This is a genomic window from Vibrio sp. R15-SG3-ISO1A, assembly GCF_059833955.1.
Genome location: NZ_JCBDGH010000098.1, coordinates 1 through 57,671, shown reverse-complemented (window position 1 = coordinate 57,671; position 57,671 = coordinate 1). Strand labels below are relative to the sequence as shown.

Sequence of the window (57,671 nt, the reverse complement as noted above, 5' to 3'; positions counted from 1 at the left end):
GGCTGAGCTTGCCAACATCGAGGACTACAACATTTACTGGGTTGAAGAGCCACTCTCGCCAGCGCAGCAGTTCTTGCAAGAGCTTATCAACCAAGTGGAAGTGCGCATTGGCTTAGACGTAAGCGCGCTGCTACCCGCCTCACTCTCTCCCGTAATTCATCAATTGAGTAGTGATGCCGACCTATTGCAAAGCTTCAATGATCCTAAAGGTCACTATGCGTTTTGCTTGAACTGCCAAGTGCAATAGGACAAGCACTCCTCTGACCTAGGGCATGACAGCGCCACTCACGCTGCCATGCCCTTTTTTCTGCGAGTAATTGATATATAATCGCGCACACTTCCCTACATACGGTTTCTGAGTCATGGCTAGAAAACATATCTACATCGCCTACACAGGCGGAACAATTGGCATGAAAAAGTCACACGATCACGGTTACGTGCCGGTGGCTGGATTTATGGAAAAACAGCTCGCAAGTATGCCGGAGTTCCACCGCCCAGAAATGCCTGAATACACCATTCACGAATACGACCCGCTGATTGATTCGTCCGACATGACCCCGGCCGACTGGCAACAAATTGCTGACGACATCCGTGATAACTACGACAAGTACGACGGTTTTGTCATTCTTCACGGCACCGACACCATGGCGTACACCGCCTCCGCGCTCTCCTTCATGCTGGAGAACTTAGGTAAACCCGTGATTGTGACAGGCTCACAAATTCCACTGGCAGAACTGCGCTCTGACGGCCAAGCGAATTTGCTCAATGCCCTGCACATCGCTGCCAATTACCCCATCAACGAAGTGACGCTGTTTTTTAACAACAAACTGATGCGCGGTAACCGAAGCACAAAATCTCATGCCGACGGTTTTAATGCTTTTACATCACCTAACTTACCTCCTCTGCTGGAAGCGGGCATTAATATTCAAGTGAGTAAAGATGTCACGGTAGGCCAAATGCCGTGTGGCGAGTTTAAAGTGCATGATATTACCCCTCAGCCGATTGGCGTCATTACCATGTACCCTGGCATCTCGCATGAAGTCATTCGCAACACCCTGCTACAACCTGTGAATGCGATGATTCTGCTGACTTTTGGTGTTGGCAACGCGCCGCAAAACCCACAGCTTCTGGCTCATCTTCAAGAGGCGTCTGAACGTGGTGTGATCGTCGTGAATTTAACCCAGTGTTTGGCGGGTAAAGTCAACATGGGCGGTTACGCAACAGGCTGCGCCTTGGCTGAAGCGGGCGTGATCAGCGGCTTTGATATGACGCGCGAAGCGGCGCTAGCCAAACTGCATTATTTGCTCAGCCAAAACCTCTCTTACGACGAGGTAAAAGTGCAAATGCAACAGGTGCTGCGCGGCGAAATGACGCTCTAGTCCGATGTGACTCAAAACGAATCATAAAAAGGGGCTGATGTACAACATCAGCCCCTTTTTATTTCAACGATGATGACACCGATAGGTCATTAACCGATGTGCGTCGCGCCGCCCATGTAAGGTTGCAGCACAGCAGGAATCTCAATACGGCCATCGGCTTGTTGGTTGTTCTCAAGAATCGCCACCATAGTACGCCCCACTGCGAGGCCAGAGCCATTAAGTGTGTGGACCAACTCAGGCTTCTTCTCGCCTTTACGACGGAAACGCGCCTGCATACGACGAGCTTGGAAGTCCCACATGTTTGAACAAGATGAAATCTCACGGTAGGTCTGCTGCGCCGGTACCCAGACTTCCAAATCGTAAGTCTTACGCGCACCAAAGCCCATGTCACCGGTACATAGCACTACTTTACGGTAAGGAAGTTCAAGCAGTTGCAGGACTTTCTCAGCATGACCCGTTAGCTCTTCCAGTGCATCCATTGAATCTTCTGGTTTGGTGATTTGAACCAGCTCAACTTTGTCAAATTGGTGCATACGAATCAAACCACGCGTATCACGACCGTACGATCCCGCTTCAGAGCGGAAACAAGGGGTGTGAGCCGTCATCTTTAGAGGCAAATCCGCTTCATCAGAGATGGTGTCACGCACCATGTTGGTCACTGGCACTTCTGCGGTAGGAATCAATGAAAGACGACGCAGCTCTTCGTCGCTGGCTTTCTCTTCAAGCGGCTCGGTATGGAACAAGTCTTTACCAAACTTAGGTAGTTGTCCTGTGCCAAACAAGCTGTCAGAGTTAACAAGGTACGGCACGTACATTTCCGTGTAGCCGTGCTGCTCGGTGTGCAAGTCCAGCATGAACTGTGCGATCGCACGGTGAAGGCGAGCAAACTGACCTTTCATGACAATAAAGCGCGCGCCGGTGATCTTGGTGGCGCTAGCAAAATCAAGACCGCCTGCAATCTCACCTAAATCGACGTGATCTTTCACTTCGAAGTCGTAAGTTTTAGGTTCACCCCAACGTGAGATTTCCACGTTGTCGTTTTCGTCTTTACCGTCTGGCACATCCTCTGCAGGCAAGTTAGGCACAGATAACGTAATGTCATCGAGCTTAGCCATTATCACGTCCAGTTCCGCTTTTTTCGCGTCAAGATCGCTACCAAGAGAACCGATTTGCTTTTTGATCTCTTCTGCGCCGGCTTTGTCACCTTTCGCCATCAATTGACCGATCTGCTTGGAGATGGAGTTACGAGTGGATTGTAAATTTTCAACTTCGACTTGAATCGACTTGCGTTGCTCTTCAAGTGTGCGGATTGTCTCAACGTCAAGGTTAAAGCCTCGGCGCGCTAGTTTTGCAGCTGTGTCATCCAGCTCTGTACGAAGTAATTTAGAATCCAGCATTGTTAACCCTATGCTTATCAATAATGTGCTTAAAGAATGTGCGTTTCTGATTTTGGCCTGCCACTGTGGTGCTTGGCCAAAACCACAACCGAATAAATGTATCTAAAATAGGCGCTTATTCATAGCGCTTTTGTGGGCTTTTTGCGTCTAAACTAGCCAAGTAATCTAACTTTTCGCCAATTTTCGTTTCTAAGCCACGATTGGTCGGCTGATAGTATCGCGTTTCACTCATTTCTGGTGGCAAGTAGCGCTCGCCTGCGGCGTAGGCACCTGGCTCATCATGCGCGTAGCGATACTCCGCGCCGTAACCCAAGTCTTTCATCAAGCTAGTGGGCGCATTGCGTAAATGGACAGGCACTTCGTACTCAGGCAGATTGTGTGCATCTGCCAAAGCTTGTTTCCAGGCACTATAAACCGCGTTGCTCTTTGGCGCACATGCGAGGTAGACCACCGCTTGCGCGATCGCTCGCTCACCTTCGGCCGGCCCGACTCTGGTAAAGCAATCCCAAGCCGATAGCGCCACTTGCATGGCTCTTGGATCCGCATTACCAATATCTTCCGACGCAATCGCCAACAGGCGTCTTGCGATATAAAGAGGATCGCACCCTGCGGCAATCATTCTCGCCGACCAATAGAGCGCAGCGTCGGGGTTAGACCCACGGATGGATTTATGCACCGCAGAAATCAGGTCGTACCATATATCGCCTTTGTTATCAAAACGGGAGACTTTTTCACCTGCGACTTCGGCAAGCAGCGGTAAGGTAATGGCTTTGCGCCCCTGCGCATCATCTTGAGCCATGTCGTACAACAGCTCGAGATAATTGAGTGACATTCGTGCATCACCATTTACTAGCTCAGAAAGCCGCTCTAACACACCCTCGCCAAAGTCCGCGTCAACATGGCCGAGTCCGCGCTCGGTATCGTTAATCGCTTGATCAAGCGCTTGGCGGATTTCCGCTTGAGAAAGCGAAGTCAGTTTGTACACGCGAGCTCGTGATAACAGCGCATTATTAAGCTCAAACGAAGGGTTTTCTGTCGTAGCACCAATAAATGTGACAGTGCCATCTTCAATATGTGGCAGAAAAGCGTCTTGTTGTGATTTGTTAAAACGGTGCACCTCATCCACAAATAGGATGGTGCGTCTACCTGTCAGTTTGTTTTCACGTGCTTTTTCAATCGCAGCGCGAATCTCTTTCACCCCAGAGGTAACGGCCGAGACTCGCTCCACTTCAGCATTGGCGTAATTCGCGGCCACTTCCGCTAAGGTGGTTTTACCGGTGCCCGGTGGCCCCCATAAAATCATAGAGTGAATGTGACCAGCCTCCAATGCACGGCGCAGCGGTTTACCTTCACCGAGAATATGTTGCTGGCCGATGTATTGCTCCACCGTTTGCGGGCGCATTCGAGCGGCAAGAGGACGAAAATCTTCGTCCCCTAAAAAGTCTAACGAGTAATTACTCACCATTAGTTCCTTTGATCGTCCACTTCCACACCCTCAGGGATTTGGAACGTGAACTTATCGGCCGACGGCTTGCCAAGGCGGATATCATCAAAGACAAAGTTGCTGGTTTGCCCATCTTGCTCCACCACGCTAAACCCTTTGACCGCACCTTTCGAGTTAATTTCTAAGCGAAACTGACCTTGGTTTGAATCCACAGCAGTCGGAATAAGGGTAAACTGGTCGCCCTCTTGACTGACACGATAGTTATCCCAATCACTGGCACGATTACGGGTAAGCAACACGAAAGGTGTCTGCTCCGTCGCTTGCTCTTGCGAATAAATGCTCACCTGCTCGATAAACGGGCTGTAGTACCACAAGCTCTCCCCGTCGGAGATCAATAAGTTTTCATCGGGTAACGTCGTTTCCCAACGAAAGAGGCTGGGTCTCGAAATATCGACTGTACCCTCTCCTTGCATTACGACGTCGCCCTCTGGGCTGACCACTTTTTGACTGAAATTGGCACTGAAGCCTTCGGTTTTTTGTAGGCGCGCGTTGAGCTCATCTTTCGGCGCAGCAAGGACAGAACAACTCATCAAAAATAGAGCGGCTAATTTTTTCATTTAGGTTCCTTTTTTACACGTAGACCCAGTCATTCGACCTACATCTCGGTATTTTGTTCTATTGACCACAGCACTGTTTGAATTTTCGGCCGCTTTCACACGGACAAGGATCGTTTCTACCGATCGATTTGTAAGGATTGACGCTTTGCGCTTTCGCTCCGACTAATTGCTCGTCGGCCGCTTGTGCCACTTCGATCAGCATCAGATCTAATTGGTCAACCAAATCCTCTAACGCTGGCGGCGTATCGATGCCCGCTTCACGCATTTGCTGTTGGGTTTGTTCTTGATCAATGGCCAGCATCATGGTGGTCAACAGTGCCTGTAACATGCGCTCCGTACCATCACTCAAGGTCAGGCCTTGCCACTGGGTTTCAATCGTCGGCCACAAGGTCATGAAGCCTTCTGCCACATCGGCCAACTGCTCATCTCGCGGCTCAGCCAGCAACGCAAGCAGTGAGTAATCATTACGTTTGATCGCACTGTACTGCGCGGTGATATGTGACTCGATAAGATTCGCATCAACCTGATCAGACAAGAGCTCACCCACCCACTGCTGCGGGGCAAGTGGCTTGGTCGCTAGGTTAGCGGCCAAGGTAAGTCCTTCAAAAAACAAAGGCGATTCTTCACAGGTGGCGGGGTCAAGGATTAACAATTGATAGGTCATCTAGCTTCTTTTGGATTGGGAGAAACCGTCGCATTATACCCCTAGCTAGTGACAATCGAAAGCGAACCCACTAGAATCACGCCTCCCGCAAAGAGGTGAGTGTTATGCGCGTTGTTCTTGGCCCGATGGAGGGCGTCCTTGACCATTTAATGAGAGAAATTCTCACAGATATTAATGATTACGATCTGTGCGTCACCGAGTTTGTCCGTGTCGTGGACCAATTACTGCCAGAACACGTTTTTCATCGTCTTTGTCCAGAATTACAGCAAGGCTCTCAAACCAAATCAGGCGTGCCTGTTCATGTCCAACTGCTTGGTCAAGATCCGCATTGGATGGCGGAAAATGCCCTGCGCGCAGTAGAGTTGGGTGCAAGAGGGATTGACCTTAACTTTGGTTGCCCGGCCAAACTTGTGAATAAAAGTAAAGGTGGCGCCGCCTTATTGCAGCATCCTGAATTGATTCACAATGTCGTCAAAGCCTGCCGCGACGCAGTGGATGCGCGCGTTCCTGTCAGCGCTAAAATCCGTTTAGGTTGGGAGAACCCGGAAGATTGCTTCGAGATTGTTGATGCCATTCAATCGGCCAACGCCGATGAGCTCACTGTGCATGCGCGCACCAAAACGGGCGGCTACAAAGCGAGTGAAATTAAGTGGGAGTACATTGACCAGATTCGACAACGTTTTTCTATCCCACTGATCGCCAACGGCGAGATCTGGAACTATCAAGATGGGCAAGCGTGTATCGAGACGACTGGAGTCGACTCACTCATGGTTTGCCGAGGCGCCTTCAACGTGCCCAATCTTGGCAACGTGGTCAAACACAATCACGCCCCAATGCCTTGGGAAGACGTCGTCAAGCTGCTACTGGTCTATTCGCAGTATGAGATGAAAGGCGATAAAGGGCTCTACTACCCGAACCGCGTGAAGCAGTGGTTCTCCTATTTGCGTCAGCAATACCCGCAAGCTGATGCTCTGTTTCGCGAAATTCGAACCTTCAACAAAGCTCAGCCTATCGTTGATCATATTGAGCGTTATCAAGCAACGCTGTTAGAAAATGCATCCTAGAGAAACACTCTCTAGGATGCATGCCGTTAATTGAGCAGTAGACTGTCGTCGGCCAACTCTTCGCCCCGTACTTTGGTGAACATCTCGAGCAAATCAGGCACTGTCATGCCCGCTCGTTGCTGACCTTGAACATCGAGTACAATTTCACCTTGGTGGAGCATCACAGTGCGATCGCCACACGCAAGTGCATCTTTCATCGAATGCGTTACCATCATGACGGTCAAGTTGAACTCGCTGACAATGGTTTTGGTCAAATCAATAATGAACGCGGCCATACGTGGGTCCAGCGCGGCGGTGTGCTCATCAAGCAAGAGTAACTTGCTGTCCGATAAAGTGGCCATCACCAAGCTGACTGCTTGCCGCTGCCCGCCAGACAAAAGACCAATGTTATCACCCAAACGGTCTTCCAACCCTAAGCCCAAAATGCTGATGCGCTCTTGAAACAGACGACGCCGTTTGCTCGACAAGGAGAGACTCCAACCGCGCTTTTTGCCTCGCATATAGGCCAGCGCCATGTTCTCTTCAATGGTGAGCTCACCACAAGTGCCTGCCAACGGGTCTTGGAACACGCGCGCACATTGACTGGCGCGCTGGGAAACCGTTTGTCTTGTCACATCCAGTTCATCAATCACTACTTGTCCACCCACCATAGGTGTTTCACCGGTGACGGCACCAAGCAGCGTCGATTTACCCGCACCGTTTGAGCCGATCACGGTTAAAAACTGATGCTGAGGTACCTCAAGATCGACACCTCTTAGCGCGCGATTTTCCAAAATGGTCCCTGGGTTAAAGGTGACTTGAATATCTTTTAGCCGAATCATGCGACGCCTCCATTGCTATCGTTTTGCTTTGACGCCCGTGGTGCCTCGGCAGGACTAGGCTTTTTTGCCTTTATGTTGCCTTTCAACTTCGGTGCAATCAGTGCTAGCGCAACCAATACTGCTGTCACTAAGTTAAGATCAGAAGCTTGTAAACCGAACATGCCAGAGCTGAGCGCAAAGGCGACAGCCAAACGGTAGAGCACAGAGCCGACGATCACCGCTACCACCGCGACCCAAATTCGTCGACCCGGGATCAAAGTTTGACCAAGAATCACCGCCGCGAGACCGACAACGATCGTGCCGACCCCGGAGGTGACGTCGGCAAAGCTGTTGGTCTGCGCAAACAAGGCCCCCGCGAAACCCACGAATCCATTGGATAGAGCAAGGCCAAAATAGGTGTAAAAGGAGGTGCTTGCACCTTGTGCTGAGACCATGCGCGCATTCACACCCGTCGCTCTCAGCCCTAAACCGAAATCACTGTTGAGGAGTCGAATGACGAACCATGCGGATAACAGCACCAACACGCCCACTAACAGCGGTCGAACCAACATGGGATCGCCCATCGTTTCGAACGGTGTCAGAATGGTATCTTCACCCAACAACGCCATGTTAGGGCGACCCATGATGCGAATATTGATCGAAAATGCGGCGATCATGGTGAGTATCGACGCCAACAGATGCAAGATGCCACAGCGCACGGCAAGAAAGGCCGTGACCCACCCTGTCATCGCTCCGGCAACAATAGCCATAAAGGTTGCAACCCAAGGGTTAATGCCCGCAACTATCGCAGTCGCCGCCACGGCGGCTCCCATAGGAAAGCTACCATCAACACTTAGGTCAGGAAAATCAAGTACACGAAAGGTAAGGTACACGCCAAGTGCCACAAGGCCGTAGATCAATCCAATCTCAAGTGCACCAAAAAAAGCGAAAGCAGACATAAAAACTCCCTTTTCTGCTAATACTCTCCGTTTTTCAGGTGAGAGGTGAGGGAGAACGGGCCTCCCTCGTCAGTGAATTACTTCACGCTTGTCGCTCGTTCAATCACGGCGCTAGGAATCGTGACGCCGAGTTTATCAGCCGCCGTTTTGTTAACCACGAGGTCAGAGCCTTTCGCCACTTTGACATCCAATGTCCCTGGCTCAGCGCCTTCTAGAATCGCGGCAACATAATCGGCAGTTTGCACGCCGACTTGGTAGTAATCAAACCCCAAGCTTGCAATCGCACCTTTTTCTACATAGGAAGTTGCTCCGCCTAACACGGGTGTTTTCGCTTGGTTTGCCGCCACGATCATACCTTCGATCGCGCTGGCAACGGTGTTATCGGTCGGTGCGTAAATTACGTCAGATTTGGCCGCAATGGCTTGTGTCGCTGACTGAACGTCTGCACTTTTCAGCGCCGTCGCTTCGACCACCGTTAGGCCTTTTTCCGCAGCGGCCTCTTTTAACAGCTCGACTAACGTCACCGCATTGGCTTCACCTGGGTTAAACACCACACCAATAGACTTGGCTTCAGGTAAGATCTCTTGGATAAGCTCAACATGCTGCTTGACAGGCGAGAGGTCAGAAAGACCGGTGACATTCTTGCCCGGTTGTTCCAGTTGCTTAACCAGTTTCGCGCCCACTGGATCCGTGACCGCCGTAAATACCACTGGAATGTTACGCGTTGCCGACACCAAGGCTTGCGCCGTCGGCGTTGCAATGCCTACCAATACATCTGGGTTTTCACCAACAAACTGACGAGCGATCTGAACGGCAATCGCTGGGTTACCTTGTGCGGTTTTATAATCAAATTCTAGGTTTTCGCCCTGTTTGTACCCTTTCGCTGCCAAACCATCTAATAGACCTTGACGAGTCGCATCAAGCGCTGGGTGTTCAACGATCTGTGAAACAGCAACCGTAGCAGTTTTCGCTGCAATAGAGGTCGCATTAAGAAGCGCCGCACTGGCCAGTACTGCGGTGGCAAAGATTTTACCTGCTTTCATCTTAACTCCTTGATATAAGCAATAACGATGTTGTGTTTGTAATTAATGAGGGTGTGCTTGTAATAGTTATACCCATGCTTCATGTATGAGCATGGTATTCATTATTACCAACAAGGTGATGAAAAAGGAAGCAACTTTTAACAGTGCAGTAACAAAAAAGAGAGGCGGGTAGACTTCAGTCACGACTGACGTTCAGCATGGATTAAAATGTTGCGCGGCGTGGTTTCTCTCGAACAAAATTCGCCTACGTAGACGCGGTATCCGTTCTGCTCTAGGTAGAGCGCTTTGTCCATCACTAGCCACAGTTCAAGCACACGGCGAAAAACTTGCTGACAAAGACTCAATCGCTCCATCTGCCAATAACGCCTCATCCCCTGCTGTTCATAGTCAGCAAAGTCAACGCTCGGTAATTCTATCCCCTTTTGTTGACATGCCCAGTGACAAAACGACTCAAAGCCTTCGGATAACTGTGATTTTTTCACACTGGGGATCGGCTCATAGTGACGATAACCCAATGTTTGACGAAACAGACAATCGAGCCCTAGTCGATACCTCATTTCCAGTTGGCGATGGCGTTTGACTCGCTCGCCGCCAGTCACGGTTTCTTGTAGCGGGATCCGCAGTTCTTGCTGGGTTAATCCAAGGCTTGATGCCTTTCCTTGAGCCGAGAGAGTTTGATAGGTCTCATCTTCGATTAAATGATAACAGCAGGGTGATAAGGTCACAGCGGGCAGCTTTGCGGCAATGGACTTGTGCATGAGTGAAACGTGTAAATCACCACAAGCGTGAAGCGCCACCGCGTGTTGATTAGGCTTTAGTACCGATTGGCTTTCGTTGCTCAATGCATCGCCTTGAACAAACGTCATCGTCAAGCCCATCTGATCCGCTTCCGCTTGCCCAGATAAACAGAGAGCCGCTTGGTACTCGAAACTGGTGACGTTTTGCTGAGAGTGACTCGCCAAGATACGGCCGAGATAACCTTTACCCGAACACCACTCCAACCACTCATCGCCTTTGTGATGCGCCAGCGCTGCGCTGCCCACTAAGGTGATCTGTCGAAGTTTTCTGCCGGGGATCCCTTTGTCTAATCCGCGAGGCAGTGACACGCTCTCAACGTCTGTCGATAGATGGCTCGCGGTCGGTAGTGAATAAGGCGATAAATCGGTAAGCGCTTTGATACTGCCTAGCTCAGGAAAATGTGGCGTCATCGCGGCGAGCAGCGCATCGGTATCCGATTTGTACTGCTCAGTCTCCTCATCCGACAAGGCATTTAACCAATGGCAAAGATCGGGGTTGATCGCTTGCCAAGGCAGAGAAGAGGCGCTGCTCGCGAGAAAAGGCTCAAAACGCCAATAGACTTGATGTTGGCGTAAATAGTCATCCAGCGCTTGGAAGTGCCTCACGATCATCGCACTGGCAGTTCGATGTCTTTAAACATCTCTTCAATTTCGGCGTTGGATTTTAACGTCAGAGCTTGCTCAACCACAGGGCGAGTCAAGTGTGGCGCAAAGCGCTCCATAAAATCAAACATGTAAGAGCGCAAGAAGGTACCACGACGGAACCCGATACTGGTGGTGCTGGCGCCAAAGATGTGGCTTGCATCGATGGAAACCAAATCGGTATCCTGAGTTTTATCAATCGCCATGCTGGCAATCACGCCGACTCCCATGCCCATTTTTACATAGGTTTTAATCACATCTGCATCGGTCGCAGTGAACACGACTCTTGGCGTTAAACCAACCTTATTAAAGGCCGTGTCGAGCTCAGAGCGGCCTGTGAAGCCGAAGACGTAAGTCACCAGAGGGTATGAGGCAAGATCTTGAATGGTCACCTGAGCTTTCTGCGCCAATGGGTGATTTTTAGGTACCACAATAGAGCGATTCCAGTGGTAACACGGCAACATGATGGCATCTTGGTAAAGGTGCAGTGCTTCCGTCGCAATGGCAAAGTTGGCAGTGCCTTTCGCAATCGCTTCTGACATTTGCGAAGGGGTGCCTTGGTGCATGTGAAGGGAGACTTTAGGGTATCGCGCCGTAAACCCTTTGATCACATCCGGCAAGGCATAACGCGCTTGGGTATGGGTCGTTGAGATATTGAGCGTGCCCATCTCCGGGTGAGTGTGCTCACCGGCGACCGCTTTGATGCTCTCAACACGCGCGAGGATCTCTTGAGAAATACGAATGATGTCTTGGCCCGCGCCCGTTACCTGGGTAAGGTGTTTGCCGCTGCGCTCGAATATTTGAATGCCGAGCTCATCTTCAAGTAATCGTACTTGTTTGCTGATGCCAGGCTGCGATGTATAAAGACTTTCCGCCGTCGCGGAGACATTCAAATTGTGATTGACCACCTCAACAATGTACTTCAATTGTTGTAATTTCATTCTCGACCTCGTAATCCCTTACCTACGCACGGCAAGTGCCAACATATTTTATAATATTTAGTTATAACGCCTCTAGGCTTAAAATAATAGTCCTATGCTTTAAATGCGACGCAAAAGCATAACCAAATTGGACTCAAGCGGATGTTTTGCAAGCAGAGGCGCAGATTTGCTCAGCAGTTGATGTTTTTCATTACTTTAAATAATCTGTTGAGTAATAATATAAAAAAGTGTCTAGCGGCGATGGATCATGTATCCTTAACTGCTAACCATGACGGAACATAAGATACGGAATTTATGAATATTGGTTTAATCATAGCGCTCGTTGCCATCTTGTTGGTTCTCGTTCTTGGCTACAACATTATGCTTCAGTATAAAGTGAAAGTTGAAACGGCCAAGAAACAAGAAAGCTCACGTTACCTGCAAATCATTGATGCAACAGAAGAACTTATCGGTCACGCGCACCACCTTCCTTATAGTAAAGAGCTACTCGTTTGCTTAAACAATCGTATCTTAGATTCATTGCAAAGCATGTATGAACTGGATCCGAAGAACAAACAATTGGAACAGCGTGTTGAATCCGTCAAACAACAAATTGCTCAATTGAAAAATAGTGAGTCAGGTGAGAGTACCGCTTTCAAGGTGCCGACCAGTGACAAACAAGCCATTGTGATGCTTAAGCTGGTGAAACGTCTTCGTGATACCGTTCGCAGCGAACATAACAAAGGACGCCTAGACACTCAGACTTTTGTCACTGAGAACGCGCGTCTGGAAACCATTCAGATTCGCATTAATATCGAAAATGTTATCAAACGTTCCAACGATGCGATCGTACGTGGCCAACCAGGTACCGCGATTCAACTGCTACGCAAAGGCTTAGATGCATTAAGCACAAAAAATGACGCTTACTCCAACCAAGCGAGAGAAAAGCTGCAAGAGATGTATGATCAGCTTGAGCAGAAACGTCAATCGCGCAACGCGGAAGAGTTACACCAAATCGAAGAGAAAGAACGTCAAGACGATATGGACGTGCTCTTTGGTGCCAAGAAAAAATGGTAATATAATCAGTTATCACCCTTTTCAAAGGTCGCGATTGCGACCTTTTCTATTTAAACAGAAACCCCATGTCAGATTTAGCTCAATACCAGGATTTACTCTCTCCCATCCATCAATTTCTTCATTGTCACACCCCAGAGGAGTGGGTCAACGAAGCGAGTAAACCAGAGAACCTGAAAACCGTGTTGATCGACCACTTGCTTTGCGAGCTAAAGGCAGGCCAATCTGCGATGTACTTAATTCGCAAGTATGCGGTTGATCCATCGAGTGCGACAGCGTTACTTGAATGGTTCAAGCCCTATGAAGATTTCGCCTATCGTCAAACGGGTAACCTAGAGACACTGAAAGGCAAAAGCAACATTACTAAATCAATCATGGCGAAATCGGATTCAGCCTACAGCCAAGCGCTGATCGATAAGATGGTGTTACTGATCAAAGAAGAGTTGCACCACTTCTATCAGGTGCTGGAAATCATGGAACAACGAGGAATCACGTACGAGCCGATTCCTGCCAGCCGATACGCAAAAGGCCTTATATCAGAGATGGCAACGCATGAGCCGCAAACACTGATCGATAAATTGATCATTGGCGCCTATATCGAGGCGAGATCGTGCGAACGTTTTGCCAAACTGGCGCCATTAATGGATGAAGATATTGGTAAGTTTTATATTTCCCTGCTCCGCTCAGAAGCGCGTCATTATCAAGACTATCTCGTGCTCGCTGAGGAGATCGCAGGCAAAGACATCTCAGATCGCATTCACTATTTTGGTCAGAAAGAAGCCTCGCTTATTTCATCACCCGATGCTGATTTTAAGTTCCACAGTGGCGTACCACTTTGCGCCGAATAACCCCAAGAACGCACAAGGCCAGCAATTTGCTGGCCTTGTTGGTCATACACTATGATTTAAGCCAATGTGGCGTTGATCTCTGCCAACACCGCCGCAGGGTCGCTCGCCTGCGTGATAGGGCGACCAATCACCAGATAATCTGACCCTGCTTGAATGGCATCAACAGGCGTCATAATACGCTTCTGATCCCCCACTGCTGCGCCCGCTGGTCGAATACCTGGTGTGACCAATTTAAAGTCACGACCCAACTCACTCTTAAGCATGCTCGCTTCTTGCGCCGAACAAACAACACCGTCCAGCCCAGAATTTTTAGTGAGCGTTGCAAGGCGTACCACTTGCTCTTTAGGCGCGACATCCAATCCAATGCCCGCGAGATCCTGCTGCTCCATACTCGTTAGTACAGTAACTCCGATGAGCAGCGGGCGATCTTTGCCATAAGGCTCCAGTATCTCGCGTGATGCCGTCATCATGCGTTCACCGCCACTGGCGTGAACATTGACCATCCATACCCCCATCTCAGCAGCAGCGCGAACGGCCTTGGAGCAGGTGTTCGGAATGTCGTGAAACTTGAGGTCGAGAAAAACAGAAAAGCCGCGCTTGTGCAGCTCGTTGACGAAATTGGGACCAAAGAGAGTAAACATCTCTTTACCAACTTTGAGTCGGCAAGACGCTGGGTCGATTTTATCAACAAAAGTCAGTGCGTCAGCTTGGTTGTCATAATCCAGCGCAACTATCACTTTTTGGTCGATCATTTCATCTCCTAATGTATCTATAAGTCGAAAAAAAGCAGCGGGATCGCCGCTGCATTTATAAATTTATGGCTATTCGCCATCCAATCCTCGAATGGGCTTAATCGTGCCCCACCCTTTGCATGATGGACAATGCCAATAGAGGGAATGGGTTGAAAATCCGCATTTACGGCAACGATAGTGAGGCTTCACTTTTAACTGTTCACCCACCAACTTTTGCAGCGTTGCCAAGCTCGCTTTCGCGCGGCCCTCTTCTGCCTCCGCTAGATGATAATCCATCAAGCGATAAAAACCTTTCATTGTTGGGTTTTTAACCAGCTGCCTTGTGAGCAATTCTTGTGCAGCTCCTGCGCCTTCATGCTTGGCCACCAACTGAGCCAGCATCAATTCCGCTGACACACCCGCTTTGTTGGTGATACAACGGCGCAAAAAATCCAATAGCGCTTCTTGATCACCAATGTGGTGATAGCACTCCGCCAACGTCGGCAACACTTCACTGACAAAGTCACTGTCTTGTTCAAGCACTTGTTCAAGGTAGTGAATGGTTTCAGCGTAATTTTCAGCATCAAGAAATAGACGTCCGAGCGCCAAAGAGGCTCGTACGCATTTGGGGTCTTCAGATAAAGCGCGCTTATAATGTTGCGTGGCTTTGTCGATGTTCCCCTCAAGCTTTTCTTGCGCTGCAAGCTCACACCAAAAATGCGCGATGCTACTGCGCATGCGCTTACGCCCCATCTTAACGAGAAGCGTGGCGTATTCTATTGCTTTGCCCCACTCTCGTGTTTGCTGATAAATCGCGACCAGTTGGCCTAATGCCGCTTCTCTGTGATCGGGCTCGTCCACGAGTTGTTCAAAAATCTTTTCCGCTCTATCGAGAAAACCCGACGCCATGTAATCTTTGGCCAACTGCTGCAACGCAATATTTTTCTGGTCGATGGTTAGGCCTGAACGTGAGATAAGATTTTGGTGAATACGAATCGCTCTGTCCACCTCACCACGAGAGCGGAAGAGATTACCTAATGCTAAATGGGTATCTATGGTTTCATTATCGACTTGGAGCAGTTCGATAAAGTGGTCGACCGCCTTATCGGACTGATCGGACAGCAACAAGTTTAGACCCGTCACGTACTGACGGGAAATCTGATTGGACTGTTTCTGCTTGTCTTGCTGGGCACTACGGTTACCCATATACCAACCGTAAGCGGCGGCAATTGGCAATAACAAGAAGAGTATTTCTAACATCGAGTGAAGAGCCTACCTAACGACTAAGTGTATTATGCGTTTGACTGCTCTGGTGTCGATTCAGCCGGAGAGAGTTTCTTGACCTGGCGTTTGAGTTTACGAACTTCAAGCTGAGAGCGTAAATGTAAACTGCCAAAGATGACCCAAGCAATCACAAAGCCAACGACAAATACCACGCCAAGTAGGGTTGAAAGATGGAATTCACCTTGAGCTAATAAGTAATTGAAGTTCACAACCTCTTGGTTTTGCGAACCTAATGCCAGCGCGACAAGAAACAGAGCCAGTACGATAACAATTTTTATAATTTTCATCTTCTATCACCTGAATGGACAAACGCTGCTACGATTATGCAGTAAAACCACTGAACAAACCATGGTTATCTCGGGTTTTCATTTTATAAAAAAACGGCATACCTAATGTATGCCGTTTTTTTATACTGCCTTCATCCGCTATGAATAAGGCAGTGAAAATCTATCCAATATTTACGCGTTCACGTAATTCTTTGCCCGGTTTAAAGTGGGGAACATACTTACCTTCGAGTTCCACTTTATCGCCTGTCTTTGGATTGCGACCCACACGAGGCTCACGGTAGTGCAAAGAAAAACTGCCAAAACCACGAATTTCAATGCGGTCACCACTTTCCAGTGTTGACGCCATGTGCTCGAGAATATCTTTTACCGCATCTTCAATTTCTTTTGCTGAAAGATGGGTCTGTTCAGCACAGAGTCTTTCTATCAATTCAGACTTAGTCATAGTATCCCTCGTAGAGTAATTTATCATTTATTATAGTTACTAATAGTAGTTCCAACAAACACTTGCTATCAATTTTAGACAAGATTTCATCAGTTTGTGTAGTCTTCGCGACAATTTCGTACGATTTCTACGAATTGGACACTAGGTCACTGATAGGCAATAAAAAAGGAGCCTTTCGGCTCCTTTTTCTAACTATCGACGAAATTACTCGCCTTTAGCTGCTTTGAAAGCGTCAGCCATAGCGTTACCGAATGAAGCATCGTCTGCTTTGTTCAGTGTAGCCATTGCTTCTTGCTCTTCAGCTTCGTCTTTCGCTTTGATAGACAAGTTGATTACGCGGTTCTTACGGTCAACGCCAGTAAATTTCGCTTCAACAGTGTCACCAGCGCTTAGGATTAGAGAAGCGTCTTCTACGCGGTCACGAGAAACTTCAGATGCGCGGATGTAACCTTCTACGCCTTCTTCAAGCTCGATAGTTGCACCTTTAGCGTCTACTGCAGTTACAGTACCGTTAACTAGAACGCCTTTCTTCTTCTCTGCAACGTAAGCATTGAATGGGTCATTTTCCATTTGCTTAACGCCTAGAGAGATACGCTCACGCTCTGCGTCTACTGCTAGAACAACTGCAGAGATCTCGTCGCCTTTCTTGTACTCACGAACCGCTTCTTCACCAGCAACGTTCCAAGAGATATCAGACAGGTGAACTAGACCGTCGATGCCGCCTTCAAGACCGATGAAGATACCGAAGTCAGTGATAGACTTGATCTTACCAGTTACTTTGTCGCCTTTAGCTTGCGCTTCAGCGAAAGACTGCCAAGGGTTAGCTTTACACTGTTTCAGACCTAGAGAGATACGACGACGTTCTTCGTCGATTTCAAGAACCATAACCTCAACTTCGTCGCCAACATTAACAACTTTAGATGGGTGGATGTTCTTGTTAGTCCAATCCATTTCAGAAACGTGTACTAGACCTTCAACGCCTTCTTCGATTTCAACGAAACAGCCGTAGTCAGTTAGGTTAGTTACGCGACCAGATAGTTTGTGACCTTCTGGGTAACGCTTAGCGATTGCTACCCATGGATCTTCGCCTAGCTGCTTAAGACCTAGTGATACGCGAGTACGCTCACGATCGAACTTAAGAACTTTAACTTGGATCTCGTCACCAACGTTTACGATCTCAGAAGGGTGCTTAACGCGCTTCCAAGCCATGTCAGTGATGTGTAGTAGGCCGTCAACGCCGCCTAGGTCTACGAATGCACCGTAGTCAGTAAGGTTCTTAACGATACCTTTAACTTCTGCGCCTTCTTGTAGAGTTTCTAGAAGCTCATCACGCTCAACGCTGTTCTCAGACTCGATTACCGCACGGCGAGAAACAACAACGTTGTTACGCTTCTGGTCAAGCTTGATAACTTTGAACTCTAGCTCTTTGTTTTCTAGGTGAGCAGTGTCACGGATAGGACGTACGTCTACTAGAGAACCTGGAAGGAAAGCACGGATACCGTTGAGTTCAACAGTGAAACCGCCTTTAACTTTACCGTTGATGATACCAACAACAGTTTCAGCTTCTTCGTAAGCTTTCTCAAGTACGATCCAAGCTTCGTGACGCTTCGCTTTCTCGCGAGAAAGTTGAGTTTCACCGAAACCATCTTCAACAGCGTCTAGCGCTACGTCTACTTCAGCACCCACTTCAACTTCAAGTTCGCCAGCAGCGTTCTTGAACTGTTCAGCAGGGATAGCAGACTCAGACTTAAGACCAGCGTCAACAAGAACGAAACCGTTCTCGATAGCTACTACAGTACCTTTAACGATGCTGCCTTGTTGGAATTCTGTTTCGTTTAGAAACTCTTCAAAGAGTTGAGCAAAAGATTCAGTCATTTAGTTAATCTTCAATAAATTAAACGTCCACGGGTGTCCTACCACATGGGGTTATTAAATTCGCCAGTCATCATCCATGCGACCAACGCTCTTACCTAGCCGCCTAAGCGACTAGCTTCGATTCGATATATTGTAGTGCCTTTTCTACCACTTCGTCGATACTCATCGAGGTAGAATCGAGCAAAAGCGCATCCTCTGCCGGGCGCAATGGCGCCACAGGGCGATTACGATCTCTGTCGTCTCGCTCTTGTATCTCGCTCAAAAGGTCGTCAAATTTAACATCTAACCCCTTGCCTTGCAACTGTTTGAGGCGACGATTCGCTCGCTCTTCAGCGCTGGCATCGAGAAAAATCTTCACCTCAGCTTGAGGAAAAACGACAGTGCCCATGTCGCGGCCATCGGCCACTAGACCCTTACCCTCAGCAAAGGCGCGTTGGCGTCTCAGTAGCGCTTCTCGTACACGTGGTAAAGCGGCCACTTTTGATGCGGCCATACCTGTCTCTTCTTTGCGAAGTTCGCGAGAAACATCTTCCCCTTCAAGAATAACGCGCACCAAATCGCCTTCTGCAACGAACTGGACATCAAGATGAGTCGCAATCGGCACCAGTGCATCTTCAGATTCTAAATCGACACCATGATGAATAGCAGCCAAGGCTAATACGCGATAGATCGCGCCAGAATCGAGAAGATGAAAGCCTAATTTTTTTGCTAACAGCATGCAAAGCGTGCCTTTACCCGCACCACTTGGTCCATCAACGGTCACGACCGGTGTATGAGACGACATGTTTTACTCCAAGTCTATTGACGGTCACCGCGGTGATCTCCACAAAACACACGTTCAAATGGCAATGGCTCATGATTAAAACGTGACAACGTTGAAGTGAAGAGCAAAGTGCGTTGACCTTGAAATTCGGCGACAAATTATATACTCATACGCGTATTTTCGCTAGGCGGGATCGGGTGATAGTGCATTTAATTGGATATTGTTACAGAATGAAAATCTTTATCAGCGATAAAGAAGTGAATAAAAACCTACTAGAACTGCTGAGAGTGGGCATTCCTCTCTAGTAGGTTATTGATGCTTAAAGGTCACATCGGTTGAAGGATCACGCTCAAAGCTTTATGCGATCCGCATTTTTTGTCACGATCGCCTCACCAATCCCTTTTACCTGGGTGAGATCATTGGCTGCACTAAACTTTCCGTTTGCTTGTCGATACTCTACGATAGCCTGAGCTTTCTTTATCCCAACCCCTGAGAGCAAATCGGCCAATTCTTCTGCACTGGCTTGATTGATGTTAACCGTTATTTCTATTCCCTCATACTTATCTGGTTGCTTTTGCTCATTGGCAAAAGAGAGTGGACTGGTCACAAAACACAGCGTAATCGCTGCGACAGAAAAGACGCTTTTCAAGCGTGCTAAAAGTGGGGATGCTTTCCCTCGCATAGGATCTCCTTAGTTCACTGAATTAACGCTACTAGAGTAGCGTGCGTATCCTCAGGAGAAAGTGCAAAAAGTAGAAAACATAACGGGCTGCAGATGCAGCCCGTTATGATGAGATTATCAATTACACGGTTAGCGTGCGATGCCTCGCACGCCAGCGGGGTTATTGAGCCACCGCGTAGTACTCGATATCGTAGGTTTTACGAAGAATACTCACCAGTCCACTGAGTTCTTGTTGTGAACTCGTCTGAAGCAGTTGATTACCAATTTGAGTGTTAAATTGAGCGTCGTACTCACTCGAGACTTGGCTTAATTCAACGATCACAATGTCGCCATTAAGGTCTTTGGTCTGAGCGTAATGAACTTCACCCGCTGCAGGTTTTGGCAACGCAAATACCGTCTGAGCATAAGGAGAACTGCGATCGATGGTTTCTACTTCTGAGAACGCCAGGCCATTCTCTTCCAATAGTGATGCGTCGCCTTGCTCTAACTGTTCGGTCATCGCTTTAGCAAGTTCAATGGCGTTTTGTTCACCTTTGACTTTAGCTAGCGACACCATCAACTGTTCGCGGACTTCACTAAGCGGCAGCAGTGTTTCATCACGACTCTCTTCAACACGCACCACGATAATGTGCTCTGGAGCAATCTCAATCGCTTCTGAGTTGAGGCCGTCTTCTTTCACTTCAGGGCTCACGATGGCTTGCATGACGGCTGCCGATCTTAGCACCTCAGGCGCGTCCACTTGCGAGATGAAATCCGTCGTTGTGATTGTGGCGCCAATCGCTTTTGCTGCATCATCCAGTGAATCTGGGTACTCAAAGGCGACTTTTTCTAACTCACTTTGCAGTTCGTAGAATTGATCGATGGCTTGCTGATCGGTGAGCTCTTGCTTAATAGACGCACTAACCTCTTCGAATGGCTTAGCGACCGCGTCTTTTCGCTCATCAAGCTTAATGACGTGGTAACCAAAATCTGACTTCACTAAACCTGAAATTTCACCTTCATTTTCCAAAGCAAAGGCCGCTTCTTCAAAGGCGGGATCCATCACATCACGCTCGATGAAACCCAGTGAACCGCCCTCTTCTGCACTGCCAAAGTCGTCTGACTTTTCTTGTGCCAAAGTAGCAAAATCTGCACCCGCTTGTAGCTCGTCTAAAATCGCTTGCGCTTTGGCTTCGTCATCACCTTGGATAAGGATATGACTCACTTTACGCTGCTCATCAGAAGAGTATTTATCGAGATGCTCTTGATAATACTGCTTCGCTTGCTCATCGCTGATCTCAATCGATTCCTTAAGTGCCTGAGCAGACAGTTCGATGTACGCAACTTTTACTTGCTCTGGGCGAGTGTAACGCTCAGGGTTTTGTTCGTAATAGGCCTGAATCTCTTCTTCAGACAGACTCGCTTTGTTGGCAAACTCTTCTAGAGAGAGTGTGACCTTTTTAATATCACGAGTTTGAGTCAACAGTTGGCCCTGTACTTCCACTTCATTATCAAGCACAAAGTCACTGCTCTGGATGGCAGTCAGTAACTGATTACGCACTAAGTCACGACGCAAGTACTCAGCAAAACTTTCAGCACTGAAGCCCGCACGACGCAACGCAGATTGGTAGATGTCCTGATCGAACTTGCCATCAATTTGGAATTGAGGCATGTCCAAAATGAGCGTACGAACCTGAGCATCGCTCACGCGTAGCCCCAATGACTCAGCATGCTGCTCTAGCAACACATCGTTGACCATTCGATCCAACACAGATTTGCGGAAAGATTGCACATAACTTGGGTCAGCCAACAGGTTTGAGAAGTAATCGCCAAGCTGAGCTTGCATTCGGTTACGTTCGTTTTGGTAAGCCTGTTCAAACTCACCACGACCAATCTCAACATTCCCTACTTTTGCTGCTGAATTGTTTGAGCCACCGACAATGTAGCTACCCACACCTGCAAAAACGAAAGATAGGATGATAAGCCCTAGGATAATTTTAACCGCGATGCTGTTCACGCCCTCGCGTAATCGGTCCATCATACTGAAACTACTCTCCGCTTGTACCCTGCCCAAAATGCTTATATTTTGAGCAGCAAGTACTTAATTGAACTAAAAAAACTATTAGCGCGATAATACCAGAAAAAGAAATGCGCATCAGTAGGATGCGCATAATTTAAAAAGGTTCGAAAAAACTGCAAATGCAGTCAAATTTCTGAATTAGTTACAAGCGTCTTTTAGAGCTTTACCGGCTTTGAATGCGGGTACTTTCGCTTCTGCGATTTGGATTTCTTCACCCGTCTTAGGGTTACGACCTGTGCGAGCTGCACGAGTACGTACGCTGAATGTGCCAAAGCCAACTAATGCGACTTGATCACCAGACTGTAGAGTGTCACCTACAGCTTCGATGAAAGCGTCTAGTGCGCGACCTGCTGAAGCTTTAGATAGGTCTGCGTTTTCTGCGATTTTTTCTACTAATTGTGTTTTATTCACTGTGATTCCCCTTTGTGCCGCCTGTTTTATTTTTAATGAGACAGCTGTGTTCCATTTTCATTTCCAAATATAAGCGCAAGCCTTATCAGACAAGGGCTGGCGCTTTAAGAGCTAACGTTAGCGCCCAAAAAAAACGCTGACAAGCCTTTTTCGGCTAATCAGCGTAATCTTTTACTTATTTTTGCTGCACATCACTCTTTTTAGTGAGCAAATTCAACACCTGACGGGTCTTTTTCGAGTGCGACTTTCAGGACTTCATCAATCCATTGAACCGGAATCACTTTCAGATCCGCGATGACGTTACTTGGAATCTCTTCCAAATCGCGTTCATTGTCTTTTGGAATAAGAACCGTTGTGATACCACCACGGTGCGCCGCCAGCAGTTTTTCTTTCAAACCACCAATCGGCAAAACTTCACCACGCAGCGTGATCTCACCTGTCATGGCCACCTCAGCTTTGACTGGGTTGCCCGTCAAGCTAGACACCAAAGCGGTACACATCGCGATACCGGCGCTCGGACCATCTTTAGGCGTGGCACCTTCGGGTACGTGAACGTGAATATCACGCTTTTCGTAAAAGTCAGAGTTGATACCCAAGCTTTCAGCGCGCGAACGTACCACGGTCATCGCTGCTTGAATCGATTCCTGCATGACATCGCCCAGTGAACCGGTTTGAGTCAACTTGCCTTTGCCTGGCATCGATTGGGTTTCGATGGTTAACAGGTCACCGCCGACTTCCGTCCACGCTAATCCTGTTACCTGTCCAATACGATTACTGTCTTCCGCTTTACCGTAATCATGGCGCTGAACACCTAGATACTCTTTGAGGTTATCCATGCTCACCGTCACTTTCTTCAAATCCGGTTTGAGCAGAATGTTCTTCACCGCTTTACGACAGATCTTCGAAATTTCACGTTCTAAGCTACGCACCCCCGCTTCACGCGTGTAGTAGCGAATAATGCCGATGATCGCTGAGTCTTCAATGTCGATCTCACCCGCTTTCAAGCCGTTTCGCTTGATCTGCTTGTCGACCAAGTGACGTTTCGCAATGTTAAGCTTTTCATCTTCGGTGTAACCCGACAAACGAATCACTTCCATACGGTCAAGCAGTGGCCCCGGAATATTCATTGAGTTCGAGGTGGCAACAAACATCACATCGGACAGATCGTAATCCACTTCTAAGTAATGGTCATTGAATGCGTTGTTTTGTTCCGGGTCGAGAACCTCAAGGAGCGCCGACGACGGATCACCTCGCATATCCGATGACATTTTGTCGATTTCATCCAGCAAGAACAGCGGGTTTTTCACCCCCACTTTGGACATTTTCTGAATCAACTTGCCTGGCATGGAACCAATGTAGGTTCTGCGGTGACCACGGATTTCCGCTTCATCACGTACCCCACCTAACGCCATACGCGTGTATTTACGCCCGGTTGCCGCTGCGATAGAGCGACCCAGCGACGTCTTACCCACACCTGGAGGACCAACGAGACACAGGATAGGTCCTTTCAATTTATTGATGCGATTTTGCACCGCCAAGTATTCAAGAATGCGCTCTTTCACTCGCTCTAAGCCGTAGTGATCTTCGTTGAGCACTTCTTCCGCTTTGGCGAGGTTTTTCTTCACTTTCGAGCGCTTGTTCCATGGCACACCAATCATCCAATCGATGTAACCACGAACCACAGTCGCTTCTGCCGACATTGGCGACATCATCTTCAGCTTTTGCAGCTCTTGTTCTGTCTTCTCACGCGCTTCTTGCGGCATTTTCGCTTCAGCAATTTTTTGCTTGAGCGTCTCAAATTCGTCAACACCGTCTTCAGACTCACCCAGCTCCTTCTGAATCGCTTTCATTTGCTCGTTCAGATAGTATTCGCGCTGCGACTTTTCCATCTGCTTCTTAACGCGTGTACGAATACGCTTTTCAACTTGAAGCAAATCGATTTCTGATTCCATCTGCCCCATCAAAAACTCTAGACGCTCTGTGACATCAAGAATTTCCAACACACTCTGTTTTTCAGCCAACTTGAGTGGCATGTGCGCTGCAATCGTATCCGCCAGACGTGCGGCTTCATCGATGCCACTTAACGAAGTTAGAACTTCAGGTGGGATTTTTTTGTTGAGCTTAATAAAGCCTTCGAACTGGTTGATCGCGCTGCGAACGATCACTTCTTGCTCTCGCTCGTCCAGTGGCTCGGTCAACAAAAATTCTGCATCCGCAGTGAAGAACTCTTCTTCATAAAACTGATGGATTTTCGCGCGCTGCTGACCTTCGACCAGTACTTTCACCGTACCGTCAGGGAGCTTAAGCAACTGCAAAATGGTGGCGACCGTTCCTACCTCAAACAGATCGTCTTTCGTGGGTTCGTCGGTGTCAGCTTCTTTTTGTGCCACCAACAAGACTTGCTTGTCGTTGTCCATTGCAGCTTCTAGGCACGCAATCGACTTTTCACGACCAACAAACAAAGGAATTACCATATGCGGGTAAACCACTACATCTCTTAGAGGTAGTACGGGGATCTCGATACGTTCGGAACGTTCCAAGTTCATATTCTTCTCTCTTCCGCTTAGTCTTATGAGCAGTATATGGGGGCTAATTGGTTGGATTCAATGGAAGAATAAAAAAAAGGGAGTAATTGATTACTCCCTTTCTTACACCATCTTAGTTTGTGAATCCGATTAAGATTCAGCGCCAGCGGCTTGGTTATCGGCGTTGCTATAAATCAGCAACGGATCCGATTCGCCTTTAATCACTGACTCATCAATTACGACTTTGCTGACGTCGTTCATTGATGGCAATTCGTACATGGTCTCAAGCAGAACACTCTCGAGGATAGAACGAAGACCACGAGCACCTGTTTTACGCTCCATGGCTTTCTTCGCAATCGCACGCAATGCATCTTCACGGAATTCAAGCTCAGCATCTTCTAGCTCGAACAGTGCCGCGTACTGCTTAGTTAATGCGTTCTTAGGCTCGCACAAGATCTGAATCAAGGCTTCTTCGTCAAGCTCAGTCAACGTTGTCGTTACAGGAAGACGACCAATGAACTCAGGAATCAAACCGTATTTAACCAGATCTTCAGGCTCCACTTGAGTGAACAGCTCACCCACGGTTTTGGTCTCGTCTTTTGAACGCACTTCTGCGCCAAAACCGATACCTGTGCCTGTTGCGACGCGCTGCTCAATCACTTTATCCAAGCCGGCAAATGCACCGCCACAGATAAAGAGGATTTTGGAGGTATCCACTTGCAAGAACTCTTGTTGTGGATGCTTACGGCCCCCTTGAGGAGGAACGGATGCGACCGTACCTTCAATCAATTTAAGCAACGCTTGCTGCACACCTTCACCCGACACGTCGCGGGTAATTGAAGGGTTTTCCGCTTTACGCGAAATTTTATCGATCTCATCGATATAAACGATACCACGTTCTGCTTTCGCCACGTCGTAATCGCATTTTTGCAGCAGTTTTTGGATGATGTTTTCTACGTCTTCGCCCACGTAACCCGCTTCTGTCAGCGTGGTCGCGTCAGCCATAGTAAATGGTACATCAAGGAAACGCGCTAACGTTTCTGCAAGCAGTGTTTTACCACTACCCGTTGGACCAATCAGAAGGATGTTACTCTTACCTAGCTCAACACCTTCGTTGGTCGTGTCCCCATTACGTAAACGCTTATAGTGGTTATAAACGGCTACTGCTAACACTTTTTTAGCGTAATCTTGGCCAATCACATAATCATCAAGGTGGGCACGGATCTCGCGCGGCACCGGCAGTGCTTCTGACTGTTTTTTCGGAAGCACGTCTTTGATTTCTTCACGGATGATGTCATTACATAAGTCGACACATTCATCACAGATGTAAACTGACGGACCAGCGATCAGCTTGCGAACTTCGTGCTGGCTTTTGCCGCAGAAAGAGCAGTAAAGAAGCTTACTACTACCGCTCTCTTTGCTTTTATCTGTCATTCGCTAACCTCTTAGCCTTTACTCTTTATGATTTGAGTGTACATCAAATCATTCATAATTGCGCAGAACAATTTGCTCTGGCTTATTCACCGCGATGCGTCAATACCGCATCCACCAAACCATACTCAACGGCTTGTTCGGCTGCCATAAAGTTGTCACGGTCGGTATCACGTTCAATCACTTCAAGCGGTTGACCCGTGTGCTCTGCTAGCAACTTATTGAGCTTCTGCTTGATGGTCAAAATTTCTTGCGCATGAATTTGGATATCTGACGCTTGTCCTTGGAATCCACCCAGCGGTTGGTGAATCATCACGCGTGAGTTAGGCAATACATAACGTTTGCCTGGCGCACCACCAGCAAGCAGGAAGGCCCCCATAGAACACGCTTGTCCCATACAAACGGTACTAACGTTAGGCTTGATGAACTGCATGGTGTCATAGATTGACATACCCGCAGTCACACTGCCGCCTGGCGAGTTGATGTAGAGGAAGATGTCTTTATCAGGATTTTCAGATTCTAAGAAAAGCAGCTGTGCCACGACAAGGTTTGCCATATGGTCTTCCACTTGACCAGTCAGGAAAATTACACGCTCTTTAAGTAGACGTGAATAAATGTCGTAGGAACGTTCACCTCGGGAAGTTTGTTCAACCACCATGGGTACTAGCGCGTCTAGAATTGGCGACATTGCATTTTTTTCTTGGTAGCTCATATTCTTATGTCCCTAAAATAAATGGCCCGGATGATAATATCATACGGACCATTGTTAGCAGAATAGTCGACGCTTAGTCAACTACCTACGCAAGATATTGCCTATTAAGCTGGCTGCTGGTTCATAAGCTCGTTGAAGCTTACTGCTTTCTCAGAAACCTGAGCTTTAGCGATGATAGCGTCGATCGCTTGCTCTTCTAGAGCAACGTTGCGCATGTTGTTCATCATTTGCTCGTTTTGCTCGTAGTAAGCAACCACTTCAGTTGGATCTTCGTACGCTGTTGCCATCTCTTCGATCAGTGCTTTCACTTTCTCGTCGTCAGCTTTGAGCTCTTCAGACTTGATCACTTCACCTAGAAGAAGACCAACGACAACGCGACGCTTCGCTTGTTCTTCGAACAGTTCACGTGGAAGCTGTTCAGCGGCTTCTGGGTTGCCACCGAAACGTTGAGCCGCTTGCTGACGTAGAGTACCAATTTCTTGGTCGATCAGCGCTGCTGGTACGTCGATGTCGTTCTCTTTAACTAGACCGTCGAGCGCTTGCTCTTTGATGCGGTTTTTAACCGCTTGCTTCAGCTCACGCTCCATGTTTTTACGAACTTCCGCTTTCAGAGCGTCTACACCGCCTTCTGTTACACCGAACTTAGCAACAAACTCGTCGTTTAGCTCAGGCAGTTCACGCGCTTCAACTTTGCTCAGTTTGATAGCGAATTTCGCTGCTTTACCTTTTAGGTTTTCAGCGTGGTAATCTTCTGGGAAAGTCACGTCGATTTCGAATTCCATACCTGCAGTCTTACCTGCGATACCGTCTTCAAAACCTGGGATCATGCGACCTGCACCCATTTCTAGAGGGAAGTTCTCTGCTTTACCGCCTTCGAACTCTTCGCCGTCGATAGAACCAACGAAGTCGATAGTCGCACGCTTGCCTTCTTCTGCAGCTTCGTCAACTTCCTTCCAAGTTGCCTGTTGCTTACGCAATGTGTCGATCATCTCTTCAACGTCTGCGTCTTGAACTTCAGTTGTTGGTTTTTCAACAGTGATGTTCTCTAGACCTTTCAGTTCAACTTCTGGGTAAACTTCAAACGTTGCAGTGAAAACTAGGTCTTCGCCTTCTTTCGCTTCTACTGGAGCGAAAGTTGGAGCGCCTGCTGGGTTGATCTTCTCTTTAACGATCGCTTCGATGAAGTGGCGTTGCATCACTTCACCCATTACGTCTTGACGTACCGCTTTGCCGTACATCTGAGCAACCATTTTTAGAGGCACTTTGCCTTTACGGAAACCATCGAAACGACGGTTTTTTGCGATGTTGCGTAGTTCAGCTGTTACAGCATCTTCGATGTTAGCAGCAGGAACAGTAATGTTTAGACGACGCTCTAGGCCCTCTAGCGTTTCAACAGTAACTTGCATTATTCAATAACCTCAATACAGGCTCAGCTAAGCTGAGCTTATGTTCCTTATTAGCAGAGCAGAGTGTCACCACCGCACGCCACTAATTCGGTCCATCCTTTGTGTGCTCGATGAACACATTTCGTAATTCGAGTATCGGTAACCAACAATGTGGACTACCGGACTAATCAGCGATCTCTTCTCACCACACTAAAAAAGCGAGGTCAAAGCCATCTCCAATTAGTCTCAGGACAAAAATTTAGACGCAGCATTCTACCGACCCGATGCATAGCTGTCGAGCTAATCGCAGTGATACGGGCTGCATTCTCCTAAAAACCCACTTAAGTGCTAAAAAAAGCATCAATATGACGACCTTTGATAGCAGAAATGGGGACATTAATTGGTTTTTCAAGATTCACTAGCGTTTTTTTATTTATAGACTGAAAAACTAGATCCAAGTCCGGTTTTGCTGCGCAATTTCGTTAATAACTTAAACACTCCGGTAACAAAAAACAGTACGATAGAGGGGCGTAATTTTAAGAGTTGTCAGGGTATTATGTCGTCGTTTCGCCGCGCCAATCTGTCTGTGTTTATTCTCTATTTGCTGACGTTGCTCGCTGGCTCACAATGGATGTGGGAGTATCGTTACCATGCCCAACATGCGGAGCAGCAAGAGCAGCTTGATCGCTTTGCCAGTCACATTATTAACAAACTGGACAAATACGCGCATTTGCCCAAATTGATTGCCAAAGATGGCGAGTTGCTCGCGGCACTGAAACAACCGGGCAACCCCGCTCAAGTCGAACTCACTAATCGCTTTTTGCAAAACGTTAACGATACGATTCTCGCCGCCGATACCTATCTATTGGATCGTTGGGGCACCACCATTGCTGCCAGCAACTGGAACTTAGATCGCTCCTTTGTCAGCCGAAACTTCGCCTGGCGTCCCTATTTTTTTGAAGCGATTCAAGGTCGAGCGAGCCAATACTTCGCCTTGGGATCCACCTCTGGGCAGCGCGGTTACTACTATTCCTACCCTGTCGTCTATGCCGCTGAAGTCGTGGGAGTCATCGTGGTCAAGATGGACCTCTCTGCCATCGAAGAGAACTGGAGCAGCAAAGTGAACACCTTTGTCGCCACCGATCAGAACCAAGTGATTTTTATGTCCAGCAACCCTCACTGGTTATTTAAGAGCTTGACCGATTTAGACGATACGACCCGGCAGGCGATTCGCGACAGCAGGCAATACCTCGATACTGACATTCAATCGCTGGGCCTGAACGGCGCCATTAACCTTGCGCAATCGGAACTGACTAACCGGCGTCTCGGTTGGATTCAAGGGGACTATTTAGTCTCCAGCCGCCCCCTGCCTGAACTTAACTTAACCATTCGTGTTCTATCGGAAAAAGTGACCGTATTTTGGTCAGTGTTGAGTTTTGGCCTGGTTTGGTCGCTGCTGTTTGTGATTGTCTTTTTAACCATGCAATTAACCTATCAGCGCCGACTCAAGCAACGTCAATTTGAGCGCCTCCAAGCGGAGGCCAAACAAAAACTTGAGTTCTTAGTGATGGAACGCACCGCCGAGCTCCACGCCGAGGTGCTTGAACGCTCACGCACGGAAGCCGCGCTGCGCCAGACACAAGATGAGCTCATTCAAGCAGCAAAACTGGCGGTACTCGGCCAGATGTCGGCCAGTATCAGCCATGAGCTCAATAATCCGTTAGCGGCGATTCGCAGTTTCGCTGACAACGCTCGCCGCTTTCTGGCCAAAAGCCACCTCGATCGCGTTGATGACAACTTGCAGCGTATCTCTTCACTGACCGACAGAATGGCCAAAATCAGTAGCCAACTTAAATCCTTTACGCGCAAATCCGACAGTAATGATGTCTCGATTATGGCTCTAACCCCCGTGATCACGTCGGTGAAAGAGTTGGTCGCACCGCAAATCAAATCGTATCGAGTCGACTTCGAGGTTGAACTGGCGCCCGAACTGGGCAAAGTGGACATCAACGCTATCCAGCTTGAGCAAGTGCTAATCAATTTGATCACTAACGCCGCGCAGGCGGTCGAATCTCTCGATACGCGTAAGGTTCGCCTTAGCGCCAACGTAGTGGATAAACAGGTGCAGATTGCCATAGACGACAATGGCCCTGGCATCGATCAACAAACGGCCCTTCACCTCTTCGAGCCGTTTTACACCACCAAGAAAAACGGACTGGGTCTTGGGCTCTCTATCTCTCAGCACATTATTGAGACCATGCACGGTGAGCTCACCGTTGGGACCTCTCCCCTTGGCGGCGCACAATTTACTGTTTCGCTCCCTCTTGTTGAAAAGGAACTCTAATGCACGACGTATTCTTTATTGATGACGAAAGTGACATCCGCATTGCCATCGAACAGAGCTTCGAGCTTGAGGGGATCTCTGCCGATTTTTTTGCCTGCGCAGAAGATGCCCTGTTGGCCATCAAAGAGCATGGCATGCCAAAGGTGCTGATCACCGACATCTGTTTGCCCGGTTTATCCGGGGAAAACTTACTGACTTCCGTTTTGCATCAAGACAAGGATGTGCCGGTGATCCTGATTACCGGCCATGGTGACATCACCATGGCCGTCAATGCGCTGCATAACGGCGCTTATGACTTTATTGAAAAACCTTTTGCCATTGACCGTTTGATTGACACCACCAAGCGTGCCCTAGACAAACGGGCCTTAACGCTCGAAAACCAAGCACTAAAGCGCAGCCTTAAGGCCAGTAATACACTGGGACCAAGGATTATCGGCGACACCCCTAGCATCCAAGCACTGCGCGATACCATTGCGCACATCGCGGACACCAATGCCGACATTCTACTGTTTGGTGAGACAGGAACCGGTAAAGAGCTGGTTGCGCGTTCCATTCACGAGCAGAGCTGTCGTCGTGAGGCAAACTTCGTCGCCATCAACTGTGGCGCCGTCCCTGAAAATTTGATTGAGAGCGAACTCTACGGTCACGAAAAAGGCGCGTTTACTGGCGCAGAGGCCAAACGCATCGGTAAGTTTGAGCACGCGCAAGGTGGCACGCTGTTTCTTGATGAGATCGAATCCATGCCGATGCAGGCGCAAATTCGTTTACTGCGCGTGCTGCAAGAGCGAGTGATTGAACGAGTTGGCTCAAATATCCTAATCCCGGTGGATATTCGCGTCATTGCCGCCACCAAAGTGGATTTAAAGCAAGCGTCAGCTCGAGGGACGTTTCGTGAGGATCTCTACTACCGACTCAATGTTGTTACCTTGGATTTACCGCCTTTACGCCAACGAAAAGAGGACATCCCTGCCCTATTCCACCATTTTCTCCTGGTTGCCGCCGCGCGATATGGCAAAGCCGCGAATGCCTTGCCCGATGCCGATCTGCAAACACTGATGTGCCATGATTGGCCGGGTAACGTGCGTGAACTGCGCAACAGCGCCGAGCGCTTCGTGCTGCTTGGTAACCTTGGCCACCTCAATCCGAGCCAGTCAAGCGCCGAGGCAACACCGCTTGCCTTGCAAGTGGCAGAGTTTGAGAAAGCAGTGATTGAACAAGCGCTTGCCAGTACTTCCGGACGCATCAATGACACCATGACCTTGTTGCAAGTGCCAAGAAAAACCCTCTACGATAAAATGCAAAAGTATGGGATAGACAAGAGCGTCTACAAAAGTGACCAGCCAGAATAACATCGCCCCGGCATCGTAGCCGGGGCGATAACGTTATAAGAGACGGTACTATTTGGTGATGATTTCCGGCCCCATCAGTGTAGTCGGTAGCCAAGTCGATACCCAAGGCACATAAGTGACGATGATTAAGAACAAGAACATCACCGCTACCCAGGGCAACGCCGCTTTGACCACTTGCATCATCGACATCTTCGCCACCCCGGCAGTAACAAAAAGGTTGAGCCCCACTGGTGGTGTGATCATCCCTATCTCCATGTTCACTACCATCATGATGCCAAGGTGAATAGGGTCGATACCCAACGCAATGGCGATCGGGAATACCAGCGGCGCAACGATAATCAACAGACCCGATGGCTCCATAAACTGACCACCAATCAGCAGTAGCAAGTTGACCACTATCAAGAAGGTGATCGGCCCAAGCCCTGCCGAGAGCATGGATTCAGTGATCATTTGCGGAATGCGCTCTTCGGTTAATACGTGCTTAAGGATCAACGCATTGGCGATGATGAACAGCAGCATAATGGTCAGCTTACCGGCATCATACAGGGTGTGCTTGGTGTCTTTATGAACAAGCGCTTGCAACACTTTCACCAACGCCGGTTTCTTGTTGGTTTTGTCGGCAAATGGTCCCATGTCTTTGTAGACAAAGTTAGCGATAAAGAAGGAGTATATCGCCGCAACGGCCGCCGCTTCTGTCGGGGTGAACACGCCACCGTAGATACCGCCAAGGATGATCACCACCAGCAACAAGCCCCAGCTGGCGTCTTTCGCAGCGGCAAGCATCTCGCCCCAACCGACGAACGGTTGTTTCGGTAAGTTCTTGACGCGTGCAGCAATGTAAATGGCGATCATTAACATCACACCGGCTAACAAGCCTGGGATCACGCCACCAAGGAACATACGTCCCACCGAAACATCGGTCGCCGCCGCATACACCACCATCACAATCGATGGCGGGATCAAAATGCCGAGCGTACCCGCGTTACAAATCACGCCAGCTGCAAACTCTTTGGAGTAGCCATTTTTGATCATACCGGCAATCACGATACTACCGATTGCGACCACCGTCGCAGGCGATGAGCCAGACAAGGCCGCAAACATCATACACGCGACTACCGACGCCATCGCCAAGCCGCCGCGGAACCAACCCACCATCGCAATCGCAAAGCGAATAATGCGTTTTGCCACACCGCCGGTCGACATAAAGCTCGAGGCGAGGATAAAGAACGGAATCGCTAACAAGGTGTAGTGGCCCGCAAAGGCGTTAAATAGGGTTTGTGCTACCGACGCTAGGGAAGCATCAGAGTGCATCATCAAAAAGAGAATACTCGATAAGCCGAGTGAGACTGCGATAGGCACACCAATCAGCATGAAGCCAATCACCATCACGAACAAAAACAAAATATCCATGGCTTAGCTCTCCTTGCCGTTTTTCTTGGTGGGCTCCATGGCCTCTCCCGCTTCACTGAGTTCTTCTTTCAGTGCTTCCAGCTCTTCTTCCGCTTCGTGACCTGCGATCAATCGATCAAGCTTGCCAGTGGCAATTTGCAGCGTCAGTTGCAAAAAGCGGAACGTCATTAGCGCCATGCCAATGGGTAGAGCCATGTAGGGGATAAAACGCGGCAGTTTTTCATAGCGCTCGCCTTCATTGAGCCAATCGGCTAAAAACTGCAATATCTCAGGCATTGGGATATCGTCCGTCTCATACCAAGCTCTCTCGGTGGCAAACGGATACCAGTAGTTCCAAGAGCCGACCAAGAGCAAAATGGAAAAGGCCAAACAGCAGCCAGCGGCCATCAAGGCGTAGGTTTTGCGCATGCCCGGCGATACCATGTTGATGATGACGTCAACGCCGATGTGGAAGTGCTTTTTGACACCGTAAGAGGCGCCGACCAGCACCATCCAGGCAAACATAAATACGGTCAGTTCGAGGGCCCAAAGAATATTACTGTTAAAAACATAACGAAAGACGACGTTGGTGAACGTCAGCAGGGTCATAGCGCCAAGGAAAAAGGCAATCAAGGTTTCCTCAATCGCATCGGTCACTTGTCCTATTTTGGCAAAGATTGACTGTTCCATAGTGTGATCACTTTTGGTTCCACCCTTTTGCAGCAGGCTCCTCCTCTAGAAGGAGCCTGTATAGGGTGTGTATTGTTATCTGTAGAGGGGATTATTTGTTCGACGCCAACGCCGCTTCAATCAGATCGGCACCGATGTCTTTTTCAAACTTCTTCCATACGGGTTGAAGCGCATCTACCCATTTTTGTCGTTGCTCTGGTGTTAATGTTCTCACCACACCACCTGCTTCTATTACGTTGTTTTTGTTGGCAAGATTAACCTTCGTTGACTCCGCGTTTCGAGCTTCAGTCACCTCTTTAATGATGGTCGCCAGTTGGTCTCGCTGATCATCAGGTAAACCATTCCAGAAATCGTTTGAGGTCACGACTAAGTAATCAAGAATGCCGTGGTTGGTTTCTGTAATGCCATCTTGAACTTCGAAGAATTTTTTACCGTAGATGTTTGACCAGGTGTTCTCTTGGCCATCAATCACTTTGGTTTGCAAGCCGCCGTACACTTCTTTGAACGACATTTTCTGTGGGTTGGCCCCTAGCTGCTCAAACTGAGCAACAAGGACATCAGAGGCTTGTACGCGGAACTTCAACCCTTTTGCATCTTCAGGGACAAGCAGTGGTTGGCTCGCTGACATCTGCTTCATGCCGTTATGCCAAAATGCAAGACCTTGAACTCCACGACGTTGCATCGCGTTCTTCAGCTTCTCACCCGCTTCTGAGTTCTGGAAGCGATCCACCGCTTCCACGTCTTCAAACAAGAACGGCAGATCGAAGATGCGGTACTTTTTGGTGAATTTCTCAAACTTTGAAAGAGAAGGGGCTGCGAGTTGAACATCACCATTGAGTAGCGCTTCAAGTACCTTGTCATCATCGTAAAGGGTCGAGTTTGGGAAGACCTGCATACAGACTTTGCCATTCATCTCTTCATTGACACGCTTTTCAAGCAGTGACGCCGCAATCCCTTTCGGGTGCTTGTCGGTATTGGTCACGTGACTGAACTTGATCACCGTCTCGCCAGGATCGCAGTTTGCAGCGGCGTTGAAACTGGTGACAGCAAGAATTGAGGCAGATAGTAGGGTCAAAGGCTTTAACATTATTATTCTCCTTGTGGATTGAGCAACCCCATCACTGGGTGTTGTATCAAGTAAGGAGCAATAAACTGGCCAACTTAGAGAGAAAGATCAAAAACAAACAAAAACATATACTTATATGAAACGAGAGAGTCAGAGATGCGTTCCCAGCGCCAAATCGAATAATAAATGTGTGGAAATCCACCCAAGAGAAAGAGTGCAATGGGTCAGTTTACACACCATTAACAAAACAGACACAAAAAAGGCAGCATCATGCTGCCAAAACGTCCCTATAAAGAGGAGCACACTCTTCACCTCAGACTGCAAGCCTAGCCTGAATTCCCCCCCGTGAATATGACCGAAGAGTGTGCTCAATACGTGTATCAATGAAAATCGATACGTTGCTCTGTGTCGGCGTCAAAGAACACCGCTTTGGATAGGTCAAAATGCAACGGCGCAACCTGACCGACCTTGGCATCAAACTCAGGTGAAAGGCGACACGCCACTTCCTGATCGTTGACCTTAATCATCGCAATCGTATCTGGACCTGTCGGCTCTAGCACTTCAAGTTGCAGATTAAGCGCTGTGGTGGCGCTCGAGTCCGCATTTTCACTTTCAGTAATGTGCTCAGGTCTAAGGCCAATCACGATCTCTTTGCCGTCTTGCTCACGCATAGAGGCCGGCAGCTTGATGTGGTGCTCCTGACCATTGCCCCCTTTCACTTTAATCACTGGCTGATCATCACTATCGAGATCCACCATGGTTTTGATGAAATTCATTGAAGGCGATCCCATAAAGCCTGCGACAAACATATTGTTCGGCTTGTTGTAGATCTCTTTCGGCGTGCCCAGTTGCTGTAACTCACCGTCTTTCATTACCGCGATACGATCGGCTAACGTCATTGCCTCAATTTGGTCGTGCGTCACGTATACAATCGTAGTATTGAGCTGCTGATGCAGACGTTTGATCTGGTGACGCATCTCAACGCGCAACTTAGCATCAAGGTTCGAGAGCGGTTCGTCAAAGAGGTAAAGCTTAGGTCTGCGAGCCAGTGCACGTCCCATCGCGACACGTTGACGTTGGCCACCAGAAAGTTGCGACGGTTTACGATCCAACAGATGGTCGATTTGCAACATTTTCGCCACTCGCTGCACTTCTGCTTCAATTTCATCCGCCGGCATTTTGCGGATTTTCAAACCAAAGGCGATGTTACCATGCACCGTCATATTGGGGTAAAGCGCGTAGGACTGAAACACCATCGCGATGTCTCTGTCTTTTGGCTCAACGCTGGAGACATCACGCCCATCGATGACGATTTCACCCGAGCTGATCCCTTCAAGACCGGCTATGGTGTTCATCAATGTCGATTTACCGCAGCCCGATGGACCCACCAGAATCAGGAATTCACCTGAATCAATACTGATATCAATACCCTTAAGTGTTTCTTGCTCCGCCTTAGGGTAGGTTTTGCGGATCTGTTTAAGTTCTAGTGTTGCCATTGTAATTATCCTTTTACTGATCCTGCCGTCAGGCCTCGAACAAAGTATTTTCCTGCCAGTACGTAAACAAGCAGTGTCGGCAATGCCGCAATAATCGCTGCCGCCATATCCACGTTATATTCCTTCACCCCGGTACTGGTGTTGACCAAGTTATTAAGCGCCACGGTAATAGGCTGGGTTTCTGAGCCCGAATAGACCACCCCAAATAGGAAGTCGTTCCAAATTGCCGTGAACTGCCAAATCACCGTGACCATGATGATGGGCGTAGAGAGCGGTAAGAGAATCTTAAAGAAGATGGTAAAAAAGCCTGCGCCATCCAGCTTCGCCGCTTTAACCAGCTCATCAGGAATACCGATGTAGAAGTTGCGGAAAAACAGCGTGGTAAAGGCCATACCGTAGATGACGTGAACGATCACCAAACCTGTCGTAGTGTTGGCTAGACCCAATTTGCCCAGTACCGCGGCCATTGGCAGCAAAATCACCTGGAATGGAATAAAGCAACCAAACAGCAACAAGCTAAAGAACAAGTTTGAGCCTTTAAACTGCCACTTTGTCACCACGTAACCATTAAACGCCCCCAGTAAGGTAGAAATCGCCACCGCGGGAATCACCATCTGGAACGAGTTCCAGAAGTAACCTTTGACGCCTTCACATTTTACGCCCGTACAAGCGCTGTCCCACGCTTTGTACCATGCGTCCCATACCCACTCAGTCGGCAACGACATCAGGTTACCGGCCTTGATATCTGGCAAGGTTTTAAATGAGGTGATCACCATGACAAACAGCGGCATCAAGTACACTAAGCAGAAGAATAGCAACCCGGCATAAATGATCAGGCGAGCCATGTTCATGTTTTTGGTCATGACTTCTTCTCCCTAAGTTCTGAGTACAAATATGGCACCAAGATGGCCAATATCCCGGCCAGCATCATCATGGCACTGGCAGCACCTAGGCCAATTTGGCCACGGGTAAAGGAGTGCGCGTACATAAAGAGCGCAGGTAAATCTGAGGAGTAACCCGGGCCACCGGCCGTCATGGCGGTAACGAGGTCAAAACTCTTGATCGCAATGTGCGAGGTAATAATTACGGCGCTGAAGAACACCGGACGTAAACAAGGCAAAATAATTTTCATGTAGATGGTCGGTAGATTCGCGCCATCAATTTGCGCCGCTTTGATGATCGATGAATCAATACCGCGCAAGCCCGCTAAAAACATCGCCATCACAAAGCCAGAAGATTGCCACACCGCTGCTATCACCAACGTGTACACCGACATTTCAGAATTGACTAACCAGTCAAATTTAAAGCTGGTGAAGCCCCAGTCTTGCATCAGTTTTTCGATACCCAGACCTGGGTTGAGAATCCACTTCCACGCGGTACCCGTCACGATAAAGGACAGGGCCATTGGGTAGAGGTATATAGTTCGGATCGCCCCTTCTTGGCGAATATTCTGATCCAGCAAGATAGCGAGACCGACGCCCAACACAATGGCGACCAACATAAACATCAGGCCAAAAATGCCTAGATTGGAAATGGATGTAATCCAACGATCATTTTCCATTAGCCTTTCATACTGAGCAAAGCCGACAAACTTAAAGCTCGGTAGGAAACGCGAGTTCGTCAATGACAATGCCGCCGTCCAAAAAATGTAGCCGTAGATACACACCACGGTCACTAACATAGTCGGCGCAAGTACAATTTTCGGCAGCCAGCGTTGCAACCTGTCTGCAAAGCTGAGCTTTGGTGCAGACTTGTTTGCATTCCTAGATACAACATGCTCCATAACGATTCCTTACGTCTTCTCATCTGACACCATCACCGTCAGATGGTTAAGGAAAGGGCGCTTGGCTCCCCACAAGCCGAAGCGCCCTTTGGGGTGTGAAGTAATGCTAAGCGAAGGTTAGAAAATCGCCGCTTTTACCGCTTTTGACAGTTTCTGTGCCGCTTCTTTTGGATCCGCATTCGCATCGTTGAAGAAGTTGGTCACGACATCATAGATAGCACCTTGCGCGTAGCTGGTCGTCGCTAGGCCGTGCGCCATACTTGGCACTAGGTCACCTGACTCTGCACTAGCTTTAAAGGTTGCCATCGAATCCAATGCACACTGGTCAAACGCGCTCATGTCCATATCTAGACGCACTGGAATCGAGCCTTTGTTGAGGTTGAAGACTTCTTGGAACTCTTTGGTCAAGATGGTTTTCGCCAAATCTTGCTGCGCTTTTTGATTATCAGCATTGCTGAGCTCAAAGAACGCAAAGCTATCGATGTTGAAGGTGAACTGACCGTCAGTACCTGGCGCTGGTGCACAGATGTAATCCTTACCCGGTACTTTACCTGCAGCAGAGAACTCACCTTTCGCCCAGTCACCCATGATTTGCATGGCGGCTTCACCGTTGATCACCATAGAGGTGGCAACGTTCCAGTCACGACCTGGTGAGTTGGCGTCGATGTAATCGCGCATTTTCTTAAACTTGGTGAACACCTCGACCATTTTGTCGCCAGCGAGCACATCCATATCTAGGTCAACAAACGCTTTGTTGTAATCTTCACTGCCGAGCACATCGAGCGCCACCGCTTCAAAGACTGTCGCGTCTTGCCATGGTTGGCCCCCGTGCGCCAATGGAATGTAACCTGCCGCTTTGATCTTGTCGGCTGCAACGAAGAACTCATCCAATGTCTTTGGCAGTTCTACGCCGGATTTTTTCAATACTTCTGGGTTTGCCCATACCCAGTTAACACGGTGAACGTTCACTGGCACGGCGACGTATTCGCCATCAAACTTCATCACTTTCGTGACCACCGAAGGCAAGATGCTGTCCCACTTCTCTTGATTGGCCGTGTCATCAAGTGAGGTCAAAAAGCCTAGGCCGCCCCATTCTTGAATGTCGTGACCTTTGATTTGTGCCGCTGACGGTGGGTTGCCCGATACAGCGCGGGTTTTCAACACGGTCATCGCAGACTCACCGCCACCACCAGCAACCGCAAAGTCTTTCCAGCTGTGGCCTTGCTCTTCGAGCATCTGTTTCAATACTGCTGCAGATTTTGCTTCACCACCGGCAGTCCACCAGTGGAGTACTTCGACTTCGCCCGCTTGGGAGAAAGCAGAGGCAGCAAGGAGGGATAAGGTAAGTAGGGTTTTCTTCATTTTCATTGTTATCTTCCATGTTTTTGGATTAGACATCTGGGTCGACGTCAAACTGACCCGTTCACTTCGTGCTTGAACGTTATTGAGTCTATCCGACTAGAAAAAGAAGATTGAAACAAATCGTAAAGCCAATGTAACAATTCAGTTACATTACACTTCAAGGCCAGGTGGAATAAAGAGTTGCGCGCGTAAACCACGCTGCGGGAGATTACTAATAATGAGATCTCCGCCGTGTCCGTGCAAAATGTTGCGGCAGATGCCAAGCCCAAGGCCGTGACCTTGATCATCTTCTGCCAAACGAAAGTAAGGTTCAAACACCGCTTCCAACTTATCTTCTGGAATACCTGGGCCGCAGTCATCAATCGTCACCGTGATCCACTCGCGCTGGACTTCAATCGTGACAGACGCACGCTTACCATATTTCACTGCGTTATCGAGTAAGTTAGTGAGTACTCGCTTAATCGCCAAAGGCTTCGCGACGATCGGCTCCATAGTCATCGGGGTAAAGTCGACGCAATGTTGCTTGTGGTTCATGGGCTCAATGACAGAGAAGATCATCTCATTGAGGTCAATGTAGGCATTGTTCTCGTGCAAGTCGGTATCGCGCACACATTGCAGCGCGCCTTTAACCATCATTTCCAACTCGTCGAGGTCTTTATTGAATTTGCTGCGTTTCACGTCACTTTCCAGTAGCTCGGCTCGCAGCCTTAGACGCGTAATGGGTGTTTTTAAGTCATGTGAAATGGCAGAGAACAGATGCTCACGGTCGGCAGTGTAGCGCCGAATACGCTGCTGCATACGATTGAACGCACGCGTCGCCACCACCAGCTCACGAGCGCCATCTTCGGCTAAAGGCGGCTGATCGACATCCATACTCATGTCATTGGCGGCTTTGGCCAAACGCTTCAAGGGTTTCACTTGACGGCGCATCAGTAAATAGGTCAAGGCAAGCAGCAAGGTGGTGGAAAAGAAGAGGAATAAAATCTGCTCTCGGCCAATCAAGGTGTCATCCAACGTCACGTATGGCGCCGGCAACAAGGCGGCGATGTAGAGCCACTCGTGCTCATTCAGTTCGATTTGTACCACCAATACCGGAGGATCAATCGGTGACAATGTGAGTGTGTGATGCGCCCACGATTTCGGTAAATCGTGCAAATAAATGTCGTTTTTTAGCAAGCGCAGGTTTTCTGGCTGGGAGAAGTTGACGTTTATCGAGCGAGCGCGAGGCAGCTTCTGCTTGAGCACCGTTGTCACAGCATTGATTGAGGCGCGTTTTAGGCGTGTATCGTCAATCGGGTCGACAATCAATCGCTCTTTGTTGAACGAGACAAAAAAGCGCGTGCCGCCCATATTGCGAATTTGATCAAGCACGATATGGCGATAGCCAGTAGGCAGAGACTGAAAAAAGGTCACCGTAGAGGCAAACATGTTGGCCATGCTTTGCGAGGCGTCTCGGATCCCTGCAAGCTCTTTGTGCTTGGACTCGGTATACCAAATGGAGGTGGCAATACCCTGCGCGATCACCACCGCCAACACGGTAAGGCCGAGTGTCCGGGTCACCAACGAATTGGGTTTCAGTAAGCGTAATAACCACTTCATCACGTTGTCTGACTCAAAGAAGTATTAATGTTCAACGCTAACGGGGACAGCAAGAATATAGCCGTTGCCACGCATGGTTTTGATGTACTGAGGGTATTTGGCCGAGTCACCCAACCGATGGCGCAACCGGCTGAGCTGCACATCGATACCACGCTCAAAAGGCAGCGCTTCTCTGCCGCGGGTCGCAAAGGAGATGGTGTCTCTATCTAGCACTTCATTGGGGCGAGTAAGAAACAGCATCAGCAGGGCAAAATCACTCCCAGATAAATCGTGTTGTTCCCCTGTCGTGGTATGGGTAATTTTGTGTGCCAAGGTATCGAGCTGCCAATCGCCAAATACGATGGTTTTGGGTAGGCTGGTCGGCTCCGAGCCTTTCTCTTCGACCACTTGGGCGCGGCGCAGTACCGCTTTGATTCTCGCCATCAATTGACGTGGATTGAACGGCTTAGCGATGTAATCGTCAGCGCCGAGCTCAAGACCCACCACCTGATCCATATCATCCGACACGGCCGTTAGCATAATGATGGGCACGTTGGATTCACGACGAATCGCCTGGCACAACGCAAAGCCGTCTTCGCCGGGCAACATCACATCCAACAAAATCAGATCAGGGTAACCTTTTGCATCGAGATGCTGCTTAAGTGCTTGTCCTTCTGCCACAGCTTCCACTTGGAAGCCCGATTTAGACAAATACTCATCCAAAAGCTCGCGGATCTCTTGATCATCATCCACAACAAGTATTTTACTGTTCATTTCGCCAATCACTGCCTATGGTGTTAGCTCACAGTCTAGACAGTTCTCACCATGGGTGTGACGGATAAATCCTTATTTTTTGAACAGAAAACAAATGGAGCTCACAAGTTTTTAACATTAAGCGAGTCATCTATCAGTAGATGCTCAATTAAGAAGAACAACTGATTTCAAGCCGTTTGCCCCAATCCGGTGGCAACGCCGCAAAATGTTCAAAATTCGGGTGCTCGTCGTACGGAGATTGCAATACCAGCGCGAGCTCGTTGACCAGTTGATAATCCCCCTGCTCGGCGTTGTCGATTGCCATCTGCGCCAAGTAATTTCTCAGAATGTACTTGGGATTGACCTGACGCATCTCGGCGCAGCGTTCACGGGCGCTAACAGGCGCTCCGCTTTCATCCATTTCACATTCACAACGCGCTAAATAGAGCAACAACCATTCACTCGCAGCCGCTCTATCAACAAATAGATCGATGACGTTCTGCTCTGGTTCACTATCGAGCATCGACAATGCGCGCATAAAGCGGCAATAGTCGACGCTCTGCTGAGCCAATAACTCAAACATGGCGCTAAAGAGCTGGGGGTCTTGCTCTAATTTGGTCTTGAGGCCTAATTTTTTGCGCATGATGGCGCTAAATTCCCTGTTTAGCACTGACTCAAACTGACCGAGCCCCTGCTCCAGATCGGCTTTATCGACCAGCGGTGACAACGCATGGGCAAGCGCGGACAAATTCCACAATGCGATGCGAGGCTGCTGATCAAACGCATAACGCCCTTGGTAGTCAGAGTGGTTGCAGATAAGTTGCGGATCATAATCATCCAGAAAACAAAATGGCCCGTAATCAAACGTCTCACCAAGGATCGACATATTGTCCGTGTTCATGACGCCGTGCGCAAAGCCCACCGCTTGCCACCTAGCGATCATGTGAGCGGTGCGCTCGACGATCTGTTCAAACATCGCCAAATAAGGCTTATTGGCGGTCTGACACTCTGGCCAATACCACTCAATCGCTTTGTCTGCCAACAGACGCAGTTCACTCAACTGATTGGTGTAAAAGAAGTGCTCAAAGTGCCCAAAACGTAGGTGGCTGCGCGCCACACGCAGCAGCAATGCACCGCGCTCCTGTTTCTCTCGATAAACGGGAGTATCGCTGGCGAGCATACCAAGAGCGCGGGTGGTTGGAATGCCCAAACCCGCCATCGCTTCGCTGCCCAAATACTCACGAATGGTTGAGCGTAGGACCGCTCGTCCATCACCCATACGTGAATACGGCGTCAATCCCGCCCCCTTAAGATGTAAATCGTAGACTTCACCTTTGGCGTCCTTTAGCTCTCCGAGTAATAGTCCACGACCGTCACCTAAATCAGGGTTGTAGACCCCAAACTGATGCCCCGCGTACTTCATGGCTAATGATGGCCAATTTTCAACGCGTTGCTCGCCCGCCAAAAACGCTTTTAGATCGCCCGATGGCAGGGACTCATCCAGTGAAAACTGTGCGGCGAGTGATGCGTTCCAACTTACCCAACGCGTGTTGTTAAGTGGCGTTGCTTCAACAGGCGTGTAAAACACCTTAGGCAGTTGATAAAAACGGTGAGTAAGCGCTAAAGATGACAACGAGGACATAGACGGCCCAATGTAATGAGTGTTGTCGCCGACGTTAGCAAAATGTTGCAGAGAGTAGCAAGAGAAAGTGTGAGCGGGATTGAAAAAGAGCGCTCGAGATAAGAAAGCCTGAGATGGCCGATAGCATGGGTGATAAAGAGAAAGGCTGCCTTAATCGAAGACTAAGGCATCGCCTCTATACTGTATCGGAAGTACGATATCGATCGCGTAACGAAATACAGCCCGATAATCGACTAGATCAGTGCGAAAACACCGAGAATACCGACCAATGAGAACAGGCAAGTACGGCTAATCACACCAAAGTTAGTGGGTTCGATCATTTCATGATGTTGCATAGATTCTCCTCGTTATTTTTTCTATTTATGACAACTTAATTACAATATGATGAAATCTTCGTTTTATCTCAAGCCCAATCTGTGTGAATTTTTTGTGACAAGATCACGAAACCTTCTTCATTATCACGAAGAAAAACAAGGCGTTAAAAACAGATTGTAGGAGAAAAAGCGCGCTGAAAGAAAATCAGGCGCTTAGCGCAAAGAAAGCGTGATTCGCACGAAGTTTTCGTCTTCGTAATCCATTTGGTGATCAAAAATCGAAGACGTGTAGATAGTGCGCAAAAACGCGTGCTTTTCACCGTGCGCACCGCGCATTAGCATAGAGACGCTTTGTACCAAGCGATTTCGGCGGTCAAAGTGACCATTGAGATCGGCAGACAGCACGCACAGCAGACACCCTGTCGGGTTATACGCTAAGTCTACCGCTTCAGGGCTTGAGACGAGAACGGTGGTATTGAGCTCTTTTTCTAACTGATTAATCAGCAGCAAGAAGCTATCAAGATGAGGTAACTCGTCGCCACTCATCGGGCTCAATAAGTTATCGAGCATGGCTTCCATATCGAGGCGCTGCGAGCGCGCATGGGTCACCATAGAGCGTACTTTCTTCTTGAACGGCTTGTATTTCTTACTGTTGGCGGCTTTATTCAACCATGCAGAAAGAATGTCGTTAATATCATTGCGCGATTTTCGAGCCAGTACTTTTCCGTTGTGGTTGGTGCGCAAATGCAACAATGCATGCAGCGCCAATTCAGACAGGAGAGGTTCAAACTCGGGTTTAATTTTGGAATGAATACTGCGCATTATGACTGGAAGCTAACTGAAACTCGCGGAGAAAGTGGTCGTTTGAAACACGAAAAGGACCGCTATGCTACCGAAAACCCTTCGCCATGTACAGATGCGATACGGCACAAGCACGCAAAAATAATGCCAATCTAAAAAAAGCCCCACACCCAAGAGTGTGAGGCTCAAGCTCATCAACCGTTGTGCGAGTCCCGATCACCCACAACAATTACTTCGCTATTTGGCGAGCTTACTCAGTAGGCGTTGTAACAGCTGGATACGTGGCTCGATAGACTCAAGCAGTAAGTACTCTTGATCGCTGTGGAATCCCGCACCAACCGGACCTAATCCATCAAGTGTAGGTACACCTAGGATGGCTGTGCAGTTGGCATCTGAACCGCCGCCTACCGCTTGCCAACCCATTTGGATTGACAACTCATCGGCCGCTTCCTCTACCAACGCCATCAAACTCTCGGTTTTGTCACTCGGTACCATGGATGGCTTGTAAGCTTCACGCTCAAGGGCAACACGCACACCGTCAACAAATGGCGTCACGGTTAAGCCATTCAGGCGTGTATCGACATCGTCATACTCTTCGTTGCTCCAAAAGCGCACATCGACGATCACTTGGGCGAAATCTGGAACAATGTTTGCGCCTGCGCCACCTGAAACCACACCGGCGTTCAAAGTGGTGCCTGACTCAAAATTGGTCATCTCGTTCATGGCGAGAATCCAATTTGCCATTTCCGTCACGGCGCTACGGCCTTTCTCTGGCTCATTGCCCGCGTGTGCCGCGATACCATGAAAATCAATCTTGTAACGCGCCATGCCTTTACGAGCTTTGACCAAGCTGCCATCGGCGCGTGCCGCTTCCGCCACAAGAACGTGTTTGGCGTTTTTCGCGACCGATTGCAACCAATCTTGCGAGTAAAGTGAACCGGTCTCTTCATCTGGGTTCATGCAGATACAGATCGACAGCGCATCCAATACGCTTGCCTCAAGGTCACGCATCGCATACACCACATTGAGCAAGCCTGATTTCATGTCAGACACACCTGGGCCGTAAGCTTTCTCTGCATCAACCGTCATCGGACGCTGCGCAGCGGTGCCGACAGGAAAGACGGTATCCATGTGACCAATCAACATCACATCGATCTGCTCAGCGTCAGGTTTGTTGCGAATTTCAAGCCCGACACCCGCTTTAGTGCAGTCAATGCGTTTGACGTTCCAGCCACCTATCTCGAGGAACTTCTGCTCAAACTGCTGAGCGATGACCTCAATGCCCTCAGTCGTGTAGGTGCCGCAATCGACATTGACTAGCGGGCGCAGCTCATCTAAATACGTTTGGAGAGAAAATGACATCGCCTCCCCCTTACACAAATAGGTTCATGACAAGCATGGCGCCAAATGCGTTGAGTACCGAAATGGCAATCATCACCGGGATGTAGCGTCCTTCAGTACCAATTGGTCCAAGGATACGACCCATGTATTGAATCTGTGAACCCATCAAGTAGATAGCAGGCGCAAGAATCGCGATGTGCGCGCCATTGAGAATGCCTTGGTCAAATAGGGTGATCACTACACCAACCGCGCCGCCCATCGACATCCATGCACCAATCAGTACTGCTGCCGCTTCACCAGGCAGACCAAAAACCGCCATCACTGGCGCAAACACAGTACCCATTAGATCCAATGCGCCCGTGATTTGCAACGCCGCAATGATCACAAACGCCATCAATACGTTTGGCACCGTCGATGTGGTTGCAATCACCCAACCTTTTTTCGCGCCTTCGACGAAGATGTCCGTCACCATTGGCTTTTTCGCTTTTACGTCACCCATTATGCGGTCTCCTCGGTCAGTGTTTCTTTGTTTTGCTTGTCGTCAGATTTCTCTTCTTTGCCTTCCGTCAGATTGACGTAAATGCGGAATAGGTTCGCACCAATGATCTTAAATGCGAACATGACTAATACCGCAAGGCCGATAGACGAAGTTACCGCGAGAGAGCCGTCCGCGAGCGTTAACGTAAATAGAACCGCACCAGATGAGAAGAAGTTGACAATGGTTGCGCCTGCCGTGAACTGGAACATAGTGAACACATCGGTTTCACGTTTGGTCAGTTGGCCTTCGTCTTTCAGCTGACGCGTCATCGCCGCGCCGGCATCCGTACTTTGCAAAGAGGCGATCAACGCCAAGCCCGTGTTACCCGGAATGCCCATGATTGGACGAAGCAGTGGCGTCAGCAGCTTACGCGCCGCTTCCAGTGCACCGTAGTGCTCAAGCACATTGATCATGCCAAGCGCGAACATCACAGTAGGAATAAGAGTTAAAGCGAAAATGAAGCCATCACGCGCACCACTACCACCGACACCACGGAAAGAAGTGGTCGCGGCTTGAACGCCATCCGCGGTTTCTGTCACGCCGTGCGCAACTTTACCGAAAGAGCCATTGAGCGTTGTAAAGTCCAACACGCCATACCATTCATTGGATTGCATCAGACCAGAGAAAAACACAACCGCAAACGCCAGCGCAATGTAGCAGCCGATCGTTACCTTGCGTTCAGATTGAACCGGAGTCGTCATCAAGATACCTATCTATTTATTGGGGAAAAGCGCGGCGAATGTACTCCCAAGCAACGTGCTAGATAGATGATCAAAATCAAGTAGAAGGCGGAAGGTGAGCGTAATCATTCTGTCACATTTATGATTGTGACATTGATCACATTTGGAATATTTAGCCAACAATTAGATCTCAAACAGGCATTTAATCCGCCAATCAGTGATAACAAGTTGGCAATGCGGATATTAGCTCCTTTTCTGCTTTTGCCTCCACCAGTCTTTGAGTAAAGAAATCACAATAATGGAAAGCACAATGGGGAAAACCACATTCCAAGTGACCATTGACAAAGTGGGCAGCCAGCCTGCATCACTCACGTCACCAATCAGGAAGGCGCTATACAGGAAGTACAAGCCAAAAAAGAGCCCTCCTTCAAGTCGACTGACTATCGCACCTGTCAACATCAGAGGTAAGCACAACAAAGCGACGCCAAGCATGATCGGAAAGTCTTGTGAGACGAGTTGCTCGTTGCCAACAAGTCCTGCACCACTAAACAGACCGGATATACCCAAAACCGCCAACAAATTGAACGTATTACTGCCAACGACGTTCCCGACAGCGATGTCTCTTTGCCCTTTGAAGCTCGCCACTATCGATGTCACGACCTCAGGAAGAGAGGTGCCGATGGCTAGAATCGTCAAACCAATCATCGCTTCGCTAACCCCAAAGGCTCGCGCAATGTTCACAGCGCTACTCACCAACAGATTTGCGCCCGCAATCAGTAGGATTAAACCAACAACGAGCCACAACGCACTCTGCCATACTGGTTGATGCCCTTGTGTCAATGAAGCGGCTTCATCGTCACTCGCCTCTGCCGCTTCGGTCTCACTGCGCTTCCCCTGGACAAAAAGAAACGCGGTGTAAACAACCAATAACGCGACTAAAATCCCACAGTCCAACAGGTTTAATCGCCCATCTGTCGCCATGTAGAAGACCAGCGCACTTAAACCAACCATGATGGGAACATCTTGGCGAATCAACTGCTTTGAGATGGTGAGTGGCGTAATGACGGCCGCTAAACCTAGGATAAACAGAACGTTAAAAATGTTGCTGCCGACAACGTTGGCGATCGCCAGTTCGGTCTTATTGGAAACGGCAGAATTGATACTCACAGCCAACTCGGGCGCACTGGTGCCAAAAGCGACAACCGTTAGACCAATAACCAGACTTGGAATACCCACTTTGGCAGCGAGTCTCGCTGCTCCTTTTACCAACCCGTCAGCTCCGGCAATCAACAACATCAAACCCAAAACTAAAAGAAGATAATCCATGTTTACATCACCCACTCGAAGGCCAATTCACACCAAGAACGCATTCAGCGTTGGACAAGCTAAAATAACTCGAATTGATGAATAAAGCTCGATCAATTCGATTCTTATCGCTTAGTACAATCGAGTGGCAACGCATGGCTGGTAACTGCGCCTTAGATATTGCCTACACAGTCGATGATTACTGGTCCAAAATGACCTCAAAACCACCATAAATGATTCGTTTACCATCGAACGGCATAGGATTTTGCTCTGGGCTCATTCGCGGATCATCCGAGATCTGTTGCCATGCCAGATCTCGAACTTCTTTTGATGGCCACACAACCCATGAGAACACCACGGTTTCGTTGTCTTGAGCTTTCACCGCCATAGGAAATGACGTCACCTCACCATCCGGCACTTCATTCCCCCACGTCTCCACCACCCTTAAGGCACCGAAATCTTTGAACATTTCGGCGGCGATTTCTATGTGTGCCATGTATTTTTCTTTGTTCGCTGTCGGTACAGCCGCTACAAATCCATCAACGTATGTCATGATCACTCTCCTCTTATGTGGAGTAATAACCATAGCCCACCAACGCAGGAGTGGATCACTTGTTGATCACTGGCTCCGCCCCGTCAGCAGTCGGCGCTCAAAATACTGCACACGAGCAACGAGGTTAGGGACAAAAAAAACACAAAAGCCCCGACAACTCATTGAGTTATCGGGGCTTTCTAAAGAAATGGCACGCCCTGTAGGAATTAAACTAGGATTTTAACTTCGTTTAACAAAGCTTAATAGTTATTTATTATCATATACTTAAGCCACAAATTACCGAATTGTATATTTAACCAAAATAGCTCAAAATGGCTCTAAATTGACGCCCACGGCACCACAGAGGCACCACAGGATTTGACGGTAAGTTGTTATGGATACAGGAATAAACTTCACAAAACGTGCGTTAGAAAGCATAGAAAAACCGAAACATCGCATTACCTATAGAGACGTGGGAAGCACTAAAAGCGTTCAAGGTTTAGTGCTTGATGCCTTGGTTTCTGGCGCTAAAATCTTCCGTTTTCAGCGCAAAGTTAATGGAAAAAACATCAAGGTCAAACTCGGTGAATTCCCTACGATGACGGTCGAGCAAGCAAGGGAAATGGCACGAAACACGGCGACCGACCTTGCCAACGGTATCAACCCAAACCAGCAAAAAAGAGAAGCCAGAGATAGCCAAACCTTTGATGACTTGTTCGATATCTATGTTGCCTCTTTCGAGCTCGATATTAAAGCCAAGAAGCGCCGCGCCAGTAGCCTCAAATCAAACCAGACTCTTTACCGATTACACCTAAAACCTAAGCTTGGTAAAAAGGCCATCACTGATTTTGATGCCGAGAAAGCGCGGAAGCTAATGCAGGACTTATTCACCAAACACGGATACAGCAAACACAACCATTCGCTAACCTTGCTAAAATCGATGTTTAATCGAGCCTATATCGAGCCTAACCCCTTCGCTAAAATCAATAAGGTTGATGAGTCCCTTTTCAGACGCGAAAGAACCTTATCCAAGGAAGAGCTCGCGCAGTTTTTTGACTCACTGAGCCAAGAAAAGCAGATTTACCAAGATTGCATATTTTTGCTTCTGCTGACGGGTCAACGCAAATCGATGGTTCTTTCTATGCGCTGGCAAGAAATTGATCTTGATAATCGTCGCTGGATTATTCCAGCCAGTAAAAACAAGAGTAAAAAGGCTCACTCTGTTCCACTCACTCAAGAGGCAATGAGTATATTGGTTCGTCGCTCACATGAAGCTGAACTTAACCAAGAATTTGTATTCCCAAGCGCTCGAAGCCAACTCGGTCATATCACCGATAAAAGCGGGAAAGGCGGTTTCTGGCAAAGAATCACCGATCGCGTTGGCATGTACGCACCCGACAATCCGGAAAAGCATCTAACAGTTCACGACCTAAGACGCACCCTAGCCACTTTTCAAGTTACATCGGGCGGCTCAATACAGGCAACAAGTAAACTACTGGGTCACTCCAACATCAGCATAACCAATGATGTGTATGCTCATTTGTCGGACGATAGCGTGAGAGAGACGCTAGAGAAAACCGTCACCTATATGCTTGGGGACTCATTGCAGACTAAGTTAGATCGCATTAAGCAAGAGATTGATACTCTGCCTATCGAAGCAAGGCAGGAATTGATGAGCTATTTGGAACAATCTGTAGATTCTGACATTCTTACGGCTTAAGCCGCACGAAGCCTTGAATTTATTGGCTTAAGCACTTTTTGTTAGCCAAAATTGACTGGCTAACTAGCCAGTGACATTAAGCCTATTAGGTTAAAACACAGCGGTTAATCTTCCATATTTCTTTAACCCACTAACCACAAAAATTGGTTAGTGGGTTAAAGAGAATAAACAAATCAGGCTGCAATACGAACGGAAACAGGCAAGCGGTATAGAGTAGTGTTTGACCTTCCAGCCTTAGACTCAATCGCCCCTTCCTCTTGTGCCAGTCGTTTAAGTTCTTTACCCACGATTCTATTTTTATCTACGTGCACATTGATTTGTTTACACACCTCCGAAGCCGTCACCCACTCCCAAACGTACTTTTCAGGGTCATCGATTAGGAAGCGCTCAACGATGGCTTCATAGTAAGAACTTTTGGCATTGTGCTCGTTGTTGACCTTTGCGGCTAACTCAAGCTCAGTATCCGTCAAGTGCCAAGATTCACCAGACCTGTATAGCTCATAGGCTTGAAGCCAAAATTGCTTGAGTTCTGCTGGATGACGGTGGCTTAGCCTACCGTTGTCATATCGCCAACCAAGGGTACGGTTTACCAATTCCATGTCGATAGGTGCGGCCAGCTCGATAACGGCATATCGACTTGAGCCAGTTTCATCACGTAGAAAGCCAGTCACGTTAACAGTCGCAATAAACGACGTTTGACGAGGTTTCTTAATATCCTTCGCGCCATAAGGGGGTCGGACAGTATCCACCTCCTTAGTAATAAACGCCTTGAGGCTTCCTTGGCTGTTTCGAGAGGTACGCTCTAACTCACCGAGCTCAACAATCAGGCTGTTAATACAGCTAATAACTGAATCTTTAGAGTCAGGGTTGATCTCTTGCCCTTCCAAGAACGCCCCTTCAAACACCGAGGCAAATCGCTTGATAAACGCCGTTTTCCTGAACGACTGCCCACCTTGAAGAACCGGAATCAATTTTGAGCTAAATGGTGTTTCAAATACCGATGCCACCACCGCGATAAAAAACTTTCGCATCACGCAGCTGGCAAGCTCTTTATCCTTCGCGTTCATGGCGTCAATCACAGGTGTCATACGGTCGATACCGTCCCAATTACTTTCATGCAGGTAATTGGCAAAAGGGTGGTAACTGTTGTTCTCAGCCAACGACATAAGGTGATCGGCTAGAATCTCTTTTTTGAAGCCACCTCGAACACAAACATCAATCAACAAGCTACGTTTTTGCTCGGCTGTTTTGTCGAGCATTTGGCCATCGACAAACAACTCAACTTCCATATTCATTTTGTTGACCACTACATCGATACCATTGCTTTTTAACAGCGCTTGCAGGTTTCTTGATGTAGGTAGCGGATTAAACCTAGCATCTAAATCACGGTAGTTAGGTTTCACCGTGTCGTGTAACTGGCTTACTTTTTCAACAACACTATCCATAGTCACTCCTTATGCCGTTTGAGTTTGAACTCGGCTTTCAAGGAAAGCATCAAGGTCAGCCAGTGTATAAAACACCTTACGGCCCACTTTGATAAATGGCAGGCGATAGCGTCCAGTTGATGCCCAAACGGCGAGCGTCCCTTCTGTCACACCCAAATACTCTGCTGCTGATTTACGGTTCAACTTCTTGCCGTACTTTGAAATTTCTGAATTACTCATAATTAATCTTCCTCGTTTGAAATCATCCTAATTGGATAAATTCAGACTACGAATGATCAGATTTAACGGCAATCAGAAGAGGGGAACGGTTTTTAGTGTAGAGAGTTAAGCGACAAGCCGTCAGCCCTTTGATTTAAAGGGCTGGAGCGGGAACGGACAGCATAGATATTGAGTTATGTCAGAGCGCTAACATGCCCCCAAAGCCTACCATTTTAAGAACAGTAAGACCGAAATTGGCACTCAGACTTGCAGTCATTCAATATCCGCTTTTTTTGGTCAAAATCTTCTTAGATTATTAAGTCTAACTCCATAAATTCAAATAATCTCCAGTATGGGAAAGCTCAATTTTACTGTAACTTTTGGTATCATGTATTCGAAATAAATTTCAACACGGACACTAGGATGAACTACTACGATAAAAATGCTCGAGCGTTTTATGATGGAACCATCAATGTTGAAATGGATAGCTTATATGAGGAATTCCTGCCGCATCTAAAATTAGGAAGTTTCATACTTGATGCTGGTTGTGGTTCAGGTCGTGATGCATTAGCTTTTAAAGCTCGAGGGTTTAAAGTTCATGCTATTGATGCAAGTAACAAGCTTGCGTTGTTAGCCCAAAGCCTTATTGAACAACCCGTCGAAGTAACAACATTCCAAAAATTTCAGTCGAAGTCTTCATTCGACGGCATCTGGGCTTGTGCGTCATTACTCCATTTACCTTTAGCCGAACTACCAATTGCATTCAACAATCTTGCTGGAAGCCTAAAAGCTAAAGGGCTGTTCTATTGCTCATTCAAGTATGGGAATGATGAAGTCGACCGAGATGGTCGTAATTTTACAAATCTGAACGAGACCTTACTTGAAATAGTGCTTCAAGATAGCCCGCTAAGAATACAAAAAACATGGCAAACGTCAGACTTGCGTCAAGGGCGAGAGGACGAAAAATGGCTCAACGCAATTCTCATTAAAGAGAAATAGTATTAAGTTGGAATCAAGAATGACCATCCAGTTTTCAAATAACAGTACAGAACTCGAAACTTTCCGAACAATTATTCTATACGGCGCAAATACCGCCAGCTACAAATTTGCTTTAGGTCAAGCCTTACTTGAACTACCTATAGAAAAACGGAGTTTCATTAGACTCGATGAGCTCGCTGTTCCCTTTTACAAACATATAGTGCAGCATGTCCTATCAGGCAAAAAGCAAACCAGCGCTAAGTCATCAAAATATCTTTACGCGTGTCAGCTCTTCTCTGAAGGCAAACTAACTGAAGATGAGATAATCTCATTAACGGTTTCAACAGGTTTCCAATATGTAATTGACGCTTTTCCCAAGTTAAAAAAGCAATACGGCCAAGGAGCAAAATTTTATACAAAATCAGTAGTAGACAATGTCAAAGGTATCACAATAGATGATTCATTATATCGTTTGAGAGAGCTCGCTCAGGCAAGTAACTTGTCTGAAGAAGTTGAAGGGCGTTGGAACCTTGTAGAGTCATCTTGGGATGCCAAGGGAGACAAGTTGATCATTGAGTATGATGACACTGAAAAGCTTTTCTGCGGACGACGCATTAAATCAAATAAATCCTACCTTAATAGTCATATACGAGCCCCTGTAACACACGCCCGTAAGCCTTTGAGCGGCTATCAAAAAGGTAAGTGTTTTTACTGCTTTGATGACATTAGCATCGTACCTAACCAACCAAATACGGCAGCCGTCGATCATTTTTTCCCAATCAGCCTACAATACCAAGTTGGAACTGACATAAACCTCAACCTCAACGGTATTTGGAACCTAGTTCTTACCTGCAAAGACTGTAATGGTGAAGAAGCATGGTCTAAATGGGCTCACACACCCGATTACTCTCTTCTCCCAGCGTTAATACGGAGAAATGATTATTACATAAGTAGCAAGCATCCATTAGGTGAAACAATTCAATTAGAGACAGGAAACACTGCATCGCAGCGTAAAAATTACATTAAAGAAGTATTCAAAGTTGCAAAACAAGCTACACCTTACGAGTGGAAACCTCGATTACTTAAGGGATCTCCTTTTTAATCCAGCTTAGTGGTCAGCATCAGCACACCTTTGGGAAAAATTTTTAGGTGTGCTGATCTAAACTAATTTATTCACATTAGAAGATATATATTGAAACCTTAAACGTTTGTTATGCTCAAAGATCAGCACTAGCTTTCTTGGCGTTTTCCTTGCGAATGTGATCTTCTATTCGGCTTTTCATATTATTTACATCATTCAAAACAGGTAAAAAGGTATATTGAAGCGATGTGGTTTGATCTGGACCAAACCCAAATGTATTTCTCTCCAAAACCACCTCGACATCCGATCCATCTTTATAAAAGTAATTTTGCTTAAATCCACTTCCACTTCGATTAGCCGAGCCATATTTGCTATCAAGCGCATCTTTGAATAGCTTAAATGTATCCCCAGTGTCTGACCATGTAACTGAAATTTTATAAAGCTTCTTGTCCGGTGTGAAATTTAACCATGCATCCTTGACAGTTCCGTACTTGGTGAACCTATCAAACTGGAGTATTTTTAGACTTTCTAAATCTGTGTAACCTTTATAGCCATAACCCTCATCATATCTTCCGCCAGATTGTTTAATCGTACTCTTGGCACCTGATATAGACTGCACCCCGAGATCTAATCCTAAATATTCTTTTGCCTGTAAACCACATGATAAGCATAAAGACAATGCTGTGAATGACAATCCAATCTTTTTCATTACTACTTCCTTATTTCTTCTACTTAAAACTTTAGGCATAACGCCCAATTAAGGGGTGAGCAACGCAATGCGGTGCTTCTGCATACCACCTTAATCACTAAAATCAACGCATGGTGAAAATGCCACGCGTTGCGAATCCGTCTTAAAGCGTTTGTTATACTACTGTTTTAGAAGTGGTACCTTACACCAGCATAAGCACCTGATAGGTTTACATCGATATCATTTCCAGCTTGGCTGATTGATGTAAATGTAGCACGATAGCCCAAGTGTAAATCAACGCCTTGCTTTAAACGTGTACCAACTTCCAAACCCGCTTGGTAGCCTGTTTGAGATTCTGAAATGCTGATATTGTTTCCAGAGCCATCTATTGATACATGACCGATGCCTGCCATAGGCGCTAAGTACAAATTACCGAAGTCATACAGTACGAATAGTTTTGCTTTCAGATTCACAAAGAAAGCATCACCGTCAACTTTCAAAGTCCCTGTATTATCAACTTCACCAAACGTTCTATATTCTGCTTCTACACTCGTTTTTACTAGCGAATGCGTATCGAACTCATAACCCGCTAAAAAATTGAACCCAATATCTGCAGATTCGTCAGCCGATTCACCATTGATGCTAACATCAACATTATTTGCCGCAGTTAAATCTGCGCCTACATAAAACTGATCGCCAGTCTTTTTGACAAAGTCATCAGGCTTTGCAATGGAAGGTGAGCTAAATAAAAGCAAAGAACCTACGATCAAGCCAGCTGTGTTTTTCATAATTAATACCGATACTTAAAACCGAAATTATATCAGAAACCCAAACTTATGGAACACCGTATAGACAAGGTAGTATAACGCTCTGTTAAGGGGTGAGCAACGCAATACCGATGCTGCCGCATACCACCTTAAACACTAAAACCAACGCATAGTGAAAATGCCACGCGTTGCGAATCCCTCTTGTACAGTTTGTTATATGCATCTAGTACGGGACCTTTTTTAGTTCAAAACTACCTGTAGCCTTACTAATTTGATAAAGCCTAACATGCTTCCATTTCTTATCAGCCAATAGTCTCTGAATAGTTCTTTTACTAGATGTAGGCATATTTAAACCAAATATGACCTCTTTCAATGCCAATGTTGAAAAGCTAATAACGTTACCTTGCATTGGGTGCTTAGTTACTATGCGAGATTCATTTTCAACTTTCCATTCTTCCGGCTTAGTCAATGCTACCGTTTGAAGAAACGAGTCTAATGTGGAAGCTAGTTCACTTCGGTCTTCCGAGTCTGTGAAGTTCGCTCCGTATAAATGAGATGGAAATTCAAGCTTTGGCAACCTGTCGCTATAAATTACTCTTTTAGGTCGTAGGTCTGGATTGAATGCGCCTTCAAACTCCAGTTCATCGAAGCCGAGACAAAAGCCTTGATGACTATCTGCATAATGTGACCATAGCAATGGATTCACCTCAGAATTAGATAGGCTTAATACTCTTAACTGTTCCATCGCTTGCTTACTTGCAGTAGCAAACGACTTTAAATGTACATCTGGAATATTGAGCTCTGAAACACCAGAGTCAAACAGCTTTGCATATTCAATTTGACAATCAAACGGATCATTGAGACTTGATGGCGTAGCTAACCATAATTCTTGATTTATTATGATCTCCAATGCCCTTTCATTGAAATTACGATACTTATAAAGTAAATCATCCACTTCTTCGATACTCCAATATGCATATAACGCTTTATATACGGCAACAAGCCGCCTTTCCAACTCGCATCCTTCCGCCTAATACTTCCACCCACTAAGACGCTGCACTAATAAATAACCGAAAATCAGAGTATTAGTAAACGGCCCATTATGAGACCTGTTGGGTACTATAGCAAATCCCCGTCTATCATGTATATGACGGCATTGACTGCTAATTTTGACTTTACCTATGGCCTTATACACTTGAAGGTTCAATTTCCCTTGCATACGAGCATGAGCTCTTTTTATAAGGTTGATGCTGAATCGTATTAACAATAGGCTTTTAGGCTATGTGGCGTCTCGGCGGTGCTAGATTGGATTCCTCTACGAGTGAGTTTAGCTTTTTGGTCAACTCGGAATATCTGGCGATATAGCGAGCATGAGTAACCCAAGATCTATGGCCGATGTTCAGTACATAGTCCATCACCAGTGATTTAAATGATTCATGTTCTTTATGGTCAAAACTATCGTAAAGGTCTTGCAAGGGCTCTAAATCAATATCCACAATTGAAACGGCACTAAAATTTTCGTTTCCCCCAATCATTGGCCTGCCGTGATAACTAAAGTGGATACCGACCAAATACCCATTTATGCGACAAAGGATA

Annotated in this window: 53 protein-coding genes and 1 pseudogene (1 of these 54 running past the window's edge); 10 read left to right on the top strand and 44 right to left on the bottom strand. The window is 47.7% G+C overall.

Features of this window, described 5'->3' with window-relative positions:
* Nucleotides 1–247, top strand: the final stretch of a protein-coding gene (sppA, locus tag AC6R0L_RS18210; protein WP_500630059.1) for a signal peptide peptidase SppA. It extends 1,604 nt beyond the left edge of the window; only the last 247 of its 1,851 coding nucleotides appear in the window; its start codon lies off the left edge, out of view; it ends in the stop codon at nucleotides 245–247.
* 115 nt (nucleotides 248–362) lie between these two features.
* On the top strand, nucleotides 363–1,379 hold the full coding sequence (ansA, locus tag AC6R0L_RS18205; RefSeq protein WP_500630058.1) for an asparaginase: 1,017 nt from the start codon (nucleotides 363–365) through the stop codon (nucleotides 1,377–1,379).
* A gap of 89 nt (nucleotides 1,380–1,468) precedes the next feature.
* On the opposite strand, the gene serS is transcribed toward ansA, so the two are convergent.
* The 4 genes from serS to AC6R0L_RS18185 all read right to left on the bottom strand — a co-directional run bounded on the left by serS (nucleotide 1,469) and on the right by AC6R0L_RS18185 (nucleotide 5,501).
* Nucleotides 1,469–2,776 carry a serine--tRNA ligase gene (serS, locus tag AC6R0L_RS18200; RefSeq protein ID WP_334552554.1) on the bottom strand — a complete coding sequence of 436 codons (1,308 nt, stop codon included), beginning with the start codon at nucleotides 2,774–2,776 and terminating at the stop codon, nucleotides 1,469–1,471.
* Between the two features lie 115 nt (nucleotides 2,777–2,891).
* On the bottom strand, nucleotides 2,892–4,238 hold the full coding sequence (locus tag AC6R0L_RS18195) for a replication-associated recombination protein A (RefSeq protein WP_500630080.1): 1,347 nt from the start codon (nucleotides 4,236–4,238) through the stop codon (nucleotides 2,892–2,894).
* Nucleotides 4,239–4,240: 2 nt separating this feature from the next.
* The gene (gene lolA / locus AC6R0L_RS18190; protein WP_334552555.1) at nucleotides 4,241–4,837 is read right to left on the bottom strand and encodes an outer membrane lipoprotein periplasmic chaperone LolA; all 597 of its coding nucleotides are present in this window, start codon (nucleotides 4,835–4,837) and stop codon (nucleotides 4,241–4,243) included.
* A 58-nt stretch (nucleotides 4,838–4,895) separates the two neighbouring features.
* On the bottom strand, nucleotides 4,896–5,501 hold the full coding sequence (locus tag AC6R0L_RS18185; protein WP_500630057.1) for an SEC-C metal-binding domain-containing protein: 606 nt from the start codon (nucleotides 5,499–5,501) through the stop codon (nucleotides 4,896–4,898).
* 104 nt (nucleotides 5,502–5,605) lie between these two features.
* On the opposite strand from AC6R0L_RS18185, the gene dusC reads away from it, so the two are divergent.
* Nucleotides 5,606–6,565: a tRNA dihydrouridine(16) synthase DusC gene (gene dusC, locus AC6R0L_RS18180; protein ID WP_500630056.1), complete on the top strand. Its 960-nt coding sequence runs from the start codon at nucleotides 5,606–5,608 to the stop codon at nucleotides 6,563–6,565.
* 26 nt (nucleotides 6,566–6,591) lie between these two features.
* Here the strand turns inward: dusC and AC6R0L_RS18175 are convergent, their stop codons facing one another.
* The 5 genes from AC6R0L_RS18175 to cysB form a co-directional block, all read right to left on the bottom strand.
* The gene (locus AC6R0L_RS18175) at nucleotides 6,592–7,386 is read right to left on the bottom strand and encodes an ABC transporter ATP-binding protein (protein WP_334552559.1); all 795 of its coding nucleotides are present in this window, start codon (nucleotides 7,384–7,386) and stop codon (nucleotides 6,592–6,594) included.
* On the bottom strand, nucleotides 7,383–8,324 hold the full coding sequence (locus tag AC6R0L_RS18170; RefSeq protein ID WP_334552560.1) for an ABC transporter permease: 942 nt from the start codon (nucleotides 8,322–8,324) through the stop codon (nucleotides 7,383–7,385). Before AC6R0L_RS18170 ends, AC6R0L_RS18175 begins: the two co-directional genes overlap by 4 nt.
* 77 nt (nucleotides 8,325–8,401) lie before the next feature.
* Entirely contained in the window at nucleotides 8,402–9,367 is a 966-nt protein-coding gene (locus AC6R0L_RS18165) for an ABC transporter substrate-binding protein (RefSeq protein WP_334552561.1), read from the bottom strand.
* A gap of 179 nt (nucleotides 9,368–9,546) precedes the next feature.
* The gene (locus AC6R0L_RS18160) at nucleotides 9,547–10,773 is read right to left on the bottom strand and encodes a methyltransferase (RefSeq protein ID WP_500630079.1); all 1,227 of its coding nucleotides are present in this window, start codon (nucleotides 10,771–10,773) and stop codon (nucleotides 9,547–9,549) included.
* Nucleotides 10,773–11,747 (bottom strand): HTH-type transcriptional regulator CysB, encoded by a 975-nt coding sequence (gene cysB / locus AC6R0L_RS18155; protein WP_334552562.1) that lies wholly within the window; start codon nucleotides 11,745–11,747, stop codon nucleotides 10,773–10,775. The genes AC6R0L_RS18160 and cysB overlap by 1 nt, the downstream gene beginning before the upstream one ends.
* Nucleotides 11,748–12,041: 294 nt before the next feature.
* Here cysB and AC6R0L_RS18150 point away from each other — a divergent pair, with 294 nt between their 5' ends.
* Both AC6R0L_RS18150 and miaE read left to right on the top strand, forming a co-directional pair.
* Nucleotides 12,042–12,803, top strand: a complete 762-nt coding sequence (locus AC6R0L_RS18150; RefSeq protein WP_334552563.1) for a DNA repair protein — start codon at nucleotides 12,042–12,044, stop codon at nucleotides 12,801–12,803.
* A 65-nt stretch (nucleotides 12,804–12,868) separates the two neighbouring features.
* Nucleotides 12,869–13,648, top strand: coding sequence for a tRNA isopentenyl-2-thiomethyl-A-37 hydroxylase MiaE (miaE, locus tag AC6R0L_RS18145; RefSeq protein ID WP_500630055.1), 780 nt, complete (start codon nucleotides 12,869–12,871; stop codon nucleotides 13,646–13,648).
* Nucleotides 13,649–13,704: 56 nt separating this feature from the next.
* Here miaE and pyrF read toward each other — a convergent pair whose 3' ends face one another.
* The 13 genes from pyrF to tig form a co-directional block, all read right to left on the bottom strand.
* A complete protein-coding gene (gene pyrF, locus AC6R0L_RS18140; RefSeq protein ID WP_500630054.1) occupies nucleotides 13,705–14,400 on the bottom strand; it encodes an orotidine-5'-phosphate decarboxylase in 696 nt (231 codons plus the stop codon).
* Between the two features lie 69 nt (nucleotides 14,401–14,469).
* The gene (gene lapB, locus AC6R0L_RS18135) at nucleotides 14,470–15,639 is read right to left on the bottom strand and encodes a lipopolysaccharide assembly protein LapB (RefSeq protein ID WP_334552566.1); all 1,170 of its coding nucleotides are present in this window, start codon (nucleotides 15,637–15,639) and stop codon (nucleotides 14,470–14,472) included.
* A gap of 32 nt (nucleotides 15,640–15,671) precedes the next feature.
* Nucleotides 15,672–15,950: a lipopolysaccharide assembly protein LapA domain-containing protein gene (locus tag AC6R0L_RS18130; protein ID WP_334552567.1), complete on the bottom strand. Its 279-nt coding sequence runs from the start codon at nucleotides 15,948–15,950 to the stop codon at nucleotides 15,672–15,674.
* Nucleotides 15,951–16,110: 160 nt separating this feature from the next.
* Nucleotides 16,111–16,392 (bottom strand): integration host factor subunit beta, encoded by a 282-nt coding sequence (gene ihfB / locus AC6R0L_RS18125; protein ID WP_011080796.1) that lies wholly within the window; start codon nucleotides 16,390–16,392, stop codon nucleotides 16,111–16,113.
* Between the two features lie 204 nt (nucleotides 16,393–16,596).
* A complete protein-coding gene (gene rpsA / locus AC6R0L_RS18120) occupies nucleotides 16,597–18,267 on the bottom strand; it encodes a 30S ribosomal protein S1 (RefSeq protein ID WP_334552568.1) in 1,671 nt (556 codons plus the stop codon).
* Between the two features lie 103 nt (nucleotides 18,268–18,370).
* Complete coding sequence (gene cmk / locus AC6R0L_RS18115) at nucleotides 18,371–19,051, bottom strand: (d)CMP kinase (protein WP_334552569.1); 681 nt, start codon at nucleotides 19,049–19,051, stop codon at nucleotides 18,371–18,373.
* Nucleotides 19,052–19,379: 328 nt separating this feature from the next.
* Nucleotides 19,380–19,712 carry a ComEA family DNA-binding protein gene (locus tag AC6R0L_RS18110; protein WP_334552570.1) on the bottom strand — a complete coding sequence of 111 codons (333 nt, stop codon included), beginning with the start codon at nucleotides 19,710–19,712 and terminating at the stop codon, nucleotides 19,380–19,382.
* Nucleotides 19,713–19,872: 160 nt separating this feature from the next.
* Nucleotides 19,873–21,732, bottom strand: a complete 1,860-nt coding sequence (gene ppiD / locus AC6R0L_RS18105; RefSeq protein WP_500630053.1) for a peptidylprolyl isomerase — start codon at nucleotides 21,730–21,732, stop codon at nucleotides 19,873–19,875.
* Between the two features lie 177 nt (nucleotides 21,733–21,909).
* On the bottom strand, nucleotides 21,910–22,188 hold the full coding sequence (gene hbs, locus AC6R0L_RS18100) for a non-specific DNA-binding protein Hbs (protein ID WP_334552786.1): 279 nt from the start codon (nucleotides 22,186–22,188) through the stop codon (nucleotides 21,910–21,912).
* Nucleotides 22,189–22,382: 194 nt separating this feature from the next.
* Nucleotides 22,383–24,728 (bottom strand): endopeptidase La, encoded by a 2,346-nt coding sequence (gene lon, locus AC6R0L_RS18095; protein WP_500630052.1) that lies wholly within the window; start codon nucleotides 24,726–24,728, stop codon nucleotides 22,383–22,385.
* Between the two features lie 129 nt (nucleotides 24,729–24,857).
* Complete coding sequence (clpX, locus tag AC6R0L_RS18090; RefSeq protein ID WP_500630051.1) at nucleotides 24,858–26,141, bottom strand: ATP-dependent protease ATP-binding subunit ClpX; 1,284 nt, start codon at nucleotides 26,139–26,141, stop codon at nucleotides 24,858–24,860.
* An 82-nt stretch (nucleotides 26,142–26,223) separates the two neighbouring features.
* Nucleotides 26,224–26,850, bottom strand: coding sequence for an ATP-dependent Clp endopeptidase proteolytic subunit ClpP (gene clpP, locus AC6R0L_RS18085; RefSeq protein WP_045975254.1), 627 nt, complete (start codon nucleotides 26,848–26,850; stop codon nucleotides 26,224–26,226).
* 104 nt (nucleotides 26,851–26,954) lie between these two features.
* Nucleotides 26,955–28,256: a trigger factor gene (gene tig, locus AC6R0L_RS18080; protein WP_500630050.1), complete on the bottom strand. Its 1,302-nt coding sequence runs from the start codon at nucleotides 28,254–28,256 to the stop codon at nucleotides 26,955–26,957.
* Nucleotides 28,257–28,791: 535 nt separating this feature from the next.
* Between tig and AC6R0L_RS18075 the strand changes: the two genes are divergently transcribed.
* Together AC6R0L_RS18075 and AC6R0L_RS18070 are read left to right on the top strand one after the other, a co-directional pair.
* Nucleotides 28,792–30,579 carry a sensor histidine kinase gene (locus tag AC6R0L_RS18075; RefSeq protein WP_500630049.1) on the top strand — a complete coding sequence of 596 codons (1,788 nt, stop codon included), beginning with the start codon at nucleotides 28,792–28,794 and terminating at the stop codon, nucleotides 30,577–30,579.
* Entirely contained in the window at nucleotides 30,579–31,928 is a 1,350-nt protein-coding gene (locus AC6R0L_RS18070) for a sigma-54-dependent transcriptional regulator (RefSeq protein WP_500630048.1), read from the top strand. Before AC6R0L_RS18075 ends, AC6R0L_RS18070 begins: the two co-directional genes overlap by 1 nt.
* 48 nt (nucleotides 31,929–31,976) lie before the next feature.
* Here AC6R0L_RS18070 and AC6R0L_RS18065 read toward each other — a convergent pair whose 3' ends face one another.
* The 16 genes from AC6R0L_RS18065 to AC6R0L_RS17990 form a co-directional block, all read right to left on the bottom strand.
* Nucleotides 31,977–33,338, bottom strand: a complete 1,362-nt coding sequence (locus AC6R0L_RS18065; protein WP_500630047.1) for a TRAP transporter large permease — start codon at nucleotides 33,336–33,338, stop codon at nucleotides 31,977–31,979.
* A 3-nt stretch (nucleotides 33,339–33,341) separates the two neighbouring features.
* Nucleotides 33,342–34,007 (bottom strand): TRAP transporter small permease, encoded by a 666-nt coding sequence (locus AC6R0L_RS18060; protein ID WP_334552581.1) that lies wholly within the window; start codon nucleotides 34,005–34,007, stop codon nucleotides 33,342–33,344.
* Nucleotides 34,008–34,098: 91 nt separating this feature from the next.
* Complete coding sequence (locus AC6R0L_RS18055) at nucleotides 34,099–35,094, bottom strand: TRAP transporter substrate-binding protein (RefSeq protein ID WP_500630046.1); 996 nt, start codon at nucleotides 35,092–35,094, stop codon at nucleotides 34,099–34,101.
* Nucleotides 35,095–35,453: 359 nt separating this feature from the next.
* The gene (locus tag AC6R0L_RS18050; RefSeq protein WP_334568264.1) at nucleotides 35,454–36,569 is read right to left on the bottom strand and encodes an ABC transporter ATP-binding protein; all 1,116 of its coding nucleotides are present in this window, start codon (nucleotides 36,567–36,569) and stop codon (nucleotides 35,454–35,456) included.
* Between the two features lie 5 nt (nucleotides 36,570–36,574).
* The gene (locus AC6R0L_RS18045) at nucleotides 36,575–37,432 is read right to left on the bottom strand and encodes a carbohydrate ABC transporter permease (RefSeq protein ID WP_500630045.1); all 858 of its coding nucleotides are present in this window, start codon (nucleotides 37,430–37,432) and stop codon (nucleotides 36,575–36,577) included.
* Nucleotides 37,429–38,352, bottom strand: a complete 924-nt coding sequence (locus AC6R0L_RS18040) for a carbohydrate ABC transporter permease (protein ID WP_334552589.1) — start codon at nucleotides 38,350–38,352, stop codon at nucleotides 37,429–37,431. Before AC6R0L_RS18040 ends, AC6R0L_RS18045 begins: the two co-directional genes overlap by 4 nt.
* 117 nt (nucleotides 38,353–38,469) lie before the next feature.
* A complete protein-coding gene (locus tag AC6R0L_RS18035; RefSeq protein WP_334552591.1) occupies nucleotides 38,470–39,720 on the bottom strand; it encodes an ABC transporter substrate-binding protein in 1,251 nt (416 codons plus the stop codon).
* A 144-nt stretch (nucleotides 39,721–39,864) separates the two neighbouring features.
* Nucleotides 39,865–41,313 carry an ATP-binding protein gene (locus tag AC6R0L_RS18030; RefSeq protein ID WP_500630044.1) on the bottom strand — a complete coding sequence of 483 codons (1,449 nt, stop codon included), beginning with the start codon at nucleotides 41,311–41,313 and terminating at the stop codon, nucleotides 39,865–39,867.
* A 24-nt stretch (nucleotides 41,314–41,337) separates the two neighbouring features.
* Nucleotides 41,338–42,066 (bottom strand): response regulator, encoded by a 729-nt coding sequence (locus tag AC6R0L_RS18025; RefSeq protein WP_500626076.1) that lies wholly within the window; start codon nucleotides 42,064–42,066, stop codon nucleotides 41,338–41,340.
* 148 nt (nucleotides 42,067–42,214) lie between these two features.
* Nucleotides 42,215–43,687, bottom strand: coding sequence for a protein adenylyltransferase SelO (locus AC6R0L_RS18020; RefSeq protein WP_500630043.1), 1,473 nt, complete (start codon nucleotides 43,685–43,687; stop codon nucleotides 42,215–42,217).
* Between the two features lie 527 nt (nucleotides 43,688–44,214).
* Nucleotides 44,215–44,823 carry a DUF2913 family protein gene (locus tag AC6R0L_RS18015; protein ID WP_500626074.1) on the bottom strand — a complete coding sequence of 203 codons (609 nt, stop codon included), beginning with the start codon at nucleotides 44,821–44,823 and terminating at the stop codon, nucleotides 44,215–44,217.
* A 216-nt stretch (nucleotides 44,824–45,039) separates the two neighbouring features.
* Complete coding sequence (locus AC6R0L_RS18010; RefSeq protein ID WP_500630042.1) at nucleotides 45,040–46,164, bottom strand: M20 family metallopeptidase; 1,125 nt, start codon at nucleotides 46,162–46,164, stop codon at nucleotides 45,040–45,042.
* 10 nt (nucleotides 46,165–46,174) lie between these two features.
* Nucleotides 46,175–46,642, bottom strand: coding sequence for a YjiG family protein (locus AC6R0L_RS18005; protein ID WP_334552601.1), 468 nt, complete (start codon nucleotides 46,640–46,642; stop codon nucleotides 46,175–46,177).
* On the bottom strand, nucleotides 46,642–47,382 hold the full coding sequence (locus AC6R0L_RS18000) for a nucleoside recognition domain-containing protein (protein ID WP_500630041.1): 741 nt from the start codon (nucleotides 47,380–47,382) through the stop codon (nucleotides 46,642–46,644). The genes AC6R0L_RS18005 and AC6R0L_RS18000 overlap by 1 nt, the downstream gene beginning before the upstream one ends.
* A gap of 222 nt (nucleotides 47,383–47,604) precedes the next feature.
* Nucleotides 47,605–48,687 carry a calcium/sodium antiporter gene (locus AC6R0L_RS17995; RefSeq protein WP_500630040.1) on the bottom strand — a complete coding sequence of 361 codons (1,083 nt, stop codon included), beginning with the start codon at nucleotides 48,685–48,687 and terminating at the stop codon, nucleotides 47,605–47,607.
* A gap of 178 nt (nucleotides 48,688–48,865) precedes the next feature.
* Nucleotides 48,866–49,219 carry a DUF1428 domain-containing protein gene (locus AC6R0L_RS17990; RefSeq protein ID WP_500626070.1) on the bottom strand — a complete coding sequence of 118 codons (354 nt, stop codon included), beginning with the start codon at nucleotides 49,217–49,219 and terminating at the stop codon, nucleotides 48,866–48,868.
* 373 nt (nucleotides 49,220–49,592) lie between these two features.
* Here AC6R0L_RS17990 and AC6R0L_RS17985 point away from each other — a divergent pair, with 373 nt between their 5' ends.
* Nucleotides 49,593–50,918, top strand: coding sequence for a tyrosine-type recombinase/integrase (locus tag AC6R0L_RS17985; RefSeq protein WP_500630039.1), 1,326 nt, complete (start codon nucleotides 49,593–49,595; stop codon nucleotides 50,916–50,918).
* Between the two features lie 173 nt (nucleotides 50,919–51,091).
* Here AC6R0L_RS17985 and AC6R0L_RS17980 read toward each other — a convergent pair whose 3' ends face one another.
* Nucleotides 51,092–52,363, bottom strand: a complete 1,272-nt coding sequence (locus tag AC6R0L_RS17980; RefSeq protein WP_500630038.1) for a VapE domain-containing protein — start codon at nucleotides 52,361–52,363, stop codon at nucleotides 51,092–51,094.
* 9 nt (nucleotides 52,364–52,372) lie between these two features.
* Entirely contained in the window at nucleotides 52,373–52,582 is a 210-nt protein-coding gene (locus AC6R0L_RS17975; RefSeq protein WP_500626067.1) for a helix-turn-helix domain-containing protein, read from the bottom strand.
* A 402-nt stretch (nucleotides 52,583–52,984) separates the two neighbouring features.
* Between AC6R0L_RS17975 and AC6R0L_RS17970 the strand changes: the two genes are divergently transcribed.
* Both AC6R0L_RS17970 and AC6R0L_RS17965 read left to right on the top strand, forming a co-directional pair.
* Complete coding sequence (locus AC6R0L_RS17970; RefSeq protein WP_500630037.1) at nucleotides 52,985–53,560, top strand: class I SAM-dependent methyltransferase; 576 nt, start codon at nucleotides 52,985–52,987, stop codon at nucleotides 53,558–53,560.
* A gap of 19 nt (nucleotides 53,561–53,579) precedes the next feature.
* Nucleotides 53,580–54,641 (top strand): HNH endonuclease family protein, encoded by a 1,062-nt coding sequence (locus AC6R0L_RS17965; protein ID WP_500630036.1) that lies wholly within the window; start codon nucleotides 53,580–53,582, stop codon nucleotides 54,639–54,641.
* A 115-nt stretch (nucleotides 54,642–54,756) separates the two neighbouring features.
* Here AC6R0L_RS17965 and AC6R0L_RS17960 read toward each other — a convergent pair whose 3' ends face one another.
* The 4 genes and pseudogenes from AC6R0L_RS17960 to AC6R0L_RS17945 all read right to left on the bottom strand — a co-directional run.
* Complete coding sequence (locus AC6R0L_RS17960) at nucleotides 54,757–55,329, bottom strand: hypothetical protein (protein WP_500630035.1); 573 nt, start codon at nucleotides 55,327–55,329, stop codon at nucleotides 54,757–54,759.
* A gap of 167 nt (nucleotides 55,330–55,496) precedes the next feature.
* On the bottom strand, nucleotides 55,497–56,096 hold the full coding sequence (locus tag AC6R0L_RS17955) for an outer membrane beta-barrel protein (protein ID WP_500630034.1): 600 nt from the start codon (nucleotides 56,094–56,096) through the stop codon (nucleotides 55,497–55,499).
* A 202-nt stretch (nucleotides 56,097–56,298) separates the two neighbouring features.
* Complete coding sequence (locus AC6R0L_RS17950) at nucleotides 56,299–57,090, bottom strand: DUF2971 domain-containing protein (protein WP_500630033.1); 792 nt, start codon at nucleotides 57,088–57,090, stop codon at nucleotides 56,299–56,301.
* Nucleotides 57,091–57,349: 259 nt separating this feature from the next.
* Nucleotides 57,350–57,671, bottom strand: a pseudogene (locus AC6R0L_RS17945) (hypothetical protein); the annotation flags it as partial.

What these genes read in the sequence shown, in the direction of transcription:
- AC6R0L_RS18010 (WP_500630042.1), bottom strand. Translation starts at nt 46,164, where the DNA reads ATGTCATTTTCTCTCCAAACGTATTTAGATGAGCTGCGCCCGCTAGTC.
- AC6R0L_RS18065 (WP_500630047.1), bottom strand. Translation starts at nt 33,338, where the DNA reads ATGGATATTTTGTTTTTGTTCGTGATGGTGATTGGCTTCATGCTGATT.
- AC6R0L_RS18150 (WP_334552563.1), top strand. Translation starts at nt 12,042, where the DNA reads ATGAATATTGGTTTAATCATAGCGCTCGTTGCCATCTTGTTGGTTCTC.
- clpP (WP_045975254.1), bottom strand. Translation starts at nt 26,850, where the DNA reads ATGAGCTACCAAGAAAAAAATGCAATGTCGCCAATTCTAGACGCGCTA.
- clpX (WP_500630051.1), bottom strand. Translation starts at nt 26,141, where the DNA reads ATGACAGATAAAAGCAAAGAGAGCGGTAGTAGTAAGCTTCTTTACTGC.
- ppiD (WP_500630053.1), bottom strand. Translation starts at nt 21,732, where the DNA reads ATGATGGACCGATTACGCGAGGGCGTGAACAGCATCGCGGTTAAAATT.
- AC6R0L_RS17960 (WP_500630035.1), bottom strand. Translation starts at nt 55,329, where the DNA reads ATGAAAAAGATTGGATTGTCATTCACAGCATTGTCTTTATGCTTATCA.
- AC6R0L_RS18040 (WP_334552589.1), bottom strand. Translation starts at nt 38,352, where the DNA reads ATGGAGCATGTTGTATCTAGGAATGCAAACAAGTCTGCACCAAAGCTC.
- AC6R0L_RS18130 (WP_334552567.1), bottom strand. Translation starts at nt 15,950, where the DNA reads ATGAAAATTATAAAAATTGTTATCGTACTGGCTCTGTTTCTTGTCGCG.
- cmk (WP_334552569.1), bottom strand. Translation starts at nt 19,051, where the DNA reads ATGTCGTCTCATACACCGGTCGTGACCGTTGATGGACCAAGTGGTGCG.
- AC6R0L_RS18015 (WP_500626074.1), bottom strand. Translation starts at nt 44,823, where the DNA reads ATGCGCAGTATTCATTCCAAAATTAAACCCGAGTTTGAACCTCTCCTG.
- serS (WP_334552554.1), bottom strand. Translation starts at nt 2,776, where the DNA reads ATGCTGGATTCTAAATTACTTCGTACAGAGCTGGATGACACAGCTGCA.
- AC6R0L_RS17965 (WP_500630036.1), top strand. Translation starts at nt 53,580, where the DNA reads ATGACCATCCAGTTTTCAAATAACAGTACAGAACTCGAAACTTTCCGA.
- AC6R0L_RS18060 (WP_334552581.1), bottom strand. Translation starts at nt 34,007, where the DNA reads ATGGAACAGTCAATCTTTGCCAAAATAGGACAAGTGACCGATGCGATT.
- AC6R0L_RS17975 (WP_500626067.1), bottom strand. Translation starts at nt 52,582, where the DNA reads ATGAGTAATTCAGAAATTTCAAAGTACGGCAAGAAGTTGAACCGTAAA.
- cysB (WP_334552562.1), bottom strand. Translation starts at nt 11,747, where the DNA reads ATGAAATTACAACAATTGAAGTACATTGTTGAGGTGGTCAATCACAAT.
- AC6R0L_RS18185 (WP_500630057.1), bottom strand. Translation starts at nt 5,501, where the DNA reads ATGACCTATCAATTGTTAATCCTTGACCCCGCCACCTGTGAAGAATCG.
- AC6R0L_RS18055 (WP_500630046.1), bottom strand. Translation starts at nt 35,094, where the DNA reads ATGTTAAAGCCTTTGACCCTACTATCTGCCTCAATTCTTGCTGTCACC.
- lapB (WP_334552566.1), bottom strand. Translation starts at nt 15,639, where the DNA reads ATGTTAGAAATACTCTTCTTGTTATTGCCAATTGCCGCCGCTTACGGT.
- rpsA (WP_334552568.1), bottom strand. Translation starts at nt 18,267, where the DNA reads ATGACTGAATCTTTTGCTCAACTCTTTGAAGAGTTTCTAAACGAAACA.
- AC6R0L_RS18025 (WP_500626076.1), bottom strand. Translation starts at nt 42,066, where the DNA reads ATGAACAGTAAAATACTTGTTGTGGATGATGATCAAGAGATCCGCGAG.
- AC6R0L_RS18050 (WP_334568264.1), bottom strand. Translation starts at nt 36,569, where the DNA reads ATGGCAACACTAGAACTTAAACAGATCCGCAAAACCTACCCTAAGGCG.
- miaE (WP_500630055.1), top strand. Translation starts at nt 12,869, where the DNA reads ATGTCAGATTTAGCTCAATACCAGGATTTACTCTCTCCCATCCATCAA.
- AC6R0L_RS17985 (WP_500630039.1), top strand. Translation starts at nt 49,593, where the DNA reads ATGGATACAGGAATAAACTTCACAAAACGTGCGTTAGAAAGCATAGAA.
- AC6R0L_RS18030 (WP_500630044.1), bottom strand. Translation starts at nt 41,313, where the DNA reads ATGAAGTGGTTATTACGCTTACTGAAACCCAATTCGTTGGTGACCCGG.
- AC6R0L_RS18110 (WP_334552570.1), bottom strand. Translation starts at nt 19,712, where the DNA reads ATGCGAGGGAAAGCATCCCCACTTTTAGCACGCTTGAAAAGCGTCTTT.
- AC6R0L_RS17970 (WP_500630037.1), top strand. Translation starts at nt 52,985, where the DNA reads ATGAACTACTACGATAAAAATGCTCGAGCGTTTTATGATGGAACCATC.
- AC6R0L_RS18000 (WP_500630041.1), bottom strand. Translation starts at nt 47,382, where the DNA reads ATGACGACTCCGGTTCAATCTGAACGCAAGGTAACGATCGGCTGCTAC.
- AC6R0L_RS17995 (WP_500630040.1), bottom strand. Translation starts at nt 48,687, where the DNA reads ATGGATTATCTTCTTTTAGTTTTGGGTTTGATGTTGTTGATTGCCGGA.
- lolA (WP_334552555.1), bottom strand. Translation starts at nt 4,837, where the DNA reads ATGAAAAAATTAGCCGCTCTATTTTTGATGAGTTGTTCTGTCCTTGCT.
- tig (WP_500630050.1), bottom strand. Translation starts at nt 28,256, where the DNA reads ATGCAAGTTACTGTTGAAACGCTAGAGGGCCTAGAGCGTCGTCTAAAC.
- AC6R0L_RS17955 (WP_500630034.1), bottom strand. Translation starts at nt 56,096, where the DNA reads ATGAAAAACACAGCTGGCTTGATCGTAGGTTCTTTGCTTTTATTTAGC.
- AC6R0L_RS18020 (WP_500630043.1), bottom strand. Translation starts at nt 43,687, where the DNA reads ATGTCCTCGTTGTCATCTTTAGCGCTTACTCACCGTTTTTATCAACTG.
- dusC (WP_500630056.1), top strand. Translation starts at nt 5,606, where the DNA reads ATGCGCGTTGTTCTTGGCCCGATGGAGGGCGTCCTTGACCATTTAATG.
- AC6R0L_RS18075 (WP_500630049.1), top strand. Translation starts at nt 28,792, where the DNA reads ATGTCGTCGTTTCGCCGCGCCAATCTGTCTGTGTTTATTCTCTATTTG.
- ihfB (WP_011080796.1), bottom strand. Translation starts at nt 16,392, where the DNA reads ATGACTAAGTCTGAATTGATAGAAAGACTCTGTGCTGAACAGACCCAT.
- AC6R0L_RS18035 (WP_334552591.1), bottom strand. Translation starts at nt 39,720, where the DNA reads ATGAAAATGAAGAAAACCCTACTTACCTTATCCCTCCTTGCTGCCTCT.
- ansA (WP_500630058.1), top strand. Translation starts at nt 363, where the DNA reads ATGGCTAGAAAACATATCTACATCGCCTACACAGGCGGAACAATTGGC.
- AC6R0L_RS18070 (WP_500630048.1), top strand. Translation starts at nt 30,579, where the DNA reads ATGCACGACGTATTCTTTATTGATGACGAAAGTGACATCCGCATTGCC.
- AC6R0L_RS18165 (WP_334552561.1), bottom strand. Translation starts at nt 9,367, where the DNA reads ATGAAAGCAGGTAAAATCTTTGCCACCGCAGTACTGGCCAGTGCGGCG.
- AC6R0L_RS17980 (WP_500630038.1), bottom strand. Translation starts at nt 52,363, where the DNA reads ATGGATAGTGTTGTTGAAAAAGTAAGCCAGTTACACGACACGGTGAAA.
- pyrF (WP_500630054.1), bottom strand. Translation starts at nt 14,400, where the DNA reads ATGATCGACCAAAAAGTGATAGTTGCGCTGGATTATGACAACCAAGCT.
- AC6R0L_RS18005 (WP_334552601.1), bottom strand. Translation starts at nt 46,642, where the DNA reads ATGGGTGACGTAAAAGCGAAAAAGCCAATGGTGACGGACATCTTCGTC.
- AC6R0L_RS18045 (WP_500630045.1), bottom strand. Translation starts at nt 37,432, where the DNA reads ATGACCAAAAACATGAACATGGCTCGCCTGATCATTTATGCCGGGTTG.
- AC6R0L_RS18170 (WP_334552560.1), bottom strand. Translation starts at nt 8,324, where the DNA reads ATGTCTGCTTTCGCTTTTTTTGGTGCACTTGAGATTGGATTGATCTAC.
- AC6R0L_RS18175 (WP_334552559.1), bottom strand. Translation starts at nt 7,386, where the DNA reads ATGATTCGGCTAAAAGATATTCAAGTCACCTTTAACCCAGGGACCATT.
- AC6R0L_RS17990 (WP_500626070.1), bottom strand. Translation starts at nt 49,219, where the DNA reads ATGACATACGTTGATGGATTTGTAGCGGCTGTACCGACAGCGAACAAA.
- lon (WP_500630052.1), bottom strand. Translation starts at nt 24,728, where the DNA reads ATGAACTTGGAACGTTCCGAACGTATCGAGATCCCCGTACTACCTCTA.